This window comes from Shewanella sp. 10N.286.51.B7 (assembly GCF_002873615.1).
GTDB lineage: Bacteria > Pseudomonadota > Gammaproteobacteria > Enterobacterales > Shewanellaceae > Shewanella > Shewanella electrodiphila.
On the sequence record NZ_MCUF01000043.1, the window covers coordinates 1 to 57,671 of the forward strand.

Here is a 57,671-nt window from a genome sequence, read left to right on the forward strand (position 1 = left end):
TCCTTGGTTCCTATTTATTGTCTTTTTAGTAGGAATGTAAATTAGTTATCATATTTATTTTGTTCACTTCTTATCTTTTTTATATCAAAAATATTTCATTTTTGTTTCAAGTGTATGTTTATTAAGCCCTATTTATACTTTTTAAAATTTGTCATTTAATGCCATTCCAGGTGGCTATTGGTTTATTCTTAAAATCAATTAGCGCAAGATTTAAATAAAAGTTAACAATGTTCTATCTAACCCACTAAGAGGTTGGGCAATCTACAAGGATGGAATAATAATAATGAAATTTAATAAATTGCACATAATGACCCTTGCGGCCATATATGCTGGTGGTGTTGGTGCCTCAGCGGATAGTGTAAGTCACTCCACTTCAGGTTCTAATGCAAAACCTATTGTGATAACCGATGCCATTATAAAATTTAATGAAGATCGCAATAAAGACCGAATTAATCCTGAGCAATCACAACAGCGAAATAGTAACGGGCGAAATGTGCATCGTGCGGTGCATTCGCAAACTCGAAAAGTCGATTTTGTTTATGAGGCTGATATCAGTGGTGAGCAGACTTATATTATTCAATTAGTTGATTCACCCGTTTCTCTTTATCAAGGTGGTGTAGCCGGACTACAGGCAACAACTCCTAGAATCAATAAAATCCCAGCGGCACTAAGTCCACAATTACATGACAAGCTTGATGTAAAAAGCAGTGATGTAAAATCATATGTTAGCTACCTAAAACAACAACAAGAAAACGTGGCGACCGCTATTTTGAGTACTGTCGGACAAGTGAAACAAGTTGCTGATTACCAACTTGCTTTTAATGGATTAGCGATAAAAATGACTCAAGAGCAGGCAGAGCATGTGCTTGAGTTACCTAATGTTGTCAGTGTTACGCGTGAAATCATGTACGAACTACACACCGATGTCGGCCCACAGCATATTGGTGCCGATAAATTTTGGACTGGTGAAGTAACTGGTGAAGAGTTTACTGGTCAAGGTATTGTTGTAGGGGTTTTAGACACTGGAATTAACAGTGATCATGAGTCGTTTGCCGCAAAAGGTGACGATGGTTATATGCATCAACTTCCAGCTCGATATGACAGTTATTTAGGTGACTGTGAGCAGGCTGAATTTGAGTCAATGTGTAATGATAAGTTAATTGGTGTGCGCTCTTACGATGTCATTACCGACACTTATAGTGACGAAAGTTTCCAGCCAGATAAAAATTGGTGGGAAATAGACGGCCCACTTCGACCTGCAAATGGTGAAGATTATAACGGTCACGGATCGCATACAGCCTCAACCGCTGCCGGTAATGTACTATTCAATAAAGCTTACACTCTGCCTGAAATTGGCGTGGAAAGCGATGGTCAGCCTACCGACTTAATTTTACCTCGCATATCAGGCGTAGCTCCACATGCCAACGTTATTATGTATCAAGTGTGCTTACCTGGTGATGGCACCTTAAACGGCATCACCGGTTGTCCAGGTTCTGCGTTACTGGCTGGCCTAGAGGATGCCATTGCTGATGGCGTGGATGTCATTAACTATTCAATTGGTACAGCATATGGTGCTTTCCCATGGGAAGACCCAATGGAAATGGCATTCTTATCAGCACGTGAAGCAGGTATTTCAGTATCTGCATCAGCAGGTAACTCGTTTGACCCAACTGAAGCCAACGCCCGCAGAGGTGCAATTGATCATCTATCACCTTGGTTAACATCTGTTGCGGCAACCACCCACCCACGTGAATTTGGTGTAGAAGGCAAAATGCTAACAGACTTTGTTGGTGGTGAGCAGTCGCCTCTGGACATTGAAGGTAGCGGGATTACCGATGAGTACACTGGCCCAGTCGTGTTAGCTGCAGACTATGGTTGGGAGTATGAAAAATGTAATGATCCTTTTCCTGCAGACTTTTTCTTAAACTCACCTGATGGTGAGCCTTATGCTGTTGCGCCGATTGTTGTATGTAAACGTGGTGATATAGCGCGAGTCGATAAAGCTGTGAATGTTGCAACTGGTGGCGCAGGTGGTTTCATATTACGTAATGCATCTGCTAATGAATCGTTAGCCAACGATCCTTATGCCATTCCTGGTATTCAAATAAGCTATGGCGAATTTTATGGCGATAGCAGTAATGATTATTATGGTTTGTCTGATTGGTTAAATGAAGGTAGTGACCATCATTTAACGATCACAGCTTCAACTGTCGTTACTAAAGAACGTACAGCTGATATGGTGGCTGACTTCTCTTCAAGAGGCCATAATTTCGATAATCCAGAAGTTATGTCGCCAAACTTAGCCGCTCCAGGCGTCGATGTTTATGCTGCTTGGGCTGATGATATGCCGTTTTCCGCCAATGGTATCCCAAGTGATTACCACGCGATAAGTGGGACCTCGATGGCTGCGCCACATGTTGCTGGCGCTATGGCACTTTTAAAGCAAGCTCAACCTAGTTGGTCACCTGCTGAAATTCAATCAGCGCTAATGACCACTGCAAGTCTTGAAGGTATGACGCGCTCTGTTGAAGTGTATCCATTTGAAGGCATTGAGGCTGCAGGTTTTAGCGATGCGGGTAGTGGTGTGATTAATGTCGCGCGCGCCTATAAAGCAGGCTTAGTGTTGGATGAAACAGGTGACAATTACCGTGCTGCAAATCCACGTAACGGTGGCACCGTTAATACTTTGAACGTTCCATACTTTTATAACGAAGCGTGTAGTGGTTCTTGCACCATGATGCGAACCTTCACCGCGACTCAAGATGGCAGTTTCACCGTTGATGCACAGACTATGGAAATGGAAGGTGCCGATATGTTGGAGTTAGAGGTATCACCTAAAAGCTTCAGCTTAATGAAAGGTGAAACTCAAGCTATTTTACTGACAGCTAAAGTGTTGGAAGTGCAAGCGCCAGGTGCTGACTCATCATCTTTACGTTTATTAGGTGATGTGACGATTACTCCAGAAGGCACAGAAATGCCTATACAGCATTTGCCTGTGAGTATTCGTTATAGTGGCAAAAATATGCCTGAAAATATCTCTGGCCAAATTCATCGCCAGCAAGGCCATATTCTATCTCCTGAGATCATGACTGATGAGATTCAAAGCTTTAACAGTGCTGTAAATGGCTTAGTTAAGGCTGAATTATTTGATGTAAATATGCAACGTACTGATGTACGAGCCCTTGATAGTACTGCTCAAGCCCGTATGGATGATGGCCAAGTGGTGACCTTCTTTGACGTACCAGAAGGCACTAAACGCATCGTTTGGGAAGTCGTTAAAGCTGATTACAATGCCTATGCTTCATTGGATATTGGTCTTGATGTGAATAATGATGGTGAAATTCAGTGGTACGATGAAGCCATTTGTTACTCAAGAGTTGATAACAACGATTACTGTGCAATCAATAATCCGACCCCAGGTACATACTGGGCTTATGGTTCAAACTATAAGTTTGACCATGAGGATTTTGATAACTTAGCGGATAATATCATTTTTGCATTAGCCATCATTGGTGATGAAGATAATGGTAATTTAACTGCTCAAGGACCTGAGACTACCAATGGCATGGAGCCTTTCAATGTGCAATTGAACTATGACCTTGCTGATGCAGCCGAAGGTGATTTTTACTACGGCTATGTTGGTTTAGGTTCTGATAGCTATAATGCCGACAACCTAGGTTATTTACCTGTCAAGTTGATGCATATTGGTACCGATACTATGGTTGAAGCCAGTCAGTCACAAGCCAAAGCTGGAGATATTGTAGACTTTACCGTCTCTGTAGAGCCTAATTTATTAGGTGGTGAACGAGCACTTAACTTGAATGCAGAGCTTGCACCTGGGTTGCAGTTGCTTAGCGATTCGATTACCGTTTCTGGTCTTGAGCATTATGCAGATGACATGACTGTTGAAGGTAATAGCATTGTTATTGATACACTGCAGCCATCATCATTGGATACTAAGCGTCATTATGTATTCACCACCAATGAAACTGATAACACTTGTCGAGTGCCAGCTTCAATGCAGGGTGATGACGAACTCTATGTAGATATTCCAACTCAGTATGGTTTCACAGACTTAGGACTTAGTGGGTACTCTAACCAGTATTTAACTATTCCGATGTCGCAAAGTGGTTTACCGCATGTACCTTTGTACGGTGCACAGCAAGAAATGTTGCATGACTTGCTGCAAATTTCACCATTTGGTTATGTGAAGTTTGATGAGTTACCTGACTTCTATAACTTCCATCGTGAATTTAACGATAGCTTCCAGAGCTTCCCTGACACAATAGTTGCACCTTTGTGGCGTGGTGATGTCTATATGCCTGAAGCAAGCTTCCGTGAAGATGTTGGTGCTACTGCTAACCTTGTTTATGGTGCGGTGATTGATGATTACTTTGTATTCCAGTGGCAAGGTGGTGAAGAAATCTATAATCGCTTTACGGGTAACCGAGCGCCGGATGCTGCAGCGTATTTTGATGTTGAAACCATTATCTCTACTAAATTGGATTTTGCACCAGGGCAGCATGAAATCATGTTTGGCTACAGAGCCATTCATACTAGCAATGACCACTTTGGTTCCATTGGTCTTCACGGTTACTACGGTGAACGTGGCACCTTTGGCCCTGTAACTGGTTGGTTGAGCGATGGGTTTGCTTTTAATGATGTTAACGACAAAGTGTCTGATGGTATGTTGGTGTGTGCCAACTACCAAGGGCCTGAAAGCTCAGGTTTGAAAGTGACTTTCTCAGCTCGTGTATCTGCTAATGCTGTCGGTGTTGATAACGCACTAACAGTCAATAGCCAATATTCAGATTCTGAGTTAGTGACCGTGACTGAAGTGGTGAGTTCAGCGAGTAATATTCAACTAGCAAGCTTGAGTGATCATACTGTTGCTGAGAATACTGACTTAAGCCTTGATGTGGTTTATGTTGACCAAAAAGGGACTGTAAATGGTATTCAAGTGTCAGGTGAAAATATCACTGCGGTTGCCGATGGCGATACTGTCACTATCACGCCTGATGCAGATTGGCATGGTGAAACATTAGTGACCGTGATGGTGCACGATATGGCATATCCATCTGACAGTGCATCAACAAGCTTTATGTTAACAGTTACCTCTGATGGTATTGAAAATGGTTGTACTGACTCAGATGCAACTAATTATGATGCCAACGCTAATACCGATGATGGTTCATGCGCCTTCCCAGTTGAACAAGTGGCTGAAGAGAAGAAGTCTTCAAGTGGTGGTAGTTTAGGCTGGTTAGCATTAGGTGGATTAGGTTTACTGGCAATTCGTCGCCGTAAAACTCATTAAGTAATTAGGGCCTGTTGATCTTTCAACGTTTTTTATCTTGAACAGAAGTTAACCTGTAAAGAGCAACAGATTCCAGGTATGTTAAGCAAACTAACCTAAACAAAAGGCCTCGTGAGAGGCCTTTTTTATTGAGGAAGTTAACTTTTAACCTGAGCTCTATTGGCCGTTTAATAAGGCGTAGCTTAAAAAGCCAACCCAGCTAGCGACTAATAAAATCCATGGAAGTTTAGCGTTTGATGGATGCGCAATAGTGTTTTCTTCCTGCTCAGTATTTTCTTGCTGAGATTTTAGCTTTAGGCTTTGCTTACGCAGTTTGTCCCTTCCTCGGGCTTTGGCCTTTTGCTGCTTTTTGTATTCAGCAATGCCTTTTTCGATGCCTAGCGCAATTAACTTGGTTTGTTCTTTGGTTTGCGAAGGCTTTTGAGTGGCTTTTGCTACCTTCATTGCTTCATTTTGGGTTTCTTGAGAAATACTCTTTGCCATCACTGCCTACTGTCACCATGTAAATTCTCGCTACACTATACCCAATCTTGCTACCGAAGATAAATTGTAGATTAATTATTGTTAAACCATGAGCTATCGCAATGAGTGGGTGTGCGCTTTGTCGTAAAATGGTTTTTTCAATATAAGGAATCGTTAAATGTCTGACTCAATTCATGGTCGTAATGTTATTAAGTTGATGAAAGCGCAGAATACGCCACAGCCACATCAACAATGGCTTGCTCTTATGGCGCAAGAGTTTGGCGAAAATGCACAGTTTCACACATGTCGTGCTAGTGATATGACGGGTTCTCAGTTGGTTGATTTGTTTATCAGCAACGGCCGTTTAACTGAAACTGAAACTGGCTTTGAGATCAATCAATGTGGTCATTGTGCGGGTAAAGAGCATGGTGAAGAGGCTCACTCACACGATTAATATGTGATGGAAGCATAAGCGTGGTTATCTTTTGAATAACGCATTATGGTTCAAGATGAGAATAAAAAATGCCAGTCGATGACTGGCATTTTTGTATCTAATATCGACGATTATCGACGATTATCGACGATTCACTTTGTAAGTTGGCGGCTAACCAATCACGCTTAAATAGCCTTGCAAGATTATGGCATTAACAATATCAATAAAGAACGCGCCTACAATTGGCACTACCATAAAGGCTTGTGGAGAAGGGCCTGTTCTTGATACTAATGCACCCATATTCATTACAGCGGTTGGTGTTGCTCCCATACCAAACCCACAGTGACCACCTGCCATTACCGCGGCATCATAATTGCTACCCATCAACCTAAATGTCACGAAATAAGCAAAAAATGCCAGGATAATACCTTGAGTCAGCAAGATGATTAGTAATGGGATTGCAAGGTCAAAAATTTCCCATAACTTTAGATTCATCAATGCCATAGATAAAAATAGGGCCAATGACACTGTGCCTAATATATCAACACTTTCTTTATTGATTTTAAATCCACGGGTCAACTCAGTGATGTTAGTGATAACAACACCTAAGAATAATGCATACACAAAGTCAGGCATTTTAAGCCAAGTGAGCCCTGATTCATGTACAAAGCTGCCAAACCACTTAGCACCTGCAACACAAAGCAATAATGTAAACAAGGTTTCTAATATACGTTTTGCAGTGACTCTGTCTTCTTCTAATTGGTCATAGGTGACCAAATCAGGATGATCTTTATGATGATTACCACCAACACCATAAGATGACACTAAGTTGTTCTTATTAATTAAGCGTTGCGCGACTGGTCCGCCAATAATACCGCCCATAACAAGACCGAAAGTTGCAGCAGCCATGGCAAATTCAAGCGTATTAATGCCGTAAGAGTCTTGGAATGTTTGCGCCCATGCTGCACCAGTTCCATGTCCACCAGAGAGAGTAATAGAACCAGCAATAAGCCCCATTATTGGTTCTAAACCGAGTGCTGAGGCCATGCCTACACCGACACCGTTTTGAATAATAATGTAGAGAGAAGCAATACCTAAAAATAAAAAGACTTTACTACCACCCTTGAGTAACAGCTTATAGCTGGCCGCTAACCCAACCGAACTGAAAAACATCAGCATCAAGGTGTTTTGCATCGATAAACTAAACTGCAGACTGACATTATTAAAATGCAAAACCGTGATGATTCCAGCGATAATCAAGCCACCTACAATAGGTTCTGGAATATTGTATTTTCTGAAAACGGCAACGTGACGGTTAACGCTATGGCCGATGAATAAAACTAAAATCGCGATAAGAAACGATTCAAGCTCTCCAATTGAGTAGACTGTATTCATGAAACTCCTCTTTGTAGCAGTAAAAAACAATTACGCACTGCCGTAACGCATCACCACATGGTATGCCTTTTATATATGACTCAAATTAATTAGTTATGCTGATTATAGATTATGAAGAAGCTAAATATAATGAGATTAAAGCCAAATGAAGGATTAACCAGCTGATCCAAGCTGTAATTAACATGGTCTTAAAGGGATTGAGAGGAATGTTAGCGTAATAGTTGTGAATGTAAAGTTGCTAGGTTCAGTTTGTTGCGTTTTTGAGGGTGATAAATCCCGAGAGATCTGGCTGGTGAATTCAATCTACAGTGGTGACAAAAAGTACGCTAAATCTGATCCCGCAATGAGATTCTTGATTTCTATTGCATTAAAGAGTGGAACCCAATTATGTTATGAATTCCACTTTGTTCTGATAAACCTCATCATTCAACAAGTGATTGAAATCGCTTGTATCAAGCTAACGGTTTAGCTGAATTAGTCTACAGCAACCATCACATTGCTTGCTTTGATTATCGCGTAAGCATTACCGCCAACCACTAAACCTAGTTGCTCACAAGATTTTTTCGTCACAACAGAAGTGATTTCTACGCCTTGAGCAAGCTCGATAACTACTTCGTTGTTGACTGAACCTTCTTCAATTGAAAGAATTTTTCCAACGAGCGAGTTGCGTGCACTGATCTTCATAATGTTTGTAATCCTTGTGTGTTATTTTTTCGTATCTAAATGATACTTATAGATAATTTATATTATAAAAATGTATTTGCAATCGTCTTGTACGACTAATGAGAATAGTTTAGTCGTTATTTTGGATATTTGAGGGGTGCTTCGCACTTTAAGTGATAAAAATGTAATTTATCTTGCTAATTTATTGTCATTCTTAAGTTGTATTTTTGATATGAATTACTAGTCAAAAGTTTTTTGTTTTAATTTAAATAGTTGTTTTTCAGTTACTTATGGGTTTCGTGTTTGTCAATATTTTGACTTGTTAACCTGATGTGGTCAATGTTAAAATGTGCTTAGATTTAGGATGTAATAGATACTCTAACGGCAAACTCGTTGTAAAATGAGGACGCAAAGTGACAGCACAGGCAGGTCTGTGGGCTGCATTACTGAGTGTTAAAAGATGGCAGATTGTTTGTACAACTTATAACACTAGGATTTTATATGAAATTAACAAAGAAGTTAGGGATGCTGTTAGCACTGTCTTGCTCCACAGTTTCTATGGCTCAAGCTAATGATCTAGAGCTTGTTGCTGGTCAGTACTTTTATGGCTATGAAGACCAGTTTAATAATGGTACTTGGGGGATTATTGATGACCTCGACTTTTCAGAACTACAAGAGGAAAACCCCAATTCACTTAAACGCGAATTGAAAGCGCTTTATTCTGAAGATGGTAAAATGTACTTTGACGTGCAGTGGACTCGAAAAACACTGAAGAAAATGTTTCCTGCTGAATGGGAAAACGTAAAGTCATTGGACGGTGATGAGCGCCGAGCTGCTATCAAACAGCTCCGTAATCAAGCTTGTGACGCGCGTATGGAAGTGGGTTATGCCACTACTTACGGCATTGATGGTGAAGGTTACGCAGCAGAACTTGATACGCATGCATGTAATAATGAACAAAAGCTAGGTACAGTCAGAATGCGTACATATGTACCTACTGTACCAGGTGCTGAATACGCTATTTCAGTTAAATATCAAAAGCGCGATTATGATTATGAAAGACTTGGTGCCCGCAATGAAGAGCAAGCATTTCGCGATTTGATTGTTCGAGTCGGTTCTGAAAAGCATAAACTCTCTATTGATGCAGTTGAAGGCGAGTCATTAGATCAGGGCTTTAAGAAAGCCTGGATAACATTTACTGCTGATCGCTTTTATACACCGCTAATTCTACGTGATAGTGGCTTTCCTGATAGTTACGGTATTTTAATCCGCGGAGTTCAAGCTTTTAAAACAGCTGATAATGAACGCGAGCTGGAATGTTCGGCTTATTATGCTGCCCACACGCGAGCGTTAAAACGTTGTTTAGTTGGGGATGTCGACCCTCAATCTATCGGCTGTGATTTGACAGCTGCTAACATAGAGTGGATTCAAGGGGAAAAAGTAAGTACGAACCCTGATCGTTCTACCGTTTCGAATGTTTTTAGTACTGCTAATGATAAGTTTTTAACGCTAGGTCAAGCGGGTAAGCTTAAGTTAACCATGAGACAGAACGGTATCAATGCTGCTTGCCCTATTGCTGGTAAAACTCTTAAATTCAATGAATTTACTGCAAATGATCAAACGTATTTAACTTACGCTGAGAAAGGGGTTATCGGTATTAAGCTAATAGGCTGTGAGGACGAAAGCCAAAATGGTCGCACACTATTAGCGAACCAACACTACTCTGCGGATCCAGAAAACCCTTATGAAGTTCAAACCAGTGATATTTTTGAATACAACTTCGCTCCAGAGTTTTACCAAGGTTGTCGTTTATCTAAAGTGGTTATCACAGATAGAACAGACCAGATCCCTGAAACTCAAGAAGGCTATATTTCTTACAGTTTAGGTATTGAAGTCAACAGTCTTAATTTGACAACTGAAGATTAATTTCAGTTTTTCGACTCTAAAAAGCTACCTTCGGGTAGCTTTTTTTTTGCTGTTTAAAAGTGCTATAAAGCTCACCGAGTAACGAACTCTATTCGTCACACTTTGATCATGTTGGTGTCACAAAATTCTCTCACAATAATCCAATTAGATTAGATGCTCTAATCGTAATCGTATCAGTAACAATTATAAATAAAGGAATAGGTATGAAGTTGTCAGTGACGAGACGTGATTTTTTGGCGATGTCTTCAAAAGGTGTTGGGGCTGTGGTTGTCTCATGTGGCTTAATGGGGTGCGTTTTTGATGATGACGATGAAAAGAGCGTTAATGCAGACTTTCTTCATGGTGTAGCAAGTGGTGATCCTACTCACGATGCGATTATTTTATGGACCAGAGCAACGCCAGAAAATTCGCAAGATAACGAAGTGAAAGTGTCATGGGAAGTGGCTACAGATGAAAATTTTGACTCAGTCGTGACAGATGGCCAAATGGTAGCGACTGTAGATCAAGACTTTATTGTTAAAGTCGATGCCGTTGGTTTAGAAGCGGGCACAATTTATTACTATCGCTTTAAAACGGCTAATAAAGTGTCTGTTGTAGGTCAAGGTCGCACCTTACCTGAAGGCGCTGTGAGTGCTGCTAAATTTGCTGTTATGTCATGCGCTAATTACCCAGCCGGTTATTTTAATGTATATGAATTAGCTGCTCAGCAAGATGATTTGGATGCTGTGATCCATCTTGGGGATTATATTTACGAATATGCTCGCGGTGAATATGCCAGTGAAAAAGCCGTAGAGTATGACCGACAAGTACTACCCGAAGGTGAGCTATTTACATTGGCCGATTACCGTACTCGTTATGGCCAGTATCGCACTGACACAAGTTTGCAAAAACTGCATTCTGCTGTCGCATTTATTACCGTTTGGGACGATCATGAAGTCGCGAATGATACTTGGCGTGATGGCGCTGAAAATCATAATGATGACGAAGGTGATTTCGACACAAGAAAACAAGCGGCGTTGCAAGCTTACTTTGAGTGGTTGCCAATTAGACCATGGACAGAAGGTAATCATGAGGAAATCTACCGTAGTTTTGCATTCGGAGATTTAGTCGATTTACATATGTTGGACACTCGTCTGTTAGCTCGTGATAAACAATTGGAATATGCCACTTACACAGATCCTGCAACAGGTGCATTTGATAGCCAGCAGTTTATGGCTGATGTCACCAATACTGAACGCATCATGCTAGGTCAAGAGCAATTATTATGGCTGCAAAGTTCGCTATTACAATCAACGGCAAAATGGCAAGTATTAGGGCAACAAGTGCTTATGGGGAGCATGTTACTACCAGCTGCTATTGCTACACTGCAAATGAGTATTCCTGAATTTGCTCGTTTAGGCGGATTAGCGCAATTAGCAGCAAGAGCACAAGCTGGCGATCCGAGTCTCACCGCTGAAGAGTTAGCCTATTTACAACAGAACCAAGCTGAACTGACTGATGAAGTACTAGCGTTACTGCAATTACCTGCCATTCCATACAATCTAGATGCATGGGATGGTTATGCTTATGAACGTGAAGTCATTTTCGCGTCAGCTAAGTCTATGGGACATAACTTGGTTGTCATCGCAGGCGATACTCATAATGCTTGGGCAAGTGATTTAACTGATGCAGCAGGGGATACTGTTGGGGTTGAGTTTGCAACGAGTTCAGTGACATCCCCAGGTCTTGAATATTACTTAGGCTTACCAGATGAGCAAATTCCAGCAACTGAAGCGGCTTTGGTGGATCTTGTTACTAATCTTAAATATACCAATATTAACGATCGTGGTTTGTTATTACTGACATTTACTCAAGATGAGGTAAAAAGTGAATGGATGTATGTGGATACCATTGCAAGCAAGATCTTTACTGAGAACTCGTCTCGTTCACACTCCGTGACCAGTGCTGCGGGTAACCCTGCCATAAATTAAAGTGAAGCTTTGATTTTAAAGCGCGTTTTAGAGTGTGTTTGAGAGAGTATAGTAAAGCTACCTATTAGGTAGCTTTTTTGTTTACTGAGCTTCTAATTTACCCAACTTTGACTATTAATCCTTGTTAATGAATCTCTAAAAATCTTCACACTATACTCATGGAACTTGGCAGCTCAAACGGATATGCAGTGCTATCTGAAGAGTCATGTATATTGTTGATAATAAGAATTTATCTTGAGAGTAAATGCTAGTGGCGAGGTTGATGCTGGAAATGTAAGCAGAAAACATGCTAGCTTAACCTAAATGATTAAATGCTCATCTAATGATGAGTGAAGTTGTGGTCGTTAGAAAGGGAAGGTTACGCCAAGGATGTCGAACAAAAAAATGTTTAACTCATATTTCAAAAAACAGCTATTTACCCCGTTATATATAAAGTCATTGCTTAAAAGCCCATTGCTAGGCCCTCAGTTTAATTCAAAATTTATATTGTCTGTTGGGGTGCTAAGTTGCTCTCTATTGAGTGCTTGTAGCTCAACAACATCAACACCCTCAGCGGCTTCATTACCCATGCCGGAAACTGCGAGCTATTTCATCAAGTCCGAAGCGCCATCAACAGTGCCTTCAATTGAAAGTTTGTCAGAGTTACTACCACAGCAGAAACAAGAGCTTAATGAATTTATAGCCCGTGACGATATTGTCGGCTTGTCGAAAAGGTATCAAGTTTCCCGATTTATTGAAGATAAAATGGTCAACTTTAATTATGAGGGCTTGAATTACAGCACTTCTCAAGCTTGGCAGCAGCGCGCGGGTAACTGTATGGCATTGGCGATGCTGACCTATGGAGTTGCAAAGCATTTAGACGTAAGAGCTGTATTTCAGGTCGTTCACTCGGCACCATTATTAACGCATATTTCTAATGACCTTATTGTAACGTCTGATCATGTTCGAACATTTTTGTATGAAACCGATGCTGGCGGCGTGTATTTAAACGGTAGTGAATTTACTGTGATTGACTATTTCCCAGATAGCAATGATCGCACAGGTGGGGTGGTGAGTGAGCATGAATTTATTGCAATGTTTTATCGTAACCTTGCAGCTGATGCTTTATTAGCGGGCGAATTAACCTATGCTTATACACTTCTTGAAAAAGGGCTCTCGTTGGCTCCTCGGTATGTACCATTGATCAATATGATGGCAGTAGTGCATAGACGCGTTGCCGAACACCAAATTGCAGATGCGTATTATCAATATGGGTTACAGTTTGAATCGAATTCACTTAGCTTGTTGAGTAACTATCAATACTCCCTGTCTGAACAAGGAAAAGCACTTGAAGCGGATGCCGTTCTTCAGCAATTGCTACAACTTGAAAATGATACCCCCTACGGTTGGTATTCGATGGGAATAGAGGCATTAACTTTACAACATTATTCAGCGGCAGAAACTTATTTTAAAAAGTTCATTAATAACAGCCCTTATTATCATCAAGCTTATTATGAATTGGCGAAAGCGCAGAATGCTTTGGGGAAATATGTCAGTGCTGAAAAAAACATTCAACAAGCGTTATCACTTACTTCAATGGGCGAGAGTCAGCAGAAGTATTTAGCCAAGTTGAATTGGCTAAAGCAATCTACAAAGCAAGAAGTGGTTGAGTGACAGCTGTTGTACCTTTGCGTTTCATTTGCATAAAAACCATTAACTGGCTTTTATGCAAACTTAATGTTCTGTATGGCTAATCAATATTTAACGCCACGATTTTTAACGGGTGGTTATCATCAAATGAAGGGAAGTCTTCATGGCAATGAAGCCATTCGATAGCGCTTACCTGACGCCCTTGCTTTTCTACACAGCGTACTAGGCTATTTAACCAAGCTTCTCGGTCAACTTTAGCGACATTATTACAACAAACAATAGTACCGCCGTCTTTTGTGGCTAACATGGCAGGTTTAAATAAACCTTGATAATCATTAATTAAATCAACGGTACCGAAAGGGCTTTTAGCGAAACGAGGTGGGTCTAAAAAGACTAGGTCAAATTGAGTTGCTGCCAGTTTTGGATACTTTGGTAGTTTTTGGCCGCGACGACCGCCAACTTTAAGTCCTGCTAGCTGCCTTAGGGCAGGAAACGCATCACTTTGAATGAACTCACAAACTTCTGATACATGGTTTAGCTCTGCATTTTTCTTACCTGCTGCAAGGGCAAAAGATGAAAAATCCACATTAACAGCCCGAGTTGCTCCGCCCATAGCAGCAGCGGTACCAATACCACAAGTGTACGAAAACAAGTTCAATACTGTTTTATCTTGGCTATTGGCTCGTACATATTCTCTGCCTATACGCATATCAAGAAACAATAATGGGTCTTGGCCTTCATGGCGAAGTTTAGAGGTGAACTTTATTCCATTCTCCTGGATAACTTGTTCTGAGCAAGCAAACTCATGATGTTCAGTTTGTAAGTTGTTTTCTATTCGAGAATTTCTTTTAGCACGATCATTATAGATCACAGGCAAAGGCGTTAGAGTTGTGAGTAAATCGGTTATTTGTTCTAGTTGTTCTTCAGTTAATGTTTGATGAAATGTTTGAATAAGCCAAGCGTTACCGTAACGGTCAATATTAAGGCCATTTTCGCCTTCTACAGTGCCATGAAATAAGCGAAAGCAATCTGTTTGATTGACTTCGGATTGAGCGAGAAAATCTGCTCTTTGATTAATGGCTTGGGTTAACGAAGACTGAAGTGACATAAAAATGCTCGGTGACAAGAAAATTGAATAATGCGTAATTATACCAAGCTTGGGCGCATCTGTCGGTAAAAGCGCATTAAAACTAAATTGTAGATTTGTCTATCACTGACTAAGCTAAATAAGAGGTTAAATATCAATAAAGTGACCTAGCATGATTATTTATGTTTTAAGTGTATTGAACCGTGAAAAATCAGAATAATATTACAGGTATCTATCCCAACTTGGTTAGATTCTAGGGGTTTTAGTTGAAATCGTATAATGATCCTGCTTTTTTAAAAGTATTAATGGTTAGGTTTTTTATTGGCACACTGTTTTGCACTTTAGCTGTTAATAGTAAAGCTGATGAGGTGGTATTTGATCCTTTAGAGACTATTTATAACAGTCAGCAAGGTCGTGAGTTGGTTGAACTCTATTATCAAGCAGATGCAGAGCCTGAAAAAGTCGAAGCAGAGTTAGAGGTACTTAACAATCAAGGTGCTATAGATGAGAACCCCTATTACAAAGCCATTTATTATCGCATTAAGCATAATATAACCTTGGGGCGAACTGATATTGAACAAGCTGAAGTTATTGCGAAGGCAATGTATCAATACGGTCAAGATGTTGATCAACAATGGGTCGTGGCAGAGGCATTAACTTTAAAAGGTATTCTCGCCGCCAGACAAGGTGAAGGGGATAAAGCGAAACGCTTAATCGATCAGGCAATTGAATTAGCCTCACAGTTAAATTATCACCGCCTGTGGGCTAGAGCCTTAAATGCTAGGGGCGTATTACATTCTCGTGATTTACAATATGAAGCCTCGCTCAATGATTATCATCAGGCGATCTCCTTACTACTCAATATCAAATACAATAACTTTTTAAGTAAAGTTTATTCCAATATTTCAGTTGTTTACTCGCGGGTTAAAGATTGGCCTAATGCAATAAAATACAATGAGCTAGCAACAGATTTATATATCAACAGTGGTGCAGCGAGCTTTGAGCATTTAGTCGTGCTATACAGCAATGCCAGTCACATCATGCTGCAAGTAAATGATATTGAAGCGGCGACTGACTTCAGCCAAAAAAGTACAGCGGTCGCTCGTAAGTCAAATAATGCGCAATTAGTGGTTAACGCTCTGTGGACTCAAGGTGAGCTTTTAATCAATCAGCAGCGTTATTTAGAGGCTGAGTCTATTGTTATGGAGTGTATTGAACTGTCGGCTGGAATGTACGACCCACTAGCGCGTAATCAATGCCTGTTTGGTTTAAGCCAAGTACGTTTGTACCAGCAGAATTTTGAAGACGCTGAAACTAATGCGCTACAAGCGTTGGCTGGTTTTACTGAAATTAATAATCAAGATTTTTCACTCAGCGTGCATCAGTTATTAGCCAATTTATACCAACAAACGGAACGATTTCCTCAAGCTATCACCCATTTGATTGCTTATTACGAAGGAAGGAAAAAGCAGCTATTTGATAAACGCGAAGAGCAAATATTTGAACTGCAAATGAAGTTTGATACCCAATTACAAGAAGAGAAAATTGCCCTTTTAACCGCAGAGAATGAGCTCGCAGCAGCCACATTAGAAAAGAAAGGTTTGCAAGAGAAGCTGTGGATGCTGGTATTGGGTATTTCTTTTATCGGCTTAGTGTTTTTGATTCATCGTTATGTGACTCATGAAAAGCGAATTAAGCACTTAAGTTCCACTAACAAAAATTTATTCATGCAATCAAATAAAGATCCGTTAACGGGTCTGCATAATCGCCGTTATCTTGAAAACTTTGTCGAACATAAGGCGATAAGATCTCAGGTGAGTTATTACAGCGTCTTGATGCTTGATTGTGACAAGTTTAAAAATGTGAACGATACCTATGGTCATGAAGTGGGTGATGAAGTGCTGAAAACCTGCGCTGAAAGGTTGCAAAGCTGCATTAGAGGCAAAGATATTTTAGCTCGTTGGGGTGGCGAAGAGTTTATGGTGTTACTGGCGTTAGAATCAGCCGAACTACAACCACAGGTGCTTAAGCGATTTAATAACGTGATTGCTGAACAGCCAATGAAAATTGCCGAATTAGAGTTATCTGTGAGTATTTCAATTGGTGCGACAATGCCAGTGGCTGCTAATGAACTTGTAAAAGGCTGGCTACATTATAAAACCATGGCCGATGTTGCTCTATATCAAGCTAAAGGCCAAGGCCGAAATTGTGCTGTAATCAGCCGAAATGAAGAGGTGCTGTAGCTTTAAACGTTATGGACCTTAAAGGTTTTATCGGCAATGACTTTTCCATTCAGTTCTAATGTCATTCGCCAATTACCCACTTTATTACTCACGGGTGACCAAATACAGTCGCCCAAGTAAAACTTCCAATCGTTTTCTTTGATATACACTTCACCATCAAATGGTGGGCGGACATTGCCATCGGCATCAGGAATATCAGGATGGTAAATACAATATTTTAGTACTTGGTTTTTAGCTTTTTTAATTCGAGTAACAAAGCCAAACTCCATATCCAGTTCAGCAGGCACATGGACGGTCGCTTTCAAAAAGCGGGGTAACTCATCACTGTCTGAATCCCATTGGCTGAAGATGCCTGACTGGATAATGCTGATATCTGCTTTTAATTTACTCATGAAAGTTTACTTTATCGACGGGTATTGGCTGAAGTTACTCAGCTGATGATAAATGCTTAATCGCTGCTTGCATTGCAAACTCATAGCCTTGAATGCCTAATCCGCATATCACCCCAACAGCTTTATCTGAAAGGTAAGAGTGGTGTCTAAATGGCTCACGGGCATGCACATTGGAAATATGGACTTCAATGAAGGGAATATTCACTCCTAATAGTGCATCACGTAATGCGACACTTGTGTGGGTAAACGCGGCAGGGTTAATCACAATAAACTGAGCATCAGTTGCATGAATGGCGTTGATTAATTCAAATTCAGCATTGGACTGAATATGATCAAACTCGATACCCGCTGCTGTAGCTTGAAACTTAGCATTTGCCACTAGTGTGTCTAAATTATCACTGCCGTATAAACCCGGTTCACGACGACCTAATAAATTTAGATTAGGGCCATTCACTAATAAAATTTTGGCTTGAGTCGTCATTGAGGTTCCTTGCTAAGTTAGTGAGTCACTATTAATACATGAGCTAATGTATCTTATGTCAGTGTAATTTATCACGTTAATGAATGCCAAACGGGGAATTATTTTCATCATTATAAATGATTAAAATCTTTGCTAATAATCTGACTTTCCGCTTCGTAATGCTTTGGTTGCACCACGTTTCTTTTTCGAGTCGACCCTGCGGCGTTGGCTTCCCTTGGTTGCCTTTGTTGGAATACGTGCCTTTTGCACAATGCCGACGCCTTTCACCAATTCAATAAACTGCTCTAATGCGAGCTGACGATTAAAGTCTTGGCTGCGACTTTGCTGACATTTGATGATGATTTTTCCGCTCTTGGTTATGCGGTGATCAGCTTTTGCCAACAGCTTTTGCTGATAAAACTCCGGTAATGAAGACTGTCTGATATCAAAAATAATCTGTGCCGCAGTAGAGACTTTATTAATATGCTGCCCGCCCGCACCACTTGAACGGATAAATTGCCATTCAATTTCATTGTCTTCAATGCTGACGCGGTTGGTAATATTTATCATTTTTAGGGTTAACTTAACTATTTTTAGCGCATTAGTGTGGAGAGTTTAACAAACTTTTCTATAGTACTGCTGATAAGATTTGTTACTATCAGCAAGAATATAGGCTGTCGTTGATGAATTAATATTGTCAGCCAGCCGCAATACCGTTGGAGTTGCTTTATGTTGTGCCAAATCCCAGATATCGCCGAAGGTGTTATCAGTTTATTTGTCAGTGGCCGTTTATCTACCGAAGATTACCAAACACACTTGCAGCCGTTAATCACTCAATATCGAGAAGATAGCGGTAAAGTACGTTTATACATTGAAGCCGATGTGCTACTTGAAGGTTGGGACGTTAGCTCGTTATCGGGTGGTGATAAAGTACAATTACCGCACTTTGATGCATTAGTCTTTGTTGGCGGACCAGACTGGGTGGGCAATGCGGTCAATTTACTTGGCCCATTTATGCAAGGCGAAGTCACTTGGTATCCGCTAGAACAAAAACAACAGGCAATTGCTTGGCTTCAACAATAAAGACTGTGATGCCAATTTAATCCGTTTTAATCATGTTATTTCAAGGAAGTATTAGACAATGTTGAATAAAAAAGTAACCCACTTAGCCACCAAATTAACTGTTATTTTCGCAGCTGCAGCTTTGATATTAGGCCTTAGTGCTTGTGCACCTGAAGTGGGGAGTGAAGCTTGGTGTAAACAAATGCAAGATAAACCAAGTGGTGATTGGACTGCTAATGAAGCCGCTGATTACGCTAAGCATTGCGTATTTTAAGATTAAAACGCTAGACTATCAGTGTACTTAGTTTAGCGTATTTTTTTACCTTTAAAGTATAACTTTAGTGTCATTTTAATATCGAAAAAATACTTTTTTCAGATGTCTTTCATCCCTTTGTGTGATGCTAATTTAAGTGAATTGAACAAAAATTAATTCTGTACAAATAATAAACGATAGCTTTATGTGTCCAAACACGGATCGTTAAATTGGTTATGGAATTGACTATGAAACTTAACACCCTACTCGCCTCAATTATTATTTTTTTACTGCTTATTACAGGCTGTAAAATGACAGATATCAAAATTCCTGATCTAACAACGTTATTAAATTCATCAGAAAACTCTCTAACTATACCTGTTTCATACCTTAAACCAGCAAGGGAGCCTAGTAGCCAAAATATGCATCGAATTGCAGTTGTTTATGATAAAAGAGAACTTGAAGCTTCAAGTTTACTTGAGGCTAACTTGGCCAGTATCAAACTGAACAATTCTCCGTATTTTACACTTGTTGAGCGCTCAGCGATTGAAGCCATAATTGATGAACAAAAAATGCATGATGGCATACTGACTGACTCTGCGACCCGAGTGAAGTTAGGAAAGTTAACCGGCGCTGATACATTGTTAAGTGGCAAGCTTTCCATTAATACAATAAATACAAATTATAAAGAAGAGCGACAAGAGTGTATCAAGCAAGGAGATAATTGGTATAAGTGTGATAAGTACCGAACATATTCCGTTTCTTGCTCTAAGAAGGAAGTCGTTGCAAATTTAGACCCCAAAGCTATATCTGTTGAAACGGGCAGGATTATTTTGTCTAAGAAGTATCGTCAGGTAGCCGAACATAATTATTGCAATGATGATAATGAAGCCAATTTATCTGATGAGAAATTAACATCAGAGGCTTTAGCAAAGATATCTACTGAACTGAGGGCTGATGTGGCCCCATTTTTTGCTACGACGGATGTAGAACTTATGGAAAGTGTCAGTAGTAAAGTATCCGAAAAAGCACAAGATTTGTTCAAAATGGGGGTCGAATTTGCTGAAGAGCAGCTATACGAAAATGCATGTCTAATGTTCAAAAAATCTCAAAGTGAATATGCTTCCTCTATTGCTATTACTTATAACAATGCAGTATGTGCAGAATTTAGCGCAGATGTAGAAATGGCAGAAGCGTTTTATCATCATGCTACAGAAATGACAAATGATATAGATGCCCTTAAGTTAATCATTGCTGGCGAAAAACGGATTAAACAAAGATTAGTTGATACTAATAATGTTGAAGCTTTAAATGCTAGTGGGGCAACTTAATGCAACAACTTATTCTAGTTAGATGCTTTAAGTTTAGTATTCTTCTTTGCGCTTTTTTTACTTCATCTGTTTTTTCTTGTAGTTGTAGTCAATATTACATGCCACTCAAGGCAGAGCCTACTTGGGTGGTAAGTCAAAAAAGTAACGACTTAATATCGTTAGCATCAGGTGCCTATCAATGTAGCGGGATAAAAAGCCAAGACGAAAAGCGTGCAGATGAAGCTGCGCGAGTGTCATTATCCAAATTGATTAATACTCATGTCATTAGCGAAGAAAGGACTGCCATATCTGTTCATAACTCCATTGCAAAAAGTAAATATCAAGCCATTGCGTTACAAAAAAGTCAGCAAGTATTGAAAGGAGCCACAATATTTGATCGCTGGGTTGATCCTCAAAATTGTATCGTGTATTCAGGCATAAAAGTTTCTCAACAAGATTTGCAGGCAGGTAAAGCGGAGTTGGAACATCAATTTAAACAGAAGCTTATTGCGCATAATACTTGCATTAAGGCATCCGGTGAACAAAGCGAACAGATAAAAAGCTTATTAAGTGAAGAATTAGTACAGCAAGGCATGATGTTCAATACTGCTAAAAAGTGTGAAATAACATATTTGATAGACAATCAAGTTGAGCTACTCAAAGCTGATGCAGCCATCAATTATTTAACGATAAAGGTTCTCCATGAAAACCGCTCTATTTGGCATAAAACTTACAAAGGGAAGGGGGTTACCTTTGGAGGAAAGTCGGCAATTGAACTGTTTGAATTAGCTATGGCTGATAGTATCGATTTGTTCCATGTTGATCTTATGAATGAAGCAAAATTAGAGCGCCTTCCTTATGAGTAAATTCATGCAAGGAGTGTCAAAAGTTGCTACAGGTTCCAGTATTGAAACTGAACCAAAAGTAAAAGGCTTTTGGGCTAATCTATCGCGATTTATCATTTATTCGTCGCTTGTTTTAATGGGACTAGGCAATTGGAATGGAACAAAGAAGCTATTAACAGAAGGTTATCAAGGTTTCATTACCCACTTTACTGACAGGGTAGAAGAGCAAAAATTAAATGGTATCAACGTAGGTAACTATTTACCTTTTGTGGAAGCTAAAATAGGTGTACCACAAGTCATTAAAATTTCTTCAGTGGATCAAACACTTCAATATCGATATTACAAACAAGATAAATACTTAATGACTGTCATTAGTCGCCAGCAGCGGGTTGAAGGGCTAGTTGTTCACAGTTTAGTTCATGGCAGTATAGTGTTATCCGCTTTCTCACCAGATGTTCCATTTACAGACTTTAATTTGACTCAAGATGACATAGGGTCTATTTCAAAGCAAAACAATAGTTTCTTTTTTGACCATCATAATCTTGTTTATTTTATGACTTATCGTAATTTAGGCTCCAAAGGTATGAACTTAAATATAACTTCTGGTTTTACTGAATACGGACAGCAATACCAAGATACAAAAACACTTTTATCTCAATTAGAGCAAGCATCTATGTTAGATAAATCGGATGAAATAGAGGCGTTAGTGGGCCAACTGTTATTACAAAAGGCCAGTTTTTATGCGGTTACAGCTCTTGAGCCTGAAACGATTGCGGATGCTTTATTAACAAGACAAGAATTTAATACCTATTTCAAAGGATGAAGTGATGCGTATTTTATATTTTATAGTGATATTTTTTGTTGCTAATGATGGAGTGGCTAATAGTAAGTTTCAGGAGTATTTAAACAACAAAAATAATAAATTTGAACAATTTCAAATACAAAAAAATACCGAGTTTGAGGCTTATCGACAGCAAAAATTAGATGAGTTTGATCAATACCGTCAGCAAATAATGCAAGATTGGGTAGTACCAGATCAAACGTCTATTGAAGAAGAGGTTATTTACACTGAGGACCTTCAAACTAGAATTAAGATAAATGCCGTTACTAGAACTGTTAAGATTGAACACCTTACTGACGAGAAAGTCGAACCTAATGCGGTATATCAAAGTTTATCAAACGATCCCAACACAAAGTTAATAATCGATAATCTTGATATGGCCTCTGAAAATAGCGGAGCACGTCTCCTGACTACAGATTCTGTGGACTTAGTGGAACAGCCTACAGAAGCGGAAGCGAAGCGTGTGGTTAATAAACAAATAATCGCTCATAAAGAACAGTCCTTAGCGCAAGTTGGTATTGAAAACTCACAATCAGATAAAGCCAGTATTATAGAAACTACCAATACACGGTCAATTAAGGCTGAACAGCAATTTGAACAAAATAAGTTAAACAATCCAAGCTATAAAAATATTCAAGAACAAGTTATTCAATTACCAGACAAATTCGAATATTTTCAAGTACAAAAATATATTCCTTTCTATATAGAACAATCAACTGCTACAGATATAAATTTATCCTTGTTATTAGCTATTTCTCAAGCGGAATCTTCATTTATATCTGATGCCGAATCACATATTCCCGCATTTGGTTTAATGCAAATTGTGCCTCATACAGCAGGGTTAGATGTGGCTAATAAAGTACTCTATGAGTCACAGCCCACGCGTGAAATACTGATTGAACCCGAGAAAAATATCATTTATGGAGCAAGTTATTTACAACTTCTAACCACTCAATATTTATCGGGTATCGAACATCCACTTAGCCGTCAATATTGTATCACTGCAGCTTATAATACGGGGGCAGGAAATGTCGCTAAGGTGTTTAATAGCGACAGAAGTATGAAGTTAGTACCTGCAGTACAGAAAATAAATCTATTAGCTCCACAAGAAGTGTATCAAACACTAATTAATGAATTGCCTTACTCTGAGACACAAAAATACTTGATTAAAGTCAGTAAATTAGTGACTCGATACCAAGTGCAAACTCAACAATGGAACCTTTCAAATAAGGATATTAATGATGAATAAATTTATATTTATAATCGGACTAATTACGTTCTTGTGTGCCTGTAACAGTACGGCTCAAACAGAATCGATGCCTTTAGATTCCAACGACTCAATCCCTAGTTGGGTGTTGATGCCCACCAGTGAAACTGGGTTAGCGTCATCAAGTTGTGTGCTATGGGGAGGCAATATGTCAGCGGCTAGAGGCCAAGCAATAGCCAATGCAAGAGCTGATTTAGCAACGCAGATTCAAATTCGAGCTAAGGTAATGGATCAAACTAAGAATAGCCAAATCCAGCAAGGGCTGGAGGTGCAAACTCAATCTTCTTTCTATGGAGTCAGTAATCAAGTCGCTGAACAAAGTTTGACTGGAGCAAAAACAAAAGAAATTGCTTTTGCGCGACTTGATAATCAAAAGCAGCTTTGTGCACTGGTTGAAATGGAAAACACGGAGGCACTATTTGAAAAACTGTTAACAGCAGCAGGTGCTACAATAGACCCAAGTTCGAGAGAAGCAATGTATATTGACTTTAGAACGACTGAAATAACTAAAGAGTTACAAATGCAATTAGATTCAATGAATTAATTTGATACTTTAATTGTGATTTAGATTAATATTTTAAGATTTTTCACTAGTCGATTGAGAACTTTTAGCTAAACTCTAGGTCATATTTAATGAGAGCTAGCTGACACTAGTTAGCTCATTTTTATTTATTTTAGTTGCTTATTTTAGTACTTATTTTAGTTACTTATTTCAGCTCGTTATTGTTATGAATAAAAGGTTTTTACTTGTCACTTTCCACGTTTAGACAATTTGCTAAATTAATGGTCGCCGTTATGTTGCTGCAATTTATCAGCACTAACTTAGGTGAGCATCAATTACATCTTGGTGAAAGTGAAAATGAGCAAGTAAACCATTCACACCTCGTTTTTTCAGCGCCTGCTGATAGCTGTGATAAGGGCGATGATTTAGCCCACTTATTTAATACCCATTCAAACATTGAACGCCACGAACACATAGTATCTTCTGATACTCAGAGCTATGAATTGTGTTTAGATTGTCAGTGCCATGGTGGCTATAGTGCAACGATTGATGTCGTTGCTCATTTACTGCCTGCGGCCATTATTTCTGAGTCGCCCCATACCTTTATTCAAGCTTATATTCCACCTGACGCTCGCCTAAGTTACCGCCCTCCCATTGCGTAATCAGTTAACTCTATAACTGATTAACTCTGCAAATTTTAAAACTTGTTTGGCTTTTTTGCCGATGATATTGCTGTGCATGCTTGCGCATTAATACTTTCAGTTGTGCTTGGCACTAATTAGTGCTCGGGCATTAGCTAGCGAACAGTATTGAATTGCGTTTAGTGCAAGCGGCTCATCGCCATAAATATTGCTTATACAGAATCCACAAGTTTTGCTTGTTAATCATCACTTAATTTTACTGTTTTGACCTTTGTCGAAACGAGAATAAATGATGAAAAAATCGATTTTTTCCTCAGCGCTGATTGTACATTTCTGTGCAATGACTTCCTCTGCTAAAGCGGCTAGTGACCGAGTTCCTAGCGTTCCAAGGTCCAGTAGTTGCGGGATTTTATTCAACATTACTTTCAAAATTAAGCTTCAAAATTAAGCTCCAAAAATTAAGTGGATGCGAAGCAATTCCCCCAATCATTTTTCAATAAAAGTATTCCGTCGTTATTCGCAATATTGCAGTGGTTGTAACAGCAACATTGCCTGCGGGTAGCAACTCGAAAGGTAACACTATGAAGACTCAACTTTTAACACTAACTCAAATTAGACTAGCGATTATTTCTTTAGCCCTAATGACATCGTTAGCTGTAGCAAACACGGCGTGGGCTGCTCAGGCTGATGCAGCGGAGCATGGACATGCCCACAATGAAATAGAAAAAAATTCCCAGACCGATTCAGTGGTCGATAAGCCTATTTCTAGTTATAAACCTGGCAGTAAAAGAAGCGAACTACTTAGCAAAGAACTTAATAAAGGAATTAACAAAGAACCTAACAAAGAACTTATTACAGAACCCAATGAACAACCCAATAAACAACATAGCGACGCTATAGTATTAACTACGCAGCAGCAACAGCTCGCAGGTATCGAAGTCGTCAATTTATCCAGCAGCACATTTAATTTAGATGATGTAGCTACAGCCACATTAATCGTTGATCGCGATCGCACCATGACATTAGCCCCACAACTCGATGTCAGAGTATTAAAGCGACATGTGGTGCCGGGTCAATTAGTGAAACAAGGGCAAGTGTTATTGACCTTAGGTGGCGCGGCAGTGGCGCAAGCGCAAGCAGACTATATAAACGCTGCAGCTGAGTGGGACAGGATTAAGCGTATGAGCCAAAACACGGTGAGTGAAAGCCAACGTTTAGAGGCGCAAGTACAAGCAGAGCTCACCCGAGCGAATCTTGAAGCGCTGAAAATGACTCGCGCGCAAATTAACGCTTTAGTTAGCCAGCCAGAATCCATTGGCAGATATCAATTATTAGCACCAATTAATGGCCGTGTGCAGCAGGATATTGCCATGTTAGGTCAGGTATCCGCTGGTGGAACACCGTTAATGCAGCTTACCGATGAATCACACTTGTGGGTTCAGGCTCAGTTGTCAGCACACCAAGCGGAGGGGATTAGCAGAGGCGATAAAGCTTTAGTTAAAGTCGATGGTTTATCTATTGAGGGCACTATTATTGGCCGCTCACATGAACTTGATTTGGTTACCCGAACTGAACAAGTGCTCGTAAGCATTGATAACAGCAAATATAGATTACATGCAGGTCAATTTGCTGAGTTGTACTTACCAAGTGCATTGAGCGGTGGAGTGATATTACCTGATGCCGCTTTAACACGAGGATCTGATGGGCATTGGCAGGTGTTTATACAAGATGCTGATGGTTTTGAAGCGATGGAAGTTGAGGTAGTTGAAAGCCAACGTGGGATGAATATGGTAACGGGGATTGCTGCCAACAGTAGAGTGGTGGTGAGTGGCGCTTTTCTTTTAGCTTCTGAACTTGCGAAAGCAGGTTTTGATATCCATAACCACTAGGGGCCACTAATGCTACAGAAATTAATTGAAGCAGCGGTGAAAAACCGATTGCTAGTGGGCTTGGCATTGATATTTATTGTTGCCGCCAGCGTATTCATGCTGCCCAAATTAAACTTGGATGCATTTCCTGATGTAACCAATGTGCAAGTGACAGTGAATACTGAAGCCGAGGGGCTCGCTGCTGAAGAAGTTGAAAAACTGATCAGTTACCCGGTGGAATCGGCTATGTACGCCTTACCTGAAGTCACTGAGGTAAGGTCATTATCTCGCACTGGATTGTCGATAGTCACAGTGGTTTTTGCTGAAGGCACCGATATTTATTTTGCCCGTCAGCAGGTGTTTGAGCAGTTACAAGCGGCTAAAGAAATGATCCCAGATGGCGTTGGTGTACCTGAAATCGGCCCCAATACTTCTGGGTTAGGGCAAGTTTATCAGTATATTTTACGGGCAACCCCAGCGTCAGGCGTTGATGCTGCAGAGCTTCGTAGTATTAATGATTACTTAGTGAAGCTGATTTTAATGCCAGTAGAAGGGGTGACAGAGGTGTTGTCATTTGGTGGTGATGTTCGCCAATACCAAGTGCAAGTCGACCCGAATAAATTATTAAGCTACGGCCTATCTATGCCCCTAGTCACCGAGGCGCTCGAAAGCAATAACCGTAATGCGGGTGGTTGGTTTATGCCCCAAGGTCAAGAGCAGCTGGTTGTACGTGGTTATGGTTTATTGCCATCGGGTCAGGCGGGCTTAAAGGCGATAGGGCAAATTCCATTAACAGAGGTCGCGGGGACGCCAGTTCGTGTTACTGATATCGCCAAGGTGGAATATGGCCGTGAAATCCGTGTAGGGGCGGTTACTTTTACCCGTAAAGAGCAAAATCCAGTAAATGGCAAAACCGAAGTCAATGCTATGGGCGAAGTCGTTGCTGGCGTAGTACTTAAACGCATGGGCGCGAATACCAAAGCCACCATTGATGACATTTCAAAGCGCGTTAGTTTTATTGAACAAGCACTGCCAAAAGGCGTCTCATTTGAGGTGTTTTATGATCAATCCGATTTAGTTACGCAAGCGGTTACCACTGTGATTGATGCACTGTTAATGGCTTTTGTGTTTATCGTGATTATTCTGGCTTTATTCTTGGTGAACTTACGTGCCACTTTATTAGTGCTGCTATCCATTCCGATATCGATTGGGTTAGCGTTAATGATCATGTCTTACTTTGGATTGTCGGCTAACTTAATGTCGCTTGGTGGCCTAGCGGTAGCTATTGGCATGTTGGTTGATGGCTCAGTAGTGATGGTTGAGAATATTTTTAAACAATTAACTCAAGAGGAAAACAGTTCAGATCCAACAGCGGATAAAGTCATGCGAGCGGCTAATGAAGTGTGCAGCCCAATCTTTTTTGCTACTGCGATTATTATCGTGGTGTTCGCGCCACTATTTGCGCTTGAAGGGGTTGAAGGCAAGTTATTTCAGCCAATGGCGGTAAGTATTATTTTAGCGATGATATCTGCATTGTTAGTTGCGCTGATTGCTGTTCCTGCAATGGCGGTGTACTTGTTTAATCGCGGTGTCACCCTCAAGCAAAGCCCAATCTTGACCCCAATTGAGCAAGGGTATCGGCAGTTGCTTTTGGCGGTAATGCATAAACCTGCAACTGTGATGGGAACTGCTGCTACATTATTTATCGCTAGTATGCTGCTAGTGCCAAAACTTGGCACTGAGTTTGTCCCTGAACTTGAAGAGGGCACTATTAACCTGCGGGTGACGCTTGCTCCAACTGCAAGTTTGGCGACATCGTTAGATATAGCGCCGAAAATAGAGTCAATATTGATGGCATTCCCAGAGGTAGAATATGCCTTAAGTCGTATTGGCGCACCTGAACTTGGCGGCGACCCTGAGCCGGTGAGTAACATTGAAATCTACATCGGCTTAAAACCTGTTGATGAGTGGCAAAGTGCCGAAAATCGTTTTGAGCTACAGCACTTAATGGAAGACGAATTAAGTGTTTTCCCAGGTTTGCTGTTTACCTTTTCACAACCCATTGCTACCCGCGTTGATGAACTGTTATCAGGAGTGAAAGCTCAATTAGCGATTAAAATTTTGGGGCCTGATCTTAATGTCTTGTCTGAAAAGGGGCAGCAACTTACTGAGCTTGTTAGTGAGATTGAAGGCGCGGTAGATGTGTCGCTTGAGCAAGTCAGCGGTGAGGCTCAATTGGTCGTTAGGCCATTAAGAGAGCAATTGGCGCGTTACGGTATTAGTGTCGATCAAGTGATGAGCCTAGTGAGTCAAGGTATTGGTGGTGTGAGTGCAGGACAGGTCATTGACGGTAATGCCCGCTACGATATTAATGTGCGTTTAGCTGAAACTTACCGCAGCTCACCCGATGCACTTAGAGATTTGATATTACGTGGTGCCAATGGCGCGCAAGTTCGTTTAGGCGATGTAGCGCAAGTAGGCGTAGAAATGGCGCCACCTAATATTCGCCGTGATGATGTGCAGCGCCGCGTTGTAGTACAAGCCAACGTTTCAGGGCGTGATATGGGCTCAGTGGTGAATGACATTTATGCCATAGTGCCAAAGGCAGAGTTACCAGCAGGTTACACTGTGGTGGTTGGTGGTCAATACGAGAACCAACAACGTGCGCAACAAAAGCTGATGTTAGTAGTGCCAGTATCCATAGTATTAATTGCCTTGTTGCTATATTTCTCGTTCGGTTCAATCAAACAGGTTGGCTTAATTATGGCGAATGTACCACTGGCGCTAATTGGTGGGGTGGTTGCTTTATATAGTACAGGCACCTATTTGTCCGTGCCGAGTTCTATCGGTTTTATCACCTTATTTGGGGTGGCGGTGTTAAACGGCGTGGTACTAGTAGACGCGATTAATCAGCGACGTGCACATGTTAGAAATATGGAAGGTGATGAGAGCTTATTTGAGAGTGTCTATGAAGGCACGGTTGGTCGATTGCGGCCAGTGCTAATGACCGCGCTCACCTCTGCACTAGGGTTAATCCCCATCTTAATGTCATCAGGTGCCGGCAGCGAAATTCAACAACCGTTAGCCGTGGTGATCATCGGTGGCTTGTTTAGCTCAACTGCACTGACGCTGTTGGTATTACCGACGATGTATCAGTGGTTGTATAGAAATGAAATACCAAAAGGGAATAATGTTCGATAGGGTAATGAGGCAAGTTAATTCAATTAGTTACCTTTGCTGTTAATGGCAATATGGGCATTATCATTTAAAAAATGATAATGCCTTTTTAATTTCTTAATTCCTTTTCTCAACTCCTTTTTCTTAATTCCTTCTTCTTAATGCCGAACAGGCTGACTTCACGGTCTTATTTTCTTGCTAGACTCTATAAAGATAAAGCTTAATTTGTTTATGTTTATCATCATCTGAAGTGTAAAAGGGTGCTGCACATGTCATATTTTTTCAAAGTATTTCTGCCGAAAAACGCACTACTTATTGGCACCATTTTAATCTCTATATCTATTCCTGCAGTTTTCGCTCAACAGATGAAATGGAATCAATTTGACACTCCATCTTTAGGTAAGGTTGCAGCGATTGGTTCTTATGCCAATGGCTGTCTAGCAGGGGCAAAAGCATTACCCTTGATAGGTGAAGGTTATCAGGTGATACGCACAGAGCGTCATCGCTATTATGGCCACCCTCAATTAGTGGCCTTTATTACTAATTTTGCTAAACAGACCCAAGCAGCAGGGATGAATGATATTTTGATTGGTGATATCTCGATGGCTCGCGGTGGTAATTTTGAATCGGGTCATTCAAGTCACCAAGTTGGGCTTGATGCAGATATTTGGTTTCGCCAAGCTGAGCAGACATTGACAAAAGATGCCAGAGAAACCCCTCAGAAGTTAGATCTTGTTGATAAGTCGGCATTTAACGTTAATCAAGATTGGCAAGCTCATCACGGCACTATGATCAGGTTAGCAGCTGAGTCTAGCGAGGTTGCGCGGATTTTTGTTAATCCAGCAATCAAACAGCAACTGTGCAATATGGACTGGCAAGATGACAGTTGGCTGACTAAAGTGCGCCCTTGGTGGGGACACTCTCTTCATATGCATGTGCGTTTGGCTTGCCCTGAAAATGATGCATTATGTCAAAACCAAAAAGCGCCACCAACGAGCACAGGTTGTGATGAGCTTGATTGGTGGCGCAAACAAATATTGGCGTCAAATGAAGCGAGTAAGCAACCTAAATACAAGTCCAAATCCAAACAAAAGTCTAAGCCGAAATCAAAAACCGTTAAGGTAAAACCTGAACAATGCCAAACACTTTATCAAGCTGAATAAGCCTTTTTCCACAAAATTTATTTTATTAAAAATAAAAAATCAGTATTCGTGGGTCTTTTTTATTCCCTTCGATTAGCTTTGATTGCCCAGTATCAAACTTAAATACTTTTAGGTGTAACAGGGCTATTTTTTGTTTATTAAATAGTTACATCTTCTGATGGTGTCGCTTTGTTTGGTGTATTTGATTGTTTCGTTAATGGGTACGGTTAAATGAATATTATAAAGACGTGTCAACTAGATAAGTCATTTGTCTTGTCATAATTGATTTTATTGGTATTTTTACACCTTGAATTGTTAGGGTAATGTTGATTATTGCGAGTATTGTGTGTATTTTGTGCTCTAGATTCAAGGAAGAGTTGAGTTAAACTGCATTATGGATAATGTCGAAATCGGTGTTTTCCCTTCTTAATTTTATTTCTATTCTCCTTCAAATTTCGTTATTTGGCTCATCGGATTAAATGAGTTGCTAATATAATTTCTCTGCTAGGAAGCGCAATGAAAAATACAGTTACTATTACACTACTCATGTTATTTTTACTGGGTTGTGGAGGCGGAGGTGGAGAGAGTTCTGAGCCATCGCCGCAACCTCAACCTAGCGTTGATACGGATAGTGATGGTTTGCCCGATGATGTAGATAAAGACGATGATGGTGATGGCGTTGATGACGATAAAGATGCCTTTCCGTTAGATGCTTCTGAATCGGTTGATACTGATGGTGACGGTATTGGAAATAATGCAGATACAGATGATGATAACGATACAGTTTTAGATGATAAAGATGCCTTTCCATTAGATGCTTCTGAGTCAGTTGATACTGACGGTGACGGTATTGGGAATAATGCTGATACCGATGATGATGGAGATGGTGTACATGACGATCAAGATGCTTTCCCATTAGATGCGGCTGAATCAATAGACACTGATGGTGATGGTATTGGCAATAATGCCGATACCGATGATGATGGGGATGGCATTGTAGACGAAGAAGATGCTTTTCCATTGGATGACACTGAATCCATTGATACAGATAGTGATGGAACTGGCGATAATGCAGACTTTTTTCCTGGTGATGCGAGTTGTTTTGCGGAATCTGATGGGGTTAATGAACAGTGTTTTTTAACTTGGATGGCAATAGAAACGCCAAGTGAAGTTGAATTTGGCAATGATGGTTTAGTTTATTTATCTGGACCACAATGGGGAGTAATACATCGTTACGACACTGCGACTGAACACTTCCTTACACCAATACCTATAGCGTTAATTGACTCACCAGTCATGGGCTTTGTTAATGGCCATAGCCGTTTATATTATAGTGATGACGATGGCGATATTAGTTACATTGATGGTCATGAATTGGTGCATTTTACAACGTTAGAAACGCCAGCTAATCAACTTGTTTCCGCTGGTAATTATCTACTTACTTTAAGTGGTCATAATTATTATAATCAAGAATATGCAAGCTTCAATATTTCGGCTGAAGCGTCTGAACAAAACAATAATTACTTTGAGTTAAATTCAGCTTCTTTTGCTTGGAGCGATGCCAACTCAAAGTTATACCATTTTCGTGATGATTCGGCTCCAAATGACCTTATTTCTACTGAAATAGACCAATCTACAGGACAAATAACTCAGCAAGTCGACAGTCCTCACCATGGGGATTATGTTATTAGACCTCCTATTTCAGTCTCACTTGATGGAAGCAAAGTGTTACTGGGTAGCGGTGATATTTATGACGGTAATACTCTTGAGTGGACAGGCTCTATATCAAGTCAAATTAGTGATGCTTTTTGGTTGGCTGACAACACATTAGTAACTGTGGAGTCCAGTGAGGAAGTATCATACTTGGTAAGAAGAGATGCCGAACTTATTGTACAAGAATATTTAACGTTTGATGGGGATATTCTAGCTTCATTTTCATATGATAATAGCAGTGTATTGATTGTTAACACTCCAGATAGAGTGCAAATTCAAGCTTTTGTTGCCAATGATGATATTGATAATGATGGCGTGATTAATACTGAGGATGCCTTTGCATCTAACCCTGCATTTTCAAAAGATTCAGATAACGATGGTTTTGCTGATGAAGTCAATGAGGGGGTAGAAACGGATGCTGAATTATTAGCGTTAGTGGATGCTTTTCCTGAAGATTCAGCTTGTTGGTTAACTGAACATGGCTTAAATGAAGTGTGTGACTTTAATACAACAGTACCTGACTTTTTGGCTGATGATGTGGTGTCCGCGGATGGCGTGCTTTATTTATTAAGTGCTGAAAATCAAAAAGTATATACTTGGAACACCAGTAGTGAGTCTTATGATAATCCTATCAATCTTAAACCACTGTTTCCTTCTCTAGCTGCGCATTCTGCCAACAAGCTTGCTTATTCTGCTGAACATCAACGCTTATATGTGGGGTTTGAGTCTGGAGAGGTTCATTCCATCGAGCCTAGCAACACCTATGAAGTACAGCCGTTTACTAGTTTAAGTTGGTCTGTCAATGGCTTAGCGAGTGTTGGTAACTACGTTTTAGCGCAAGACTCAAGTGGTGCTTGGGTTTCTCATCATATTTTCAATCAAGATGGTGTTAAAACAGACAGTAAAGATTGGAACTATTTCTCCCATACATATGCCTGGAACTCTGATACTTCAAGAGTGTACTTCTTAAGGGATGATACATCACCAAATGATTTACATTATGAAGAAATAGATCAGTCCACTGGTGTTATCACATCTTCAGGTGATTCTCCTTATCATAGTAGTGATGGTATTAGTCACCCTGTTCGAGTGTCTAGTGACAATACCAAGGTGATTTTAGGTAGCGGTAAAATTTTTAATGCATCAACGTTAGAGCAAGTGGCTGATTTAGGGCTATCGACTACTGATATTCGATGGATTGGAAGTGAAATATTTGCCTTATCAGTAACCGATTCTAGTGATTCGGTATTGTCGGTTTGGTCAGGTGAAGAGCTTCGTCAACTTGGTGTAATTAGTTTTTCTGGTATGCCTGTGGCATTAGAGGTCATTGATGATGATTTGGTTGTTGTTACTGAACAATTACAGACGCTTAGCTACACCAATCAAGTTGTAGCTGATCATGATAATGATGGTATTCCTGGTTGGTGGGAGCAAATTTATGGCTTAGATGACAGTGATCAAAATGATGCGCTTCTCGACTCTGACAATGATGGAATAAGTAACCTCATAGAGTATTCATTACTGACCGACCCTACCAATGCTGATTCAGATAACGATGGTTTAAGTGACGGAGATGAAGTTAATGGTGTACAGACAAATCCACTAAATAGCGATTCCGATGGCGACGGATTAACAGACGGTGAAGAAGTTAATGATCACGGCACAGATCCCTTAAATCAAGATTCAGATGCTGATGGACTTAATGATTATGTAGAGGTAGCAACATTAGGAACCAACCCGCTCAATGAAGATAGTGATGCTGATGGTATTCCAGACTCATGGGAGGTGGCTAACTCATTAAACCCATTATTGGACGATACTCTCGCTGATGCTGACAACGATGGTTTAAGTAACGCTGATGAGTTTGCTTATGGTACAGACCCTTCAATAATAGACAGCGATTTTGACAATCTTAGTGATGGTGATGAAGTCCATGTGTATCTGACACTACCAATGAATTTTGATACTGATGACGATCGTATGTCAGATGGTTGGGAAGTGAATTATGGTTTCAACCCTCAAGAAGATGATGCTCAGCTTGATTTTGATGCTGATGGTTTTTTGAATATTAAAGAGTATTTTTATAAAACAAATCCTATAGATATTGCAGATATACCGACAGCTTCCCCGTGGTCGAGCTTGCAAGGTAATGCATCTCATAATGGACTAAATGTAGTTGATATTGATGTTGATAATTTATCTGAGCGTTGGACGATTGATATACCGTTAAATATTGATCTCTATTCCGATAAATTAATGATTGCTGATAATTATGTTTTGTTAACGGGTAGTCAGATTGAAAATTATGGGTTTAAGGAATTAGTAAGCTTTAACGCATTGGATGGTACTACAGCTTGGCAGCGTACTTACCAAGTTGATGCGATTACCCCCGCTGCTTATAGCGACGGTAAAGTTTATTTTCAAACTGGCGGTCATAGTGATTCATTCCTTCGAGCTTTGGATATCAACTCTGGTGATTTGGTATTTAAGTCTGCCTATGAAAACCAGTGGACACGCTACGCTGCTCCAACCATTTTTGAAGATGGTGTATATGTTGGTGGAGGCTATTACGGCGGTGTATATAGGTTTGATGCAAACTCTGGTGAAGAGATTTGGTTTAGAGAGCAAGATAATCTTTATAACTGGACTCCTACAGTCGATAATAATTCGGTTTATATGCTAGATAATGATCTGCATATCATTGATAAAGAAAATGGCGAATTGGTGGAGTCGATCGCAATTGAAGATAACTCTATTAATGGGGAAACGGCTGTTTTAGGTCTTGAAAATGACTTATTTTTATCTGATAACAATGAGTTAATTGCTATAGATCTATCCACTAAATCGATTAAGTGGAACAAAGTAGCAGGCTATGCAGACGGAATATCTGTAGGCGCTGGTGAAGTCTATGTGATTAATCACGGTGTTATTAATGCATTAGACTCAAGAGATGGATCGTTGTTGTGGGCGTGGGAGGCTGATAACAATCAATTCTTAGCCAGCAATATTGTGGTCAGTAATTCTTTGTTATTTGTTTCTGATAATAGTATGACTTATGCACTTGATCTTGATACCCATCAAGAGCGGTGGTCGATTGCTAAAGGAGGGATGCTGTCTTTAGGGAGTGAGGGTGCACTCTATATTTTAGATCATCAAAATAGAAAGTTGACCGCTATAGATGTTGGTGGTGATGTTGATGACGATGGCATGTTGGATTGGTATGAGGATTTCTACGGTTTCGATAAGTACTTTGCTGATGATGCATTGCTTGATGCCGACCTTGATGGATTAAGTAATCTTGAAGAGTTTGTTTCAGGAACAAGCCCTGTTAATGCTGATTCTGATGAGGATGGCTTAACTGATTATGATGAGTTAAATATTCATTTATCAAATCCAAAAAATTCAGATACTGATGCTGACGGCATGCCTGATAACTGGGAGATAGAGCAAGGGTTTAATTTATTAGACCCTACAGATTCCGCGAGTGATAGCGATGGCGACACCATTACGAATTTTGAAGAGTATTGGTTACAAACAGACCCTAACGATATTAATTCAGCGCCTCATATCATCACTAGCGAGTCATATTCTTTTGAAGATCAACTTATCCCAGATTCATGGTCAATGAATGCAAGTTTAGCCACTTGGTATGTTGACGATGTTATTGCAAGTGATGGTACTTATAGTTTATATACTAACGGTGAAGCTGACATCAGCTTTATGGGTTACTTTGCCGGTAATGAGTTGAGCTTCAAAGTGCAAAGTAATTGCGCTTGGGCTTCGTCAGCTTTTGGCTACGACGATAATATTCAATACGTTACATTGAGTAACGATTGGCAGCAGCATACAATGCTCATCCCTCGTGGCATACATCATATATATTTCTATAACTATGATAATTGCACCTTAAGAATAGATGATGTTCAATTTACTCCATTGCAGTCTCTAGCGGAGTCTGCGACTCAATATGTTAGTCAACAGCATAATCAATTATCGTTTTTTGATTATGATAATCAGGTGACAAAGACTGTTGAAGTCCCTTCTTTTTCATACAGTGCCCGCGATATTGAGGTATTAGATGATGGTCGAATTGCGGTATTTAATGGAGTGTTTGCTCCTTCATTATCATTATATGATCCTGAGCGTCATACATGGGAGAGCTTAACTCATTCGGGTTGGGGAATAGTAAATAATTCAACATACGGTGGCATTGATAGTTTGGGCTCCAATGTGTTCGTAACAGATATGAATGTTGGTTACGATAATAGTCAAGGCATAGTAAAGTTTGACCTTGTTAACCAGACTTCAGAGCATATTTCTGGTGCTGGATATTTTGATTTAAGTATTGGATTAGATGGCAATTTATATGCGCTTTCAGGTTCCGGAATTGATATTTATAATCCGAATACCATGGAATTAGACTCTTCGGTGTTAGTACAGGACTCTCGTGCCGTGACTGCAGACGGTGAGGGTAATATGTATTTGGTCACATGGAGTGGTGACGTTTTAAAATACGATGTTCAAGGTGTGATAGTTGAAACTTTATCAATCAACGCGCCGCTGATAGATATTAATATTAACCAACGTAATGAGTTACTTATTACTGATTCTAATTACAGGTTAATCAAAACCAGTTTATCCCTTGACAGTTTTAGCGTTGAACTGGAGCATTCTAGTAGTCAATTTATTAGTGATGTCCCAGTTATTGATCAAGATTTAGATGGCATGCCATCTTGGTGGGAGCACAAATATGGTTTAAGCGATCTCGATTCATCAGACGCATCAATTGATTTAGATCTAGATGGTTTAAATAATCTTGTTGAATACCATAATTTCACTAATCCGGCTGTGTTTGATACCGATGATGACCAATTGTCAGATGGTGATGAAGTCAATTTCTACCTGACTAATCCAACGTTAAAAGATACTGATTTAGATGGATTAGAAGACGGAGTTGAAGTGAACACAACATTTACCAATCCGTTACTGAGCGATACTGACGGTGACATGTTTAGCGATGGAGCTGAAGTCAATTTATATTTAACTGATCCTAATGATGCAGGGTCTATACCTGATGCACTCACCGATTTTACAGAAAACTTTGAGGGGCAACTGAATTTAATTTGGACTGAACCTGTAGATTCAAATGCAAATTGGTCACTGTCTCAAGATCAAGTGAGTCAAGGTAGTAATAGTTACCGCTCGGGTGATATTGGTGACTCACAGAAAAGTATTACTGAATTTTCTGTACTAGTGACAGATGGAGAACTTAGTTTTGATGTGTTAGTACTCTCTGAGCCATGCTGCGATAAATTACGGGTATACCTTAATGATGAATTAATGATTGATTCTACAGCTCAACAATGGACTAACTATTTATTAAGTTTAGTTGCCGGTGAAAACACCATTCGTTTTGAGTATTTCAAAGACGGCAGTGTGTCTTCTTTAGAAGATTCTGTTTGGATCGATAATATTATTTTTACCCAGCAGTAGATTAACCAATTGGTCTACATTAGATAATTTTCAAAGCCCAATCTCAGTATTGGGCTTTGTTATATCAATTTATAAGTTTTTTCATTGCCATGAACATGATGTTTACAGTTAATGCAGAGTATGGTCTTTCGAATAACTAATAATGTATAGGTTTTAAGGACATGTTGCCGATACTGTTTTATTTTTAGTGTTTCATAAAAAGCTCTCATTCTTTGTTGACGATCTCGGTCTAGATAATACTAAACTCTTACGACTATTCTACACCTTGACTTTGCCTACCTCATAAGTGATTATCGATGGCTAATTAAATCGTAACTGTTAACAAAAAGTTATTAATAAACAAAGGTTTTTAATCATATCCTAATATTAGGACGTGATTGAAATTAAGGGGAAGGCTATGTTTCATCGTGCATTAGTTTTAGCGATATTATTAATATTGCCATCTGCGGTTCAAGCAGAAAACTATTCAATAGGTACTGGTGGCCAAAGTGGTATTTACTACCCATTTGGTGGTGCATTAGCGAAAGTGTGGTCTGATAAAGTCCCAGAGGTTAATGTAAAAGCTGAAGTGACAGCCGCTTCTGTTGAAAATACCATTAAAGTGGTTCGCGGCGATATGGTTGCAGGTATTGCGATGGGCAATGTTGTGCTTGATGCTTATAAAGGTGAAGGTAAGTTCAGAAGTGCTATGCCTGTGAATACCTTATTTGCACTATATCCAAATTTAGTTCACGCAATCAGTCTTGAAAAGTCTGGTATTACTTCACTAGCCGACCTTAAAGGTAAGCGTATTTCTTTAGGCGCTCCTGCCAGTGGTACAGCGGTGACCTCTGCTGCATTACTTGAGTCTATTGGTATTGATGTGAAAAAAGACATCACAGCGGTGTACCTAAACTATTCAGAAACGACCAATGCATTAGCCAATGGCCAAATTGATGCTGGCTTTATTGTTGGCGGGCAAGGTGTTGGCGCGGTTACTCAAGTGGCGTTAACTCATAAAGTGAGCATTATTCCTGTATCGGCAGATGAAAGTGCCTCTTTCATTGATAAAAATCCTGCTTACAGTAATTACACCATTCCTGCTGATGTATACAACAATGTAGGCGCAGTGCCGACATTAAGTGTGTGGAACGTGATTGTAGTTAGCGCCAAAATGAGCGATGAAATGGCGTTTAATTTAACTAAAGCAGCTTTTGAGAACATGTCAGAAGTGCAAAAAGTGGTTAAGGTTGCAGAAGCGACAACACCTGAAAATGCTGAACGACTACAAGGTGTACCATTACATCCTGGTGCGCAAAAGTATTTAGATAGCATTAAGTAAACTAACTTAGTTTTCTAGGTCGTTATAACACCTTTAGGTGAACGTGAAAAAGACAAAGGCAACGTAATGTTGCCTTTGTATATTTAGGTCATTGATTGTGGCTTAACTCAATCATTGGCAAAGAGGAAAAACTATGACCCAAGAACAGGGCAAAAAAGCCGAGCAGTATGTGAGTGGGGATAATGAGCAACAGGTCGATATTGACGCAGGTGTTGCCAGCGCTCTTCCTTATGAAAGAACCGTTAAAATTATTGGCTACACTACGCTAGTTATCGCAGTACTCTTATCATCATTTCAAATCTGGCAAGGTATTACCTCAACTATATCAGCAACCTATTTTCGCCCCGTTCATTTGTGTTGGGTGTTGATTCTGATTTTTTTACATTATCCATTAGTTAAAAATCGTCGTAAAAAAGGCTATATGCTTGGCAGGGTATTCGATCTTGCGTTGTGTGGCGTGACCGTGTTTGCCGGTTATCGGATGTCGATTTTTGACTATAACGATATTGACCATTTGCTTTATGGTTTAGGTACAGCCGACTTAGTCGCAGGTAGTGCATTATTACTCTTATTATTAGAAGGTTGTCGACGTACCGTTGGTTGGGTGATGGTGCTGATTGCTGGCGTATTTTTAGCTTATAGTGGCTTTGGTGATCTCTTGCCAGGAGCAATGGCGACTAAGGCGTATTCACTACAAGAGTTGATTCAATTCCAAATCTATTCTGCTAATGGTGTCTTCGGTTCTGCCTTGGGTATTGCGGCGACAACCGTGTTTATTTTTGTACTGTTCGGTGCATTTTTAGAGGTCACTGGCGCAGGTAAATTCTTTATTGATTTAGCTTTTTCGATTGCAGGTAAATATCGCGGCGGCCCTGCAAAAGCGGCTGTATTGGCATCTGCTGGATTAGGTTCAATTTCAGGTTCGGCAATTGCAAACACTGTGACCACTGGCGCAGTGACGATTCCAATGATGAAAAAACTGGGCTATACACCTGAGCAGTCTGCTGGGATTGAAGCCTCGGCTTCAACAGGTGGTCAAATTATGCCGCCGATTATGGGTGCAGGTGCGTTTGTGATGGCGCAGTTTACTGGTGTGCCTTACAGTGAAATCATGTTGGCATCCATTGCGCCTGCCATTTTGTATTTCTTCTGTACCTTACTTTATGTGCATTTAATGGCGTGCAAGTTGAACCTAAAAGCGGCGAGTCGCACTGAGGCCATCATTGAGGTAATGAAACACGGCGCTCATCACCTTATTCCGCTCGCTATCATCACGTCATTATTGATGATGGCATACTCACCATTGCTAGTAGGGGTTGCAGGCTGCGCGGCAATTTTAGTGACAGCAGCACTGCGAAAACACAGCCGAATAGGTCTTAAAAAGTTTATCGAAGGCATGAAAAATGGCGCGTTATTAGCGCTACCAATTTCAGTTGCCTGTGGCGCCGCAGGCATCATTGTTGGTGTAGTAGGGCAAACCGGTATTGGGCTACAGTTTACTCAATTTGTAATGGACTTTTCGGGCGGTTACATGCTGGTGGCGCTTGGGTTAATTAGCATAGTGGCATTAGTGTTAGGCATGGGATTACCTGTGACTGCAGCATATATTGTGCTGGCAGTAATGGCAGTGCCAATGTTGGGTGACTTTGGTTTGCCATTATTAACAGCGCACTTAATTGTGTTCTGGTTATCGCAAACTTCAAATGTAACCCCACCGATTGCGCTGGCTGCATTTGCGGGAGCTGGGGTGGCAAATGCCAACCCAATGAAGTCATCTGTTGAGGCATTTAAGCTAGCAGGTGGCTTGTTCATAATCCCAATTATGATGGCCTATACCGATTTGCTTAATCCTGATGCAGGCATGATGGCATTTACCTTCGCGATTATTCAGACCGCTAGCATTATCGTGGCTATTGCGATATCGATTGAAGGTTACCTTTTACGTCCGCTTTCAACAGTTGAACGACTGGTTGCAATCGCCACTGTCCCTTGGGTGTTGTTTAATCCATTTGGCACTGGCGTTATTGGTGTGGCGGTGGTGCTGGGATTATTGGCCGTACAATGGAAAACGCAAGATAAAGCAGCGATTTAGTATGGCTTGTTAACAAAAAATAGGTTTAGCTTGAACGGCTAAACCTATTTTTTATCTACATAAAACCACATCGGTGGCTAACAACCTGAAATATCAACCGTTAACGTATAAGTGGTATCTGAACCATTGGTGCCAGTTGGTTCAATATAACGAACATGACAGTTTATCGTTTCATCATCTAAATCATAACCATAGCGAACATTAGACGAACCAACTTCAACATTAGGTGTACAGGTTCCACTACCAAAACAGAAATCAATTTCAGAGCCTATTTCCAGCATTTGTGGTAAGCCGCCACCCGCATTTTCACCAAATGCTTCTGGATAGCCAAGCTTCATCTCAATCACTTCACCATTGTAATCAATCACACTGCGGTCGTCTTTTTCAACGCCATCAATGGCTGCCCGTGAGTAGGCTAAATCCAGTGATGATTGTATTGCCGCTTTAACACCTTGAACGGTAGATATTTTGGCATCACTTTGTAGGTTGATGAACTTTGGCGCCGCAACGACGGCTAAAATACCAAGAATTATAATCACCACCACTAACTCAATCAGGGTAAAGCCTTTGCCAGTTGTGCGTTGTGTGAGTGACTTATTTGTATTGAATAACATTCCTTGTCCTTGATGTGAATGATGCTGTGAACTTCTAATTTGGGGAAATGAACCAAGTCTGTTCGTTTCTGAAAAATGACAGTTGAAGTATCAGTTTATATTTTGAATATTGTAAGCTGTTAATATTAATAGTACTAACATTAACAATTGCTAATATTATGGTGAAGCACAAATAAGCTTAAGTAAAATATTGACTAAATGAATAATATCACCATCAATATGGCATCATTTACGTGGTTTCTTTAGTTTTTAAATCGGTACTAATCGATTTAATCTGTTATCTACAGGTTTCTTTTGGTGATGAACGTTGATTGATACCGTAAATCTAAAGGTGATTAGTTTTGTTATTTAACTTAATCATTTATAACTTCATCTTAAAGAGCCTGTTTCGACAGTCATAATATTGTCATTTTCAGTCAATATAGACTGTCTATTTTAGGTCAGATGTAGGTCTGTTTTTAAGTTTTCCACCTGAGTTTTAGTTTATTTTTCCTCCAGTCGCCCCCTCTAAAGTTGTACCAAACGTTACCTCGGTAAAATAATTGTTAATAATGTGACAATAAAAACAAGCTGTATCAAGTTGTAAGTTATTGTCTTTGTTAGATTTTAATATTTGCTTCATGTTAATGAAATGTTGTTGTCATTTTTGCGCAGTCTTTTTGTCATTTTTGAGGGTTAGTTTGTCGTCCAGCCGAATTACTTAACACGCTTAAATCCGTCCTCGGAGATGACAATGGAACTGAAAAACATTTTTAAACTTAATGCTGTATCTGCAGCACTTTCTGCAACTTTGTTACTTGCTGGTTGTGGTGGTGACATTAATATCGATACAGGTTCAGACGGTGAAACGCCAACTAACCCAGGTCCTACAACTCCTGACATTTCAGATCAGGAAGCTGCTTACGGTGGTTTTGCTGAGAAGAGTGCAACTATTGCAGCAATCGACGGTAAAGAAGTTTGGGTATTGTCAGGCACATTAGCACCTTCTACTGCTGCATCGACAGTGAATGTTGGCGGCCAAGATGGTGACAATATTATTCTTGGTAACGATGTTGTTTGGATGCTAGATGGCGCAGTTATCGCTGGTAGCGATAAAGCCGATTCAGTTGAATTATCTATCATGCCTGGCACTAAAATTGTGGGTGGCAGTGAATCTTACCTAGTGATTAGTCGTGACTCTACAATCATGGCAGAAGGTTCAGAAGATGAACCTATCGTATTTACATCACTTGAATCAGCATTGGGTCAAGAAGGTCAAGCGGGTCAATGGGGCGGCTTAGTTGTTTTAGGTAACGCACCAGTTAACTCGTGCCCTGATTTAACCAGTTGTGATGCTGCATTTGAAGTAGGAAGTCACAGCTACGGTGGTGATGACACTGAAGATAACTCAGGTGTTATCCAATATGTTCGCGTTGAGTTCGGTGGTTTTAAAATCAACGATACACAAGAAATGAACGGTATCAGCTTTGCAGCAGTCGGTGCGGGCACAACTGTTGACCATATCCAAATTCATAAAAATAACGATGACGGTGTTGAGTTCTGGGGCGGTAACGTATCGCTTTCTCACGTTGTGTTAACTGAAAACTTTGATGATTCTTTAGACTGGACAAACGGTTGGCAAGGTAGCGCGCAACACGTATATATCCGTCAAGAAGATAACGGTTCTAACCGTGGTATTGAAGCTGACAGTAACAGCAGCGCAGACGCAGAACCTCAATCTCGTCCAACTTTAGCTAACTTTACTATTCAAGTGGCTAATGGCACTAACAGTGGCGGCGATGATGCTGAAGGTATCTTATTCCGTAAAGGCACTGCAGTAGACGCTTACAACATGCTGGTTAAAGGTGATGTGGCATCTGGCGAGTGTTTAGAAGTGAATGATGACAACACAGTTATTACTGCAGAAGCTGGCAACTTAAACATGCAAAACAGCTTAATCGACTGTGTTGAGCCGTTTAAAAATGCAAAACCAGATGCTGATGAAGGTCGCGAACTTGCACTTGACGTTGAGCAATGGTTCCTTGAGCAAGAAGGTAACCTAGCGGGTGCATCTGACCTAACTGGTTACATGCCTAACTCATCTTCAGTGGCATTAACTGGCGGTGCAGCAGATTTAGCTAACATGGATGACCGTTTAATGGATGCTGAGTATATCGGTGCATTCGACGGTACAACTGATTGGACTACGGGCTGGACAACTGCGATCCATGAAGACGCAGCGCCAGCGCCAACTGAATTACCAGTATTAACCTCTTGCCCAGTTGGCACAACTGCAGAAGATGTGGTTGCAGGCCTTTATAAAGATGACAGCGTGACTTTAGTCTGTTCAATCGAAGGTAACATCACCACGAATACAACACTGCTTGCTGGTCAAAACGTGATGTACAAAGTGGATGGCGGTGCAGTGGTTGTTGGCGGTGATAAAACTGACTCAGCAACATTAGCCATTCAAGCTGGTACTCAGTTATTTGCAACAGATAACAGCTACATCGCGATTAGCCGTGGCTCAAAAATCATGGCTCAAGGTAGTGCTGAACATCCAATCGTGATGACTTCGCAGCAAGATGTGATTGCGGGTGCAGAAGGTGAGCGTGGCCAATGGGGTGGTTTAGTACTTCTTGGTAACGGCGAAACCAATACTTGTCCTGATAAAGATGCATGTGATGCTTCATTCGAAGTGGGCGACTTCCCATACGGCGGTAACGACAATGCTGATAACAGCGGTCAAATCAGCTATGTGGTAGTTAAGTATGCTGGCTTTAAAGTGAACGATACTCAAGAAATGAACGGTATCTCATTTGCGGCAGTAGGTAGCGGTACGCAAGTTGACCATATCCAAGTTCACGCTAATGGCGATGACGGTGTTGAGTTCTGGGGCGGTGCAGTCAACCTTAAATATGTTTACTTAACTGACAACTTCGATGACAGCTTAGATTGGACTAATGGCTGGCAGGGTAAAGCACAATATGTGTATATCACTCATGAAGATGGTCAAGCAAACCGTGGTTTTGAAGGTGATAGCCATAAAGGAACTGACGATACACCAGTGTCTAACCCAACTATCTCTAACGTGACCATCCTTCCAGGTACTGACATTGAAAATGCCAGTGGCGACAAAGGTGAAGGGATTATCCTTCGTGTTGCTACAGCAGCGTCAATCCACAACCTATTGATTCAAGGTCGTAAAGGTTCAACTTCGGAGACTGAATCAGGTGAGTGTCTAGAGCTAGACGGTACGTATGCCGGTCTTGTTGACAATGTTAATGATGGTTCATTAATGATTTCTCACTCAGTAATCGATTGTAACGAGCCATTTAAATACAGCTCAGATAATGATGCGACAACTGATGCGGTTGATACCGAAGCGTGGTTCCTAGCGCAAACAGGTAACTCTGCACAAGAAGTCACATTAACAGATGGCATGCCAGCAGGTACTGACACTGTGTTACTGGGTACTGGTCTTGATATGAGCACGACTGATACTTTCTTCGAATCAACTGATTATATCGGTGCATTCGATGGCCAGACTGACTGGCGTGAAGGTTGGGCATTTATCAAGTAAATCTGCCCTGATAATGCCAGCAAGCAGTGCTTGCTGGCATTAATTTAAACCCTTATCTCAGGGTTTAAGTAAGTGATATTGAGTCAATAAGACAATACTTTCTGCCTCGTCTGTGTAAGCCATGTAAATAGAGTTTCCCAAGACGAAGGCGCAACCTGAACTGTGTACAGGATTGAAAAACGCTATGAAAACCAAGCCGAGTTTTATCGCTAACAAGCTAAGTCTAGCTGTTGTCACTGCCATTTCTGCAGCCTCTCTTTTTACAACACTACCAGCTTACTCGGAAGAAACGCCTGCGGTTGATCCAGGTGAAGATTTCCCAATTGAAGTGATTGCTGTAACGGGTCGCTTGCGCACTTCTGCTTCAGCAGCAGTTGAAGAACGTCGTGAACAACCAACGGTTGTTGACATCATGGGTGCAGACCAAATTTCTCGTACCGGTGACAGTGACGCCGCCGCAGCGCTGCGCCGTGTGACCGGTTTGACACTAAAAGATGGCAAGTTTATTTACGTACGTGGTTTGGGCGAACGCTATTCAAGTACTTCTTTAAATGGTGCTGTTGTGCCATCAGCAGACCCAACTCGTAACGTGGTGCCGCTGGATATGTTCCCAGCCTCTATTATTGAGTCACTATCAGTACAAAAAGCCAGTACAGCCAGTACGCCAGCAGCATTTGGTGGTGGTCATGTTGATATTCGCACTAAATCCATACCTGCAGACTTCTTTTTTAAAGTGTCTTTAGGTGGCCGTTACAACACCAACGATTCTGATGACACTTTCACTTATAACGGTGGCGGTGACGACTGGATGGGCCAAGATGACGGCACTCGTTCAATGCCTAACAGCATTAATGATGTCAATAATATGTATGGCGGGATCAGCCCAATTGATATCGTGACTGGTTCAAACGGTACCATTGATTTTGCCGAGGCGCAGGAAATTAACCGTGGGTTAGCCAGTGATATGTATCGTGATATGACGGTATTTACTGAAAGCACTGACCCAGGTATTCGCGGTAACATCGCTATTGGCGATCGCTGGGATATTACTGATGACATTATTTTTGGCGCAATGTCGGCAGTTTCTTATAAGAAACAAGCTGAAAACTACACCAAAACGGAAGTGGAATTAGCGGGTGATGCTGACAACGTGCAAATCGAAAACTCAAAAGATGTTATGGGTACCGATTCGATTGTGCAAATGTCTGGCATGCTCAATTTAGGTTTAGAAATAGGTTACGACCATAAAATTCAAACCTTCTCAACTTACCTGCGCGACACTTCAGATGATGTATCTGTGGCAATTGAAGAAACCATCGATACGATTTCAGAGCCTAATGCTCTGCAAGTTTACGATGTGGCTTATGAAGAACGTAATCTGATTAGTAACCAAATTCAGGGTAACCATTTCTTTGAGTATCTATGGGACTTAGAAGCTAATTGGATGTATTCAAACGCAAGCTCTAAGCGTTATGCACCTAATGAGCTTTCGTACACTTATAACGTATTGTTTGATGATGCTAATAACATGACAAGCCGCAACTTGAATACTCAAGATGCGCCTAAATATGTTTATAGCCGCCTTGATGATAATACCGAAAATTACAAGTTCGATTTAACCCTACCGTTTGAATTTGGCATGAACGTGCTAAAAATTAGTGGTGGTTACGAATACTTTGAGCGTACCCGTGAAAGCTATGCAACACGTTTAGGTTTTGATGTTGGCTTAAGTCCAACCGATCCTAATGGCGACATCCTATCAACTGACTTTGATAATATTTTCTCTGATGACAATATTGCCAATGACACGCTTGATTTAGAACTTAAAGATGCTTCAACAGACACCGAAGATTACATTGCTGCAGAAATGATTGATGCAGGGTTTGTGAATCTTGATATCGACTTTGATGACGTATGGCGCTTTGTTGCAGGTGTTCGCTATGAAGATTTCCGCCGAGTGACATTACCACTAACGCCTGATGGCGAAATCTCAGATGAAGGTGGTCGTTATGACATGGAAGACTATGCTATCGCTGAAGATGGCTGGTTCCCATCAATGTCGTTAACCTGGAAATCATCTGATGTGAGTCAGTGGCGATTTGGTGCAAGTAAAACATTGGTGCGCCCTGACTTACGTGAAGTTGCGCCAGTACGTTTCCAAGACCCTATTACTGGTTTTGATTTCTTCGGTAACCCAGAGCTTGAAAGCTCTGATATTTACAACTTGGATTTACGTTGGGAATACTACTCAGAAGATGGTGCAAACTTAAGTGTTGGCGGTTTCTACAAAGACGTCGATGCCCCGATTGAAGCGATTCAACGTATTTCTGAAGCCGGTCGTCAGCTCAAGTTTTACAATGCTGAATCAGGCGTTATTTATGGTATCGAAACCGAGTTTTTACATGACCTTGGCTTTATCGGCACAGAAGGCGGATTCTGGGAAGACTTCTTTGTCGCGGGTAACTTAACCTTAAGTGATTCAGAAATTGAAATCTTAGCGAATGGTGAGATTGACCCAACTAATAATAAGCGCCGCATGACAGGTCACTCTGAGTGGGTTGCCAACATGCAGTTTAGCTATGATTCAGCCAATGAATCACATAGTGCGACACTGGTATACAACGTGTTTGGTGAACGTATTGCTTATGGCGGACGCGGCGGGTTAGATGATGTTTATGAGCAACCTTTTCATAGTTTAGATTTCACATACAGCTACCTGCCAACAGAAAGCTTTGGGGTGAAATTTAAAGTGAAGAATATCCTAGGCGAAACTACCGAATACGATCAGCAAAACGTGGTGGTATACGCAAAAGAGCCAGGAACAGAATTCACTCTGCAATTCGATTACCAATACTAAAAATAGTAACAGGGCTATCTGTCACTGCACTGCGGGTATATGGTAACCCTTTGGTTTTCTTGAGTGTAACAAGGTACTGATTTTTAGCATTATTACTTCATCCTTTTAATGCTAAAAATCCAGTATGTAGTGTGATTTAGAGTAGGAAGTCTGGAACACTTCTTTGCAATTAATCACACGCTTCTTTATTGATAAGACGTTATTTAAGACAGGCGTTTTTAAACGAAGAAGTGATAAGTAAAAATAGCAAGATCAGTGTTCAATTTAGCGATATTACTTCATCCTTTTATTGTTAAAAAATAACACTAGGCCACTTTCTTCTGGAACAAGAAAGTGGCCGTTTTTGTTTCTGACGCTTAGCCATTTATGCTAATCGCTACAAAACATTTGAACGAAGACTAGGTCAGCTAATTTAAAGCTTCTGGAACAAGAAAGTGGCCGTTTTTGTTTCTGACGCTTAGCCATTTATGCTAATCAATACAAAACATTTGAACGAAAACTAGGGCCGCTAATTTAAAGCTTCTGGAACAAGAAAGTGGCCGTTTTTGTTTTTAAAACATAAAAAAGTGACCTACTTTAATATTAAAAGTAGGCCACTTATATTTGGAGGTGATATTTAAATGGGGATTATTAAATACTTAACGATCGATAAATTATAAAAGCTAGTCGCTATTTACTTTTTAAAGATTGCTTCATTTGTTCCGTAAGGACCTAAGTTTAGATCGCGCTTACGGATTTCATCTACGCGGTCAAAGGCTTCTTCTGCAACGCGAAGGTTTTTCACATCACGGCGCCAGTAGTATTTAAACCCGTTGAAATTAGCATTGTTTGGATACCAGTACATTACGCCAAGACCTTTATCTTCAAGGATTGGTGTGTTGTGGATAGCATTGCCTGGGATATAGAAATATTGGCCTTTTTCCAATGGCTGGAATTTGTTTTCTGCTAACGTTTTACTGCCACCGTTTACCACGTAATAACACTCAGGTTGGCCGTGGAAATGAGGCTCATGATCTGACTTGCCACCGTTAGTAATACCGATAACCACTGGTGAATCAGCCAAGTCTTTCCAGATGTATCCTACTGGAGAGTTAGCAACTTCACAGTTTTTAGCTTCAAGTACGTTGCCTTCATTATCCAGTGTTTTACAGAAACGCTGATCTTTAGCGATGCTGTCATTGGCTTGGATAGTGTTGAAATCAATCTTGCCAGCTTCCCAATCAGCGATATATGCTTCAACTTCAGGGTTACTACACTGCACTGGCATAGTGTTTTGAGGAGCATGAACACTGCTGTCAAATGGTACTGGTGTTGTTTGTTGGTAAGGAAGTTGTGCATGGTTACATTGTGGGCCTTGCGCAACAGCAGCTGTTGATGCAAGCGCAGCAATACCAAAAATCATTTTAAGTTTCATTGTTTATCCTAGTTGGAACTGTGAGATATTAATCTTTACTTTTGCTATGACTTAACTATAAATTCATCTTGGTAACATAAAGGTGAAATAGATCACGCAGGTATCGCAACGACAATTTTATTCGTGACTAGTATCGCTAATCTTAAGTAATTGAGAATATGTTCAAATATTCATTTGATTTATTGTTGTTGGTCAATTTTTATAAGTTTAATTGGTTTATAAATACGAACAATTATACGAAATAGGTTTTTAACCCTGCAATTTGAAATTAAATTCCACATTTATTACCTAAATGAATATTGCATACTGAGCTGGGCGTATTGTGATTGTCCAGTGTCTACTAATTCATTACTGTAACTCGGCGATTTATCGTTAATGGCGTATTGCCCCACTTCAAAACCAACAGAGAGCTCAGGAGTAAGATTGGTAAATATATTCGCGCCAAAATGATTTCGACGAGTGCGCTCAATTTCTGTCGTTGTATGGCCTATAAAAACGGTACTTCGGAGTCTGTGAGTCCAGAAATGGCGATAAGCCATCATAGCTGACAGCGTGGTTTCTAATTCACCATCAATAATATCTTTTGCGGCATCAGTCCCTACATAACGCCCTAAATGACCATAATGTAGTTGTAGACGAAGGTCATCTTTGCCGAAGGTTCTAAACTTTCCAGCCACTGAAATACCTTTACTTAATTGCTGGGTATCAACAGGATCGAGATAACGAATAATGCCTGATGCTGATATGTTGCCCCAATCGCCTTTTTTGTTATAGCGTACGATGAGATCAGGTACATAGTCGTTGCGGGTATCAATCCACTCTTGTTGGCTTGAGTCGTTACTTTCAGTGACTGCATCGGTACCGTAGGTATAAGGGTTTTCAAGTGCAAATTGCCAATCGTTATGGGTGTAACGAATTAAAGCTTGTCTCACCATAGCCTGACCAACCAATGGCCCGCCTAAATCTGCTGTTTCAGCAAAGGCTGAAGTATTGACTAACGTTGACCAAGTCTGCCCTGCCATAACATCTTGATATTCGATAAAAGCATGCCGTAGACGGGGGCTGTATGAATTTGAAATAACTGGGTTACCTTGAGAGGAACCGACAAAATCCATTTCAATAAAACCTTTTACCTCCTCGGAAAATATAGCAAGATTTAATCGTGATTCTTGAGCACTAAATTGTGTCCGTTTAGTGGGCTCAGAAATTGAACCTCCACCAGTCCATAAGTCTTGAAATTCGACATCACCACTCACATAGCGAGCGTTCATTTTAATGAACCCACCGAGTTCGACATCCATGGCATGTGAAGAATGAGCAACTACCGCCATACAGGCCAGTAGAGGCAGTTTAACTGAAGGTGTTTTCATAGTTGGAGTGATTACTGCTTAGTGGTTTATGACATTGGTTTTAGTTGATAAAGACAATGTTTGATTGATAAAGTGAGCAATAAAACAGACAGAAACGAGAGAGTCAGTTCCTGCCTGTTTGAGAGTAATGAATTAACCGTTGGTAACGGTTTTGATTACGACTTCATTAGAAGTAGTAACCAAAGTTTATGTTAATACGTTTGTCCCAATCATTACCAAACTCAGGTAAACCTACGTGGTCATTATTAGCGGTAGAAAACGTCATGTTCTTACCCAAAATAAAGTCAATCATAGTGTAAGTTGCACCAGCAGAAATCGCACAACCTGTGACGTTTTGCATGCTGTTGTCATAACTGTCATCAGCAACATCTGGGGTCATTAAACCGAAATCGTTGTAACATTTTACGCTACCGAAATCTGTGGCGAAGGTTTTAGCGATGTTAGCGCTATAGGCCTGGCCTTTAGAAGCGATTTCATATTGCCAACTCACCACTGCAATACCGATTTTATTGTCGTCAGCAGAGTCAGCCGCGTCATATTCGTATTGCATCGCTTGCAGTTGCAAGTTCCAGCCTTTGTAAGTGCTATCTAAATGCAACGCTACAGCATAACGGTCGCCCATATTACCTGTATCACTGTTATAGATTTGACCATATTGAGCAGAACCACCAAACGTTGTAGAGCCACCTTCATACTCAGAGGTATAGGTTTGTCTAAAGTTAAACCCATTGGTTTCTTCGTTATGATATTCAGTGCCATTGATTTCACCACTGAATAATGACGCTGAATAACGCTTGTTTTCAGTTGCACTGTAAACAGGATTTTTGTAGAACGCGAAATCAGTGTTCCAGCCATTATTGTCGTAAGAGGCTTTAATGCCCACATCGTGATTATCTTCAAAACCTAAGTAGTAAGGTAAACCAAACCACCAACTGTTAGAGATAAACTCAGGGTTACCAAAGGGCACTTTATTAATACCGACTTGTAGCTGCCAATTCGGATCAATATCATAATAGCCGTAACCATATTTGATGTAATTGGTGTTTGCGGTAAAGCGGTACTCAGCAGCTAAGCCCCAGTCATCTTTTTTACCATCAAACTTAATGGCAGCCATATCGAAATCAAGCTCACCTAATTTATCTTTATTAGATTCGTCGTAATCTCTATACGCATAATTGACGCGCACTGCGCCCCCGATGTTAATACCATCTTCTTGTTCTTCAGCCATTACTGGCGCAGAAGACATAGCAATCGCTGTGGCCACCATCGACAACATAAACTTGGCGGTTTTCTTCATTCTCGTTCCCTATAAAATCATTGTTGTTTTATTGTTGTGTTACATTTCATGGAACCAAGTACGGTGACAGTCAGCACAGGTAGGAGCTTTTTTTGTATGCTCGCTATGACAGGCTAAACAGCTTGCGCCTTGGTTATAATGCAAAGACTTGTGTGGGTGTGCTTCTGGTACTGCTAAAATTGATTCATCAATTTCAATTGTTTCAACAGTGCCATGACATGCCACACAGGCCTCATCTGTGGTATTCGCTCTTGGTGAACCTTGATGGCAAGCATTACAGCCATCTTGATAAAGCATCTCGTGGTTCACCCTGCCTTGCGTTTTTCCTTTGACGGTATATAGCTCACCCGCATTAGCGGTGGCTAAAAACGCAGTAGATAAAAAAGCGACTAGTAATAATTTTTTCATGGTGGTTCAGCCTACAGATCAGATTTAATAGTTTCAGAAACGATAATGCCCATTGCTAAGCACTCAAGACATGAGGTCGAACTTAAGCGAGCTTCACCATGAATGCCGCCAGTAGCTTCACCGATGGCATACATTTTTCTAATCGGTTTCATTGAGCGTCCATCAATCACGCGGCCACCTAAATCTGTTTTTAATCCACCCATGCAGTAATGCACTTTTGGCCAAATACGTGAAACAACAAATGGCCCTGTTAATACCTCTGCAGTGTCCATCTTACGGTTGAATAACGGATCGGTTCTGTCTACAACATGCTGGTTATATTCAGTAATTGTGTTTTTCAACGCTGTCGCAGAAATACTAAACTTCTTGGCAACATCATCCAATGAGTCCAATTTCCAAGCCATTTCGTCACGTAATGAACGAACAACACGGTCGTCGTCTTTATAGTTCTCATAGTTGAACAGCACAATTGGGTAGGCTGGACTGTTGTCTTCATAACGATTTTTCATAATCGCTTCAGAGCAGGTCTTGCGATCTGCACGCTCATCCATAAAGCGTTTGCCATTAAGTACACTAATAGCTGCTCCTTGGTGCCAACCAATCGAAAGTAATGCATTCGACCAGCCGAATCCGCCTTCATCAGGAGAACCCCAATGACCGGTTTGGATTAAGTTCATGTGGACAGGTAGGGCGCCGTTAGCCATTGCGGTTAAGGTTACTTCACCTGTAGCGCCGTGAGCATTGGTACAATCTAATGTTGGATCCAGTGATGGATCGACCATTTGGCGTAATTCCATATTCTGGGCAAAACCACCGTGCGCGAGGATAACGGCTTTGTTAGCCTTGATATAGATTGTTTTACCCGTTTTAAGATCTGGGTAACGATAATTCTGTCTTACCTTCACACCAACGATCTCTTGGCCGTCCATAATGAAGTCTTCAATGTAATGTTGTAAGCGATATTCCACGCCTACCTTTTTACCTGCTTCGAATAATTTAGTGGTGATATCACCGCCAGTACCATGCTGAGTTCTGATAGCGCGCGCTTTATTATGACCACCCACTTGGATGTTAAATCCTTCGCGAAATTTCACACCGGTTTCAATACATAGGTCATAAGAATCTAATGAACGATTCGCGATGGTTCTCAGCATATCGACATTTTGCATGCCTCTGCCTGAGATAATTTGGTCTTTAACTAATTCTTCTGGAGAATCATCGTTAATACCTTGAGCTAATTGAATTGGATTTTGAGGAATCGCTAACCAACCGCCATTAATTGCAGAATTACCACCAATTACCTGCATTTTTTCTAATACAAGTACACTACCGATTTGCTGCTTTTTGGCATTAATAGCAGCCGATAGTCCTGCAAACCCAGAACCAACAACAAGAACATCAACTGATTCATCCCAGTTAATTTCTTCACATTGACTTTGTTGTGCGCTAGCTGGCATGGCTGCAGTTAATCCGCCGATTGCAGCACCTGCGCTTAATTTTAAAAAGTTACGTCTGTTGTGCATTTATCTTTCCTCACATTTTGATGCGACTAAGATAAACAAATTGATGCTGTTCAAATTTGAATGGCATCACGCTTTTTTTGGGGGGGCAATTTTATTCGTGAAGTGGGTCAAGAACATTGTTCATGAACTACTGAGTTATCAATGCGTTTTTACGTGAATAAACGGGAGTTAATTATCACTATTGAAATAAGATATGAACTGAATCACAAAGACCAATAAAAAAGCTTAATGAGCGTGAACTTAATCCCGATTATCTACCGATGTTATACCTATAAAGAGTAATAAGGATGATAATTGAGTTAATCAAATATTAGGTATGCATTATGAAATGTCCTACAGAAACATTGACTCAACTTCGCTGTGACCAAATTTTAGATGTTGCAGAGCTTTTGATTGAGTCTCAAGGGATTGTGTCATTCAAATTTTCACAGATAGCTAAAGATGTCGGCTGTTCAACAGGGACTTTGTATAAGTTATTTGAACGCAAAGAAGATGTTTTAGTGTGCTTGTTTTTACGCAGTGCGACTTCAAATTACATGCCGCTATTTGTAGAAAAAAATCCTCAACTATCTGCACAAGAAAGATTATTGCTACCTATTTTATTTACTTTTGAAACCATTAAAAGAAGCAGAAGCTTTTTTACCTTACGGTCTGTTTCTGTTAATGCAATGATTTGGAAGTTAGCAAGTGATGAAAAAGTAAAGCTATTCAAACAACGTATTAATTCGTTTTGGCAATGGTTAACTGATGCGGTGCAATTAGCTATTGAAAATGGTGAACTAACAGCAACACCTTTACAAGCCAAAGAGTTGGTTCAAGGGATAGCTTTTTACTTAACAGGGTCACTGACTCAATTTGAGAGTAAATTGATTTCACCAGACTTTTTGTCAGATCAATCTACGACATGTTACCGCCACTTATCGAGATTGATGGCTCAATATCAGTGGCAAACGGCACTCAATCAAGAATTGTTCCAGAGCCTAGAAAATCGAACTTCAGAGTTTTTTGAAAAGAACTATAAAAGGCGCTTAAGCTGCAGTTCGTGTAAAGCATTATCCGCGAAACTTGATGGACATCATCGTGGCTGCTTAAGTCACTCAAGTGCAAGCAGCTAAGATGTAGGACTGCCACGGATAGATTTCCCTTAAACGCTTAGGTTATTGATTTGTATATTTGAGCTTTACTTGTTCAATGAGTGCTTGCCATTGTGGGTATTTTTCAAAGCTTTGTTGTAAGTCCCCCCAAGGCGATAATGTATCTTCTAGTACTTCTCCAGAAACATCGATACCTTGGGTAGCTAGGTACAAATAGTAAAATGCTGAGGCGCGATAGTTGGCGGCGCAATGCACTAAAATCGACTTATCATTGTTTTGTTCCATCACATTAAAAAACTGCTCAACATTTTCTATTGTTGGCTGCTGCCAATCGACTTCGATGTTTTCATATTTCATCCCTGAATCGTTTACTAATTCGGGTTCTTCAGCAAGAAAGTTAGGATTATTGGTCGGAATTAAGTTAATCACGACCTCAACGCCTGCTTGTTTGAGCGTTTCAAACTCAGAGCTTGTCGGCAAACCTGCGGTTATCACCTGGCTGTTGTTAATTTTGATCGCTTTTATATCTGCAAGCTGTGCGGGATTAATTTCAGCGGCAACAGGGTTAACTAGGGCTAATGCGGTTATCATCATTGTCATGGCTATAGCCCCTTTTGCACGGTGTTTTAGTGGTTTGCCAGATGTTGCTTTATCATTGATTAGGCTGTTCATCGTTTAAATCCTATTCCTTTAGAATGTTATTGATTGCAGTTAATTCCTGTTGGCTAAAGTCTAGCTTATTCAGTGCATTAACAGAGTCGAGAATTTGCGCCGGACGACTGGCACCAATTAAACAGGTTGTTACAGCTTCATTATTCAGTGTCCATGCAATGGCCATCTGCGCTAACGATTGTCCACGCTGCTGTGCTAGTTCATTTAAGGCTTTCACCTTTGCTATTTTTGCTGAAGTGAGGTCTTTTTCGGCGAGGTAAATTTGATGTTCTTGTGCTGCTCTAGAATCTTTAGGAATACCATTGAGGTACTTACTGGTTAATAAGCCTTGCGCCAGAGGCGAAAATACAATCGAGCCAACGCCTTCAGTTTTTAGCACTTCCGTAAGACCATTTTCAATCCAGCGATCAAACAGGTTATAGCGTGGTTGATGGATTAATAAAGGAGTACCTAAATCTTGCAGTATCTTAATGGCTTGTTGGGTTTGCTGAGGTTGATAATTTGAAATCCCGACGTATAAAGCACGGCCTGAACGCACAATGTAATCCAGTGCCTGCATGGTTTCTTCTAATGGCGTATCAGCATCCATACAATGATGATAAAAGATATCAAAGTAGTCCAAGCCAGTGCGTTTAAGGCTTTGATCGCAGCTTGATACCAAGTACTTACGTGATCCACCCATTCCGTAAGGGCCTGGCCACATGTCATAACCCGCTTTGCTAGAAATAATCAATTCATCACGATAAGGCGTTAAGTCGTGTTTAAAGATTGAACCAAAAGTTGATTCGGCAGCACCATAATTAGGGCCATAATTATTAGCTAAGTCAAAATGGGTTATACCAGAGTCAAAGGCTGTATGAAGCATGTTAGCAGCATTGACTCGAGAGTCGTTTTCACCGAAGTTTTGCCATAACCCTAGGGAGAGCTTAGGTAACAAAATGCCACTGCGCCCGCATCGTTCGTAAGCCATATTTTTATATCGGTTAGGGTTGGCCATATAGTGTGCATTGGGTTCGTGAGTAATCATTTATCATCCTAAAAATGAGCGGTTTTGAGCAAACATTATCTCAGTAAGGTTTGACGCCTATGAACTATTACAAGTTATCCGTTAGCTATTTAAAATAGATTATTACAGTTAGTCGGAGAGTTCACCCATTAATGGGACTCTTTGTATTATTAAATGCTAATAAACTTGTTTGCTGTAGATGAAATTATGGAGTAGACGGGCCCCATAAGTCACTTATTATGCTAACTGTATGGATGTAAAGTGATATTAAAATAATTTCAATGCCTATATCAATGTTGAGTTGATATAGGGGTTGACTATGTTACGTTAGCTGGACAGGTATAAGCATTAGC

At 40.4% G+C, this 57,671-nt stretch carries 39 protein-coding genes and 1 riboswitch (1 of these 40 running past the window's edge); of the genes, 23 read left to right on the forward strand and 16 right to left on the reverse strand.

Annotated features, from left to right (window positions below; all coding sequences use genetic code 11):
* The first annotated feature begins 283 nt into the window (after positions 1-283).
* Complete coding sequence (locus BCU84_RS21105) at positions 284-5,314, forward strand: S8 family serine peptidase (protein ID WP_102528450.1); 5,031 nt, start codon at positions 284-286, stop codon at positions 5,312-5,314.
* A gap of 156 nt (positions 5,315-5,470) precedes the next feature.
* On the opposite strand, the gene BCU84_RS12670 is transcribed toward BCU84_RS21105, so the two are convergent.
* Positions 5,471-5,797, reverse strand: coding sequence for a DUF2956 domain-containing protein (locus BCU84_RS12670; RefSeq protein WP_102528451.1), 327 nt, complete (start codon positions 5,795-5,797; stop codon positions 5,471-5,473).
* A gap of 157 nt (positions 5,798-5,954) precedes the next feature.
* Between BCU84_RS12670 and BCU84_RS12675 the strand changes: the two genes are divergently transcribed.
* A complete protein-coding gene (locus tag BCU84_RS12675; protein WP_102528452.1) occupies positions 5,955-6,230 on the forward strand; it encodes a YecH family protein in 276 nt (91 codons plus the stop codon).
* 150 nt (positions 6,231-6,380) lie between these two features.
* Here the strand turns inward: BCU84_RS12675 and gltS are convergent, their stop codons facing one another.
* Both gltS and BCU84_RS12685 read right to left on the reverse strand, forming a co-directional pair.
* Complete coding sequence (gene gltS / locus BCU84_RS12680) at positions 6,381-7,604, reverse strand: sodium/glutamate symporter (protein WP_102528453.1); 1,224 nt, start codon at positions 7,602-7,604, stop codon at positions 6,381-6,383.
* Positions 7,605-8,078: 474 nt separating this feature from the next.
* On the reverse strand, positions 8,079-8,288 hold the full coding sequence (locus BCU84_RS12685; RefSeq protein WP_102528454.1) for a molybdopterin-binding protein: 210 nt from the start codon (positions 8,286-8,288) through the stop codon (positions 8,079-8,081).
* A 352-nt stretch (positions 8,289-8,640) separates the two neighbouring features.
* Positions 8,641-8,718, forward strand: a riboswitch (cyclic di-GMP riboswitch).
* A 50-nt stretch (positions 8,719-8,768) separates the two neighbouring features.
* Here BCU84_RS12685 and BCU84_RS12690 point away from each other — a divergent pair.
* The 3 genes from BCU84_RS12690 (at position 8,769) to BCU84_RS12700 (ending at position 13,816) form a co-directional block, all read left to right on the forward strand.
* Positions 8,769-10,193 carry a hypothetical protein gene (locus tag BCU84_RS12690; RefSeq protein ID WP_102528455.1) on the forward strand — a complete coding sequence of 475 codons (1,425 nt, stop codon included), beginning with the start codon at positions 8,769-8,771 and terminating at the stop codon, positions 10,191-10,193.
* 203 nt (positions 10,194-10,396) lie between these two features.
* The gene (locus BCU84_RS12695; RefSeq protein WP_102528456.1) at positions 10,397-12,163 is read left to right on the forward strand and encodes an alkaline phosphatase D family protein; all 1,767 of its coding nucleotides are present in this window, start codon (positions 10,397-10,399) and stop codon (positions 12,161-12,163) included.
* Between the two features lie 567 nt (positions 12,164-12,730).
* Entirely contained in the window at positions 12,731-13,816 is a 1,086-nt protein-coding gene (locus tag BCU84_RS12700) for a hypothetical protein (RefSeq protein ID WP_133146641.1), read from the forward strand.
* 76 nt (positions 13,817-13,892) lie between these two features.
* Here BCU84_RS12700 and BCU84_RS12705 read toward each other — a convergent pair whose 3' ends face one another.
* Entirely contained in the window at positions 13,893-14,900 is a 1,008-nt protein-coding gene (locus tag BCU84_RS12705; RefSeq protein WP_102528458.1) for a class I SAM-dependent methyltransferase, read from the reverse strand.
* 245 nt (positions 14,901-15,145) lie between these two features.
* Between BCU84_RS12705 and BCU84_RS12710 the strand changes: the two genes are divergently transcribed.
* The gene (locus tag BCU84_RS12710; RefSeq protein WP_102528459.1) at positions 15,146-17,122 is read left to right on the forward strand and encodes a tetratricopeptide repeat-containing diguanylate cyclase; all 1,977 of its coding nucleotides are present in this window, start codon (positions 15,146-15,148) and stop codon (positions 17,120-17,122) included.
* A gap of 2 nt (positions 17,123-17,124) precedes the next feature.
* On the opposite strand, the gene BCU84_RS12715 is transcribed toward BCU84_RS12710, so the two are convergent.
* From BCU84_RS12715 to arfB, 3 genes are all read right to left on the reverse strand, one after another.
* Positions 17,125-17,514 carry a DUF3859 domain-containing protein gene (locus BCU84_RS12715; protein WP_102528460.1) on the reverse strand — a complete coding sequence of 130 codons (390 nt, stop codon included), beginning with the start codon at positions 17,512-17,514 and terminating at the stop codon, positions 17,125-17,127.
* 34 nt (positions 17,515-17,548) lie between these two features.
* Positions 17,549-17,995, reverse strand: coding sequence for a type II 3-dehydroquinate dehydratase (gene aroQ, locus BCU84_RS12720; protein WP_102528461.1), 447 nt, complete (start codon positions 17,993-17,995; stop codon positions 17,549-17,551).
* 132 nt (positions 17,996-18,127) lie between these two features.
* Complete coding sequence (gene arfB / locus BCU84_RS12725; protein WP_102528462.1) at positions 18,128-18,544, reverse strand: alternative ribosome rescue aminoacyl-tRNA hydrolase ArfB; 417 nt, start codon at positions 18,542-18,544, stop codon at positions 18,128-18,130.
* 159 nt (positions 18,545-18,703) lie between these two features.
* Here arfB and BCU84_RS12730 point away from each other — a divergent pair, with 159 nt between their 5' ends.
* From BCU84_RS12730 to BCU84_RS12795, 14 genes are all read left to right on the forward strand, one after another.
* A complete protein-coding gene (locus BCU84_RS12730; protein ID WP_102528463.1) occupies positions 18,704-19,057 on the forward strand; it encodes an STAS/SEC14 domain-containing protein in 354 nt (117 codons plus the stop codon).
* Positions 19,058-19,115: 58 nt separating this feature from the next.
* A complete protein-coding gene (locus tag BCU84_RS12735) occupies positions 19,116-19,310 on the forward strand; it encodes a DUF3012 domain-containing protein (RefSeq protein WP_102528464.1) in 195 nt (64 codons plus the stop codon).
* 227 nt (positions 19,311-19,537) lie between these two features.
* The gene (locus BCU84_RS12740; protein WP_157936222.1) at positions 19,538-20,620 is read left to right on the forward strand and encodes a CsgG/HfaB family protein; all 1,083 of its coding nucleotides are present in this window, start codon (positions 19,538-19,540) and stop codon (positions 20,618-20,620) included.
* Positions 20,620-21,465 carry a hypothetical protein gene (locus BCU84_RS12745; protein WP_133146642.1) on the forward strand — a complete coding sequence of 282 codons (846 nt, stop codon included), beginning with the start codon at positions 20,620-20,622 and terminating at the stop codon, positions 21,463-21,465. Before BCU84_RS12740 ends, BCU84_RS12745 begins: the two co-directional genes overlap by 1 nt.
* A complete protein-coding gene (locus BCU84_RS12750; protein WP_102528467.1) occupies positions 21,458-22,267 on the forward strand; it encodes an ETEC_3214 domain-containing protein in 810 nt (269 codons plus the stop codon). Before BCU84_RS12745 ends, BCU84_RS12750 begins: the two co-directional genes overlap by 8 nt.
* Positions 22,268-22,271: 4 nt before the next feature.
* Entirely contained in the window at positions 22,272-23,534 is a 1,263-nt protein-coding gene (locus BCU84_RS12755) for a transglycosylase SLT domain-containing protein (protein WP_102528468.1), read from the forward strand.
* Positions 23,527-24,096 (forward strand): LPP20 family lipoprotein, encoded by a 570-nt coding sequence (locus BCU84_RS12760; RefSeq protein WP_241906428.1) that lies wholly within the window; start codon positions 23,527-23,529, stop codon positions 24,094-24,096. The genes BCU84_RS12755 and BCU84_RS12760 overlap by 8 nt, the downstream gene beginning before the upstream one ends.
* A gap of 203 nt (positions 24,097-24,299) precedes the next feature.
* Positions 24,300-24,716: a hypothetical protein gene (locus tag BCU84_RS12765; RefSeq protein WP_102528470.1), complete on the forward strand. Its 417-nt coding sequence runs from the start codon at positions 24,300-24,302 to the stop codon at positions 24,714-24,716.
* Positions 24,717-25,276: 560 nt separating this feature from the next.
* Positions 25,277-26,584 (forward strand): efflux RND transporter periplasmic adaptor subunit, encoded by a 1,308-nt coding sequence (locus BCU84_RS12770; RefSeq protein WP_241906429.1) that lies wholly within the window; start codon positions 25,277-25,279, stop codon positions 26,582-26,584.
* Positions 26,585-26,593: 9 nt separating this feature from the next.
* Positions 26,594-29,764, forward strand: a complete 3,171-nt coding sequence (locus BCU84_RS12775; RefSeq protein ID WP_102528471.1) for a CusA/CzcA family heavy metal efflux RND transporter — start codon at positions 26,594-26,596, stop codon at positions 29,762-29,764.
* A gap of 245 nt (positions 29,765-30,009) precedes the next feature.
* On the forward strand, positions 30,010-30,903 hold the full coding sequence (gene mepA, locus BCU84_RS12780) for a penicillin-insensitive murein endopeptidase (RefSeq protein WP_102528472.1): 894 nt from the start codon (positions 30,010-30,012) through the stop codon (positions 30,901-30,903).
* A 495-nt stretch (positions 30,904-31,398) separates the two neighbouring features.
* Positions 31,399-38,088: a PQQ-binding-like beta-propeller repeat protein gene (locus BCU84_RS12785; protein WP_102528473.1), complete on the forward strand. Its 6,690-nt coding sequence runs from the start codon at positions 31,399-31,401 to the stop codon at positions 38,086-38,088.
* Positions 38,089-38,485: 397 nt separating this feature from the next.
* Positions 38,486-39,409, forward strand: a complete 924-nt coding sequence (locus BCU84_RS12790; RefSeq protein WP_102528474.1) for a TAXI family TRAP transporter solute-binding subunit — start codon at positions 38,486-38,488, stop codon at positions 39,407-39,409.
* 133 nt (positions 39,410-39,542) lie between these two features.
* Positions 39,543-41,501: a TRAP transporter fused permease subunit gene (locus BCU84_RS12795; protein WP_102528475.1), complete on the forward strand. Its 1,959-nt coding sequence runs from the start codon at positions 39,543-39,545 to the stop codon at positions 41,499-41,501.
* 77 nt (positions 41,502-41,578) lie between these two features.
* Here the strand turns inward: BCU84_RS12795 and BCU84_RS21110 are convergent, their stop codons facing one another.
* Entirely contained in the window at positions 41,579-42,115 is a 537-nt protein-coding gene (locus BCU84_RS21110; protein ID WP_102528476.1) for a prepilin-type N-terminal cleavage/methylation domain-containing protein, read from the reverse strand.
* Between the two features lie 733 nt (positions 42,116-42,848).
* Between BCU84_RS21110 and BCU84_RS12805 the strand changes: the two genes are divergently transcribed.
* Both BCU84_RS12805 and BCU84_RS12810 read left to right on the forward strand, forming a co-directional pair.
* The gene (locus tag BCU84_RS12805) at positions 42,849-45,677 is read left to right on the forward strand and encodes a hypothetical protein (RefSeq protein WP_102528477.1); all 2,829 of its coding nucleotides are present in this window, start codon (positions 42,849-42,851) and stop codon (positions 45,675-45,677) included.
* A gap of 184 nt (positions 45,678-45,861) precedes the next feature.
* Positions 45,862-48,534 (forward strand): TonB-dependent receptor, encoded by a 2,673-nt coding sequence (locus BCU84_RS12810; protein WP_102528478.1) that lies wholly within the window; start codon positions 45,862-45,864, stop codon positions 48,532-48,534.
* Positions 48,535-49,207: 673 nt separating this feature from the next.
* Here BCU84_RS12810 and BCU84_RS12815 read toward each other — a convergent pair.
* The 5 genes from BCU84_RS12815 to BCU84_RS12835 all read right to left on the reverse strand — a co-directional run bounded on the left by BCU84_RS12815 (position 49,208) and on the right by BCU84_RS12835 (position 54,546).
* Entirely contained in the window at positions 49,208-49,948 is a 741-nt protein-coding gene (locus BCU84_RS12815; RefSeq protein WP_102528479.1) for a cupin domain-containing protein, read from the reverse strand.
* Between the two features lie 284 nt (positions 49,949-50,232).
* On the reverse strand, positions 50,233-51,318 hold the full coding sequence (locus tag BCU84_RS12820; protein WP_102528480.1) for a hypothetical protein: 1,086 nt from the start codon (positions 51,316-51,318) through the stop codon (positions 50,233-50,235).
* Positions 51,319-51,484: 166 nt separating this feature from the next.
* Positions 51,485-52,615 carry a hypothetical protein gene (locus BCU84_RS12825; protein ID WP_102528481.1) on the reverse strand — a complete coding sequence of 377 codons (1,131 nt, stop codon included), beginning with the start codon at positions 52,613-52,615 and terminating at the stop codon, positions 51,485-51,487.
* 39 nt (positions 52,616-52,654) lie between these two features.
* A complete protein-coding gene (locus BCU84_RS12830) occupies positions 52,655-53,023 on the reverse strand; it encodes a cytochrome c3 family protein (RefSeq protein WP_102528482.1) in 369 nt (122 codons plus the stop codon).
* Positions 53,024-53,034: 11 nt separating this feature from the next.
* Positions 53,035-54,546 (reverse strand): flavocytochrome c, encoded by a 1,512-nt coding sequence (locus BCU84_RS12835; protein WP_102528483.1) that lies wholly within the window; start codon positions 54,544-54,546, stop codon positions 53,035-53,037.
* 323 nt (positions 54,547-54,869) lie between these two features.
* On the opposite strand from BCU84_RS12835, the gene BCU84_RS12840 reads away from it, so the two are divergent.
* Positions 54,870-55,661: a TetR/AcrR family transcriptional regulator gene (locus BCU84_RS12840; RefSeq protein ID WP_102528484.1), complete on the forward strand. Its 792-nt coding sequence runs from the start codon at positions 54,870-54,872 to the stop codon at positions 55,659-55,661.
* Positions 55,662-55,703: 42 nt separating this feature from the next.
* Here the strand turns inward: BCU84_RS12840 and BCU84_RS12845 are convergent, their stop codons facing one another.
* The 3 genes from BCU84_RS12845 to BCU84_RS12855 form a co-directional block, all read right to left on the reverse strand.
* Positions 55,704-56,312, reverse strand: coding sequence for a protein tyrosine phosphatase family protein (locus tag BCU84_RS12845; protein ID WP_241906430.1), 609 nt, complete (start codon positions 56,310-56,312; stop codon positions 55,704-55,706).
* Positions 56,313-56,322: 10 nt separating this feature from the next.
* The gene (gene mgrA / locus BCU84_RS12850) at positions 56,323-57,339 is read right to left on the reverse strand and encodes an L-glyceraldehyde 3-phosphate reductase (RefSeq protein ID WP_102528485.1); all 1,017 of its coding nucleotides are present in this window, start codon (positions 57,337-57,339) and stop codon (positions 56,323-56,325) included.
* Positions 57,340-57,635: 296 nt separating this feature from the next.
* Positions 57,636-57,671 carry the final stretch of a DUF4156 domain-containing protein gene (locus BCU84_RS12855; RefSeq protein WP_102528486.1) on the reverse strand. 306 nt of this gene lie beyond the right edge of the window, so the window shows 36 of its 342 coding nt (coding positions 307-342); the start codon falls outside the window, past its right edge; the stop codon is at positions 57,636-57,638.

Coding starts and splice junctions, on each gene's coding strand:
- BCU84_RS21105 (WP_102528450.1), top strand. CDS start 284: ATGAAATTTAATAAATTGCACATAATGACCCTTGCGGCCATATATGCT.
- BCU84_RS12670 (WP_102528451.1), bottom strand. CDS start 5,797: ATGGCAAAGAGTATTTCTCAAGAAACCCAAAATGAAGCAATGAAGGTA.
- BCU84_RS12675 (WP_102528452.1), top strand. CDS start 5,955: ATGTCTGACTCAATTCATGGTCGTAATGTTATTAAGTTGATGAAAGCG.
- gltS (WP_102528453.1), bottom strand. CDS start 7,604: ATGAATACAGTCTACTCAATTGGAGAGCTTGAATCGTTTCTTATCGCG.
- BCU84_RS12685 (WP_102528454.1), bottom strand. CDS start 8,288: ATGAAGATCAGTGCACGCAACTCGCTCGTTGGAAAAATTCTTTCAATT.
- BCU84_RS12690 (WP_102528455.1), top strand. CDS start 8,769: ATGAAATTAACAAAGAAGTTAGGGATGCTGTTAGCACTGTCTTGCTCC.
- BCU84_RS12695 (WP_102528456.1), top strand. CDS start 10,397: ATGAAGTTGTCAGTGACGAGACGTGATTTTTTGGCGATGTCTTCAAAA.
- BCU84_RS12700 (WP_133146641.1), top strand. CDS start 12,731: ATGCCGGAAACTGCGAGCTATTTCATCAAGTCCGAAGCGCCATCAACA.
- BCU84_RS12705 (WP_102528458.1), bottom strand. CDS start 14,900: ATGTCACTTCAGTCTTCGTTAACCCAAGCCATTAATCAAAGAGCAGAT.
- BCU84_RS12715 (WP_102528460.1), bottom strand. CDS start 17,514: ATGAGTAAATTAAAAGCAGATATCAGCATTATCCAGTCAGGCATCTTC.
- aroQ (WP_102528461.1), bottom strand. CDS start 17,995: ATGACGACTCAAGCCAAAATTTTATTAGTGAATGGCCCTAATCTAAAT.
- arfB (WP_102528462.1), bottom strand. CDS start 18,544: ATGATAAATATTACCAACCGCGTCAGCATTGAAGACAATGAAATTGAA.
- BCU84_RS12730 (WP_102528463.1), top strand. CDS start 18,704: ATGTTGTGCCAAATCCCAGATATCGCCGAAGGTGTTATCAGTTTATTT.
- BCU84_RS12735 (WP_102528464.1), top strand. CDS start 19,116: ATGTTGAATAAAAAAGTAACCCACTTAGCCACCAAATTAACTGTTATT.
- BCU84_RS12740 (WP_157936222.1), top strand. CDS start 19,538: ATGAAACTTAACACCCTACTCGCCTCAATTATTATTTTTTTACTGCTT.
- BCU84_RS12745 (WP_133146642.1), top strand. CDS start 20,620: ATGCAACAACTTATTCTAGTTAGATGCTTTAAGTTTAGTATTCTTCTT.
- BCU84_RS12750 (WP_102528467.1), top strand. CDS start 21,458: ATGAGTAAATTCATGCAAGGAGTGTCAAAAGTTGCTACAGGTTCCAGT.
- BCU84_RS12755 (WP_102528468.1), top strand. CDS start 22,272: ATGCGTATTTTATATTTTATAGTGATATTTTTTGTTGCTAATGATGGA.
- BCU84_RS12760 (WP_241906428.1), top strand. CDS start 23,527: ATGAATAAATTTATATTTATAATCGGACTAATTACGTTCTTGTGTGCC.
- BCU84_RS12770 (WP_241906429.1), top strand. CDS start 25,277: ATGAAGACTCAACTTTTAACACTAACTCAAATTAGACTAGCGATTATT.
- BCU84_RS12775 (WP_102528471.1), top strand. CDS start 26,594: ATGCTACAGAAATTAATTGAAGCAGCGGTGAAAAACCGATTGCTAGTG.
- mepA (WP_102528472.1), top strand. CDS start 30,010: ATGTCATATTTTTTCAAAGTATTTCTGCCGAAAAACGCACTACTTATT.
- BCU84_RS12785 (WP_102528473.1), top strand. CDS start 31,399: ATGAAAAATACAGTTACTATTACACTACTCATGTTATTTTTACTGGGT.
- BCU84_RS12790 (WP_102528474.1), top strand. CDS start 38,486: ATGTTTCATCGTGCATTAGTTTTAGCGATATTATTAATATTGCCATCT.
- BCU84_RS12795 (WP_102528475.1), top strand. CDS start 39,543: ATGACCCAAGAACAGGGCAAAAAAGCCGAGCAGTATGTGAGTGGGGAT.
- BCU84_RS21110 (WP_102528476.1), bottom strand. CDS start 42,115: ATGTTATTCAATACAAATAAGTCACTCACACAACGCACAACTGGCAAA.
- BCU84_RS12805 (WP_102528477.1), top strand. CDS start 42,849: ATGGAACTGAAAAACATTTTTAAACTTAATGCTGTATCTGCAGCACTT.
- BCU84_RS12810 (WP_102528478.1), top strand. CDS start 45,862: ATGAAAACCAAGCCGAGTTTTATCGCTAACAAGCTAAGTCTAGCTGTT.
- BCU84_RS12815 (WP_102528479.1), bottom strand. CDS start 49,948: ATGAAACTTAAAATGATTTTTGGTATTGCTGCGCTTGCATCAACAGCT.
- BCU84_RS12820 (WP_102528480.1), bottom strand. CDS start 51,318: ATGAAAACACCTTCAGTTAAACTGCCTCTACTGGCCTGTATGGCGGTA.
- BCU84_RS12825 (WP_102528481.1), bottom strand. CDS start 52,615: ATGAAGAAAACCGCCAAGTTTATGTTGTCGATGGTGGCCACAGCGATT.
- BCU84_RS12830 (WP_102528482.1), bottom strand. CDS start 53,023: ATGAAAAAATTATTACTAGTCGCTTTTTTATCTACTGCGTTTTTAGCC.
- BCU84_RS12835 (WP_102528483.1), bottom strand. CDS start 54,546: ATGCACAACAGACGTAACTTTTTAAAATTAAGCGCAGGTGCTGCAATC.
- BCU84_RS12840 (WP_102528484.1), top strand. CDS start 54,870: ATGAAATGTCCTACAGAAACATTGACTCAACTTCGCTGTGACCAAATT.
- BCU84_RS12845 (WP_241906430.1), bottom strand. CDS start 56,312: ATGAACAGCCTAATCAATGATAAAGCAACATCTGGCAAACCACTAAAA.
- mgrA (WP_102528485.1), bottom strand. CDS start 57,339: ATGATTACTCACGAACCCAATGCACACTATATGGCCAACCCTAACCGA.